At 73.8% G+C, this 56,048-nt stretch carries 56 protein-coding genes and 1 pseudogene (1 of these 57 running past the window's edge); 36 read left to right on the forward strand and 21 right to left on the reverse strand.

The genetic code is table 11. From position 1 onward, the window contains the following. The first annotated feature begins 17 nt into the window (after window positions 1–17). From BUE43_RS03510 to BUE43_RS03535, 6 genes and pseudogenes are all read left to right on the forward strand, one after another. A complete protein-coding gene (locus BUE43_RS03510; protein WP_073479819.1) occupies window positions 18–893 on the forward strand; it encodes a S49 family peptidase in 876 nt (291 codons plus the stop codon). Window positions 894–1,407: 514 nt separating this feature from the next. Then, complete coding sequence (locus BUE43_RS03515) at window positions 1,408–2,244, forward strand: LytR/AlgR family response regulator transcription factor (RefSeq protein WP_073479820.1); 837 nt, start codon at window positions 1,408–1,410, stop codon at window positions 2,242–2,244. Further along, a complete protein-coding gene (locus BUE43_RS03520) occupies window positions 2,241–2,663 on the forward strand; it encodes a DUF485 domain-containing protein (protein ID WP_200797347.1) in 423 nt (140 codons plus the stop codon). The genes BUE43_RS03515 and BUE43_RS03520 overlap by 4 nt, the downstream gene beginning before the upstream one ends. A 9-nt stretch (window positions 2,664–2,672) precedes the next feature. After that, on the forward strand, window positions 2,673–4,451 hold the full coding sequence (locus BUE43_RS03525) for a sodium/solute symporter (RefSeq protein ID WP_073479821.1): 1,779 nt from the start codon (window positions 2,673–2,675) through the stop codon (window positions 4,449–4,451). Window positions 4,452–4,736: 285 nt separating this feature from the next. Continuing rightward, on the forward strand, window positions 4,737–5,186 hold the full coding sequence (locus BUE43_RS03530; protein WP_083959263.1) for a DUF485 domain-containing protein: 450 nt from the start codon (window positions 4,737–4,739) through the stop codon (window positions 5,184–5,186). Continuing rightward, window positions 5,183–6,786: pseudogene (locus BUE43_RS03535) on the forward strand (solute symporter family protein). Before BUE43_RS03530 ends, BUE43_RS03535 begins: the two are co-directional and overlap by 4 nt. Here the strand turns inward: BUE43_RS03535 and BUE43_RS03540 are convergent. Beyond that, on the reverse strand, window positions 6,776–7,762 hold the full coding sequence (locus tag BUE43_RS03540) for a serine hydrolase (protein WP_143173923.1): 987 nt from the start codon (window positions 7,760–7,762) through the stop codon (window positions 6,776–6,778). The pseudogene BUE43_RS03535 and the gene BUE43_RS03540 sit on opposite strands and share 11 nt — an antisense overlap. Before the next feature lie 168 nt (window positions 7,763–7,930). On the opposite strand from BUE43_RS03540, the gene BUE43_RS03545 reads away from it, so the two are divergent. The 4 genes from BUE43_RS03545 to BUE43_RS03560 are packed head-to-tail and all read left to right on the forward strand — an operon-like array spanning window position 7,931 to window position 10,706. Next, window positions 7,931–8,449 carry a SigE family RNA polymerase sigma factor gene (locus tag BUE43_RS03545; protein WP_073479822.1) on the forward strand — a complete coding sequence of 173 codons (519 nt, stop codon included), beginning with the start codon at window positions 7,931–7,933 and terminating at the stop codon, window positions 8,447–8,449. 5 nt (window positions 8,450–8,454) lie between these two features. Beyond that, window positions 8,455–9,399 (forward strand): hypothetical protein, encoded by a 945-nt coding sequence (locus BUE43_RS03550; RefSeq protein ID WP_234995508.1) that lies wholly within the window; start codon window positions 8,455–8,457, stop codon window positions 9,397–9,399. A 49-nt stretch (window positions 9,400–9,448) separates the two neighbouring features. Beyond that, a complete protein-coding gene (locus BUE43_RS03555) occupies window positions 9,449–9,793 on the forward strand; it encodes a rhodanese-like domain-containing protein (protein WP_073479824.1) in 345 nt (114 codons plus the stop codon). Between the two features lie 10 nt (window positions 9,794–9,803). Beyond that, the gene (locus tag BUE43_RS03560; protein ID WP_234995509.1) at window positions 9,804–10,706 is read left to right on the forward strand and encodes a DUF4328 domain-containing protein; all 903 of its coding nucleotides are present in this window, start codon (window positions 9,804–9,806) and stop codon (window positions 10,704–10,706) included. A gap of 489 nt (window positions 10,707–11,195) precedes the next feature. On the opposite strand, the gene BUE43_RS03565 is transcribed toward BUE43_RS03560, so the two are convergent. Continuing rightward, window positions 11,196–12,326, reverse strand: coding sequence for a cytochrome P450 (locus BUE43_RS03565; RefSeq protein WP_073480248.1), 1,131 nt, complete (start codon window positions 12,324–12,326; stop codon window positions 11,196–11,198). A gap of 226 nt (window positions 12,327–12,552) precedes the next feature. Here BUE43_RS03565 and BUE43_RS03570 point away from each other — a divergent pair, with 226 nt between their 5' ends. From BUE43_RS03570 to BUE43_RS03600, 7 genes are all read left to right on the forward strand, one after another. Next, window positions 12,553–13,404 (forward strand): glycerophosphodiester phosphodiesterase family protein, encoded by an 852-nt coding sequence (locus BUE43_RS03570; RefSeq protein ID WP_073479826.1) that lies wholly within the window; start codon window positions 12,553–12,555, stop codon window positions 13,402–13,404. Window positions 13,405–13,462: 58 nt separating this feature from the next. Next, window positions 13,463–14,416, forward strand: a complete 954-nt coding sequence (locus BUE43_RS03575; protein ID WP_073479827.1) for a DUF5926 family protein — start codon at window positions 13,463–13,465, stop codon at window positions 14,414–14,416. Further along, a complete protein-coding gene (locus BUE43_RS03580; protein WP_073479828.1) occupies window positions 14,416–14,769 on the forward strand; it encodes a DUF952 domain-containing protein in 354 nt (117 codons plus the stop codon). The genes BUE43_RS03575 and BUE43_RS03580 overlap by 1 nt, the downstream gene beginning before the upstream one ends. Before the next feature lie 157 nt (window positions 14,770–14,926). After that, window positions 14,927–15,418: a SigE family RNA polymerase sigma factor gene (locus BUE43_RS03585; protein ID WP_073479829.1), complete on the forward strand. Its 492-nt coding sequence runs from the start codon at window positions 14,927–14,929 to the stop codon at window positions 15,416–15,418. Then, complete coding sequence (locus tag BUE43_RS03590) at window positions 15,415–15,960, forward strand: hypothetical protein (protein ID WP_073479830.1); 546 nt, start codon at window positions 15,415–15,417, stop codon at window positions 15,958–15,960. Before BUE43_RS03585 ends, BUE43_RS03590 begins: the two co-directional genes overlap by 4 nt. A 158-nt stretch (window positions 15,961–16,118) precedes the next feature. Beyond that, window positions 16,119–16,544, forward strand: a complete 426-nt coding sequence (locus BUE43_RS03595; protein WP_073479831.1) for a hypothetical protein — start codon at window positions 16,119–16,121, stop codon at window positions 16,542–16,544. A 144-nt stretch (window positions 16,545–16,688) separates the two neighbouring features. Further along, the gene (locus BUE43_RS03600) at window positions 16,689–17,180 is read left to right on the forward strand and encodes a SigE family RNA polymerase sigma factor (protein ID WP_083959266.1); all 492 of its coding nucleotides are present in this window, start codon (window positions 16,689–16,691) and stop codon (window positions 17,178–17,180) included. A gap of 112 nt (window positions 17,181–17,292) precedes the next feature. Here the strand turns inward: BUE43_RS03600 and BUE43_RS33245 are convergent, their stop codons facing one another. Further along, window positions 17,293–17,568 carry a hypothetical protein gene (locus BUE43_RS33245; protein WP_073479833.1) on the reverse strand — a complete coding sequence of 92 codons (276 nt, stop codon included), beginning with the start codon at window positions 17,566–17,568 and terminating at the stop codon, window positions 17,293–17,295. A gap of 106 nt (window positions 17,569–17,674) precedes the next feature. Here BUE43_RS33245 and BUE43_RS03610 point away from each other — a divergent pair, with 106 nt between their 5' ends. After that, window positions 17,675–18,037 carry a hypothetical protein gene (locus BUE43_RS03610; protein ID WP_073479834.1) on the forward strand — a complete coding sequence of 121 codons (363 nt, stop codon included), beginning with the start codon at window positions 17,675–17,677 and terminating at the stop codon, window positions 18,035–18,037. Window positions 18,038–18,112: 75 nt separating this feature from the next. Here the strand turns inward: BUE43_RS03610 and BUE43_RS03615 are convergent, their stop codons facing one another. After that, a complete protein-coding gene (locus BUE43_RS03615) occupies window positions 18,113–18,670 on the reverse strand; it encodes a ferritin (protein WP_073479835.1) in 558 nt (185 codons plus the stop codon). Between the two features lie 122 nt (window positions 18,671–18,792). Here BUE43_RS03615 and BUE43_RS03620 point away from each other — a divergent pair, with 122 nt between their 5' ends. Then, window positions 18,793–19,557, forward strand: coding sequence for a putative hydro-lyase (locus BUE43_RS03620; protein ID WP_073480249.1), 765 nt, complete (start codon window positions 18,793–18,795; stop codon window positions 19,555–19,557). A gap of 70 nt (window positions 19,558–19,627) precedes the next feature. Here BUE43_RS03620 and BUE43_RS03625 read toward each other — a convergent pair whose 3' ends face one another. The 3 genes from BUE43_RS03625 to BUE43_RS03635 all read right to left on the reverse strand — a co-directional run bounded on the left by BUE43_RS03625 (window position 19,628) and on the right by BUE43_RS03635 (window position 23,011). Beyond that, the gene (locus BUE43_RS03625) at window positions 19,628–19,879 is read right to left on the reverse strand and encodes a DUF6457 domain-containing protein (protein ID WP_073479836.1); all 252 of its coding nucleotides are present in this window, start codon (window positions 19,877–19,879) and stop codon (window positions 19,628–19,630) included. Window positions 19,880–19,969: 90 nt separating this feature from the next. Continuing rightward, window positions 19,970–21,409 carry an alpha/beta fold hydrolase gene (locus BUE43_RS03630; protein ID WP_073479837.1) on the reverse strand — a complete coding sequence of 480 codons (1,440 nt, stop codon included), beginning with the start codon at window positions 21,407–21,409 and terminating at the stop codon, window positions 19,970–19,972. Between the two features lie 261 nt (window positions 21,410–21,670). Continuing rightward, window positions 21,671–23,011, reverse strand: a complete 1,341-nt coding sequence (locus tag BUE43_RS03635; RefSeq protein WP_073479838.1) for an alpha/beta hydrolase — start codon at window positions 23,009–23,011, stop codon at window positions 21,671–21,673. Window positions 23,012–23,319: 308 nt separating this feature from the next. Here BUE43_RS03635 and BUE43_RS03645 point away from each other — a divergent pair, with 308 nt between their 5' ends. Continuing rightward, complete coding sequence (locus BUE43_RS03645) at window positions 23,320–24,774, forward strand: hypothetical protein (RefSeq protein ID WP_073479840.1); 1,455 nt, start codon at window positions 23,320–23,322, stop codon at window positions 24,772–24,774. Between the two features lie 63 nt (window positions 24,775–24,837). Here the strand turns inward: BUE43_RS03645 and BUE43_RS03650 are convergent, their stop codons facing one another. Beyond that, window positions 24,838–26,085 (reverse strand): arginine deiminase, encoded by a 1,248-nt coding sequence (locus BUE43_RS03650; protein ID WP_073479841.1) that lies wholly within the window; start codon window positions 26,083–26,085, stop codon window positions 24,838–24,840. Between the two features lie 381 nt (window positions 26,086–26,466). Between BUE43_RS03650 and BUE43_RS03655 the strand changes: the two genes are divergently transcribed. Continuing rightward, window positions 26,467–27,387, forward strand: coding sequence for an SDR family NAD(P)-dependent oxidoreductase (locus BUE43_RS03655; protein WP_073479842.1), 921 nt, complete (start codon window positions 26,467–26,469; stop codon window positions 27,385–27,387). A gap of 124 nt (window positions 27,388–27,511) precedes the next feature. Here BUE43_RS03655 and BUE43_RS03660 read toward each other — a convergent pair whose 3' ends face one another. Further along, on the reverse strand, window positions 27,512–28,279 hold the full coding sequence (locus BUE43_RS03660; RefSeq protein WP_073479843.1) for a CPBP family intramembrane glutamic endopeptidase: 768 nt from the start codon (window positions 28,277–28,279) through the stop codon (window positions 27,512–27,514). 342 nt (window positions 28,280–28,621) lie between these two features. After that, window positions 28,622–29,437 (reverse strand): DUF2470 domain-containing protein, encoded by an 816-nt coding sequence (locus BUE43_RS03665; RefSeq protein ID WP_073480250.1) that lies wholly within the window; start codon window positions 29,435–29,437, stop codon window positions 28,622–28,624. Window positions 29,438–29,632: 195 nt separating this feature from the next. Here BUE43_RS03665 and BUE43_RS03670 point away from each other — a divergent pair, with 195 nt between their 5' ends. After that, window positions 29,633–30,679: a hypothetical protein gene (locus BUE43_RS03670; protein ID WP_073479844.1), complete on the forward strand. Its 1,047-nt coding sequence runs from the start codon at window positions 29,633–29,635 to the stop codon at window positions 30,677–30,679. A gap of 82 nt (window positions 30,680–30,761) precedes the next feature. On the opposite strand, the gene BUE43_RS03675 is transcribed toward BUE43_RS03670, so the two are convergent. Then, the gene (locus BUE43_RS03675) at window positions 30,762–31,961 is read right to left on the reverse strand and encodes a homogentisate 1,2-dioxygenase (RefSeq protein ID WP_073479845.1); all 1,200 of its coding nucleotides are present in this window, start codon (window positions 31,959–31,961) and stop codon (window positions 30,762–30,764) included. A 69-nt stretch (window positions 31,962–32,030) separates the two neighbouring features. Between BUE43_RS03675 and BUE43_RS03680 the strand changes: the two genes are divergently transcribed. Genes BUE43_RS03680 through BUE43_RS03690 form a run of 3 tightly spaced genes read left to right on the forward strand, consistent with a single transcriptional unit; the run spans window position 32,031 to window position 34,809 of the window. Then, entirely contained in the window at window positions 32,031–32,909 is an 879-nt protein-coding gene (locus BUE43_RS03680; protein ID WP_268844405.1) for a hypothetical protein, read from the forward strand. Continuing rightward, window positions 32,906–34,120 (forward strand): fumarylacetoacetase, encoded by a 1,215-nt coding sequence (fahA, locus tag BUE43_RS03685; protein ID WP_073479846.1) that lies wholly within the window; start codon window positions 32,906–32,908, stop codon window positions 34,118–34,120. Before BUE43_RS03680 ends, fahA begins: the two co-directional genes overlap by 4 nt. Window positions 34,121–34,122: 2 nt before the next feature. Beyond that, window positions 34,123–34,809 (forward strand): IclR family transcriptional regulator, encoded by a 687-nt coding sequence (locus tag BUE43_RS03690; protein WP_073479847.1) that lies wholly within the window; start codon window positions 34,123–34,125, stop codon window positions 34,807–34,809. A gap of 49 nt (window positions 34,810–34,858) precedes the next feature. Here BUE43_RS03690 and BUE43_RS03695 read toward each other — a convergent pair whose 3' ends face one another. Beyond that, window positions 34,859–35,470 (reverse strand): TMEM165/GDT1 family protein, encoded by a 612-nt coding sequence (locus BUE43_RS03695; protein ID WP_083959270.1) that lies wholly within the window; start codon window positions 35,468–35,470, stop codon window positions 34,859–34,861. Between the two features lie 387 nt (window positions 35,471–35,857). Here BUE43_RS03695 and BUE43_RS03700 point away from each other — a divergent pair, with 387 nt between their 5' ends. The 4 genes from BUE43_RS03700 (at window position 35,858) to BUE43_RS03715 (ending at window position 43,313) form a co-directional block, all read left to right on the forward strand. Next, window positions 35,858–37,414 carry a cytochrome ubiquinol oxidase subunit I gene (locus BUE43_RS03700; protein ID WP_073479849.1) on the forward strand — a complete coding sequence of 519 codons (1,557 nt, stop codon included), beginning with the start codon at window positions 35,858–35,860 and terminating at the stop codon, window positions 37,412–37,414. A 13-nt stretch (window positions 37,415–37,427) separates the two neighbouring features. Then, window positions 37,428–38,435: a cytochrome d ubiquinol oxidase subunit II gene (gene cydB, locus BUE43_RS03705; RefSeq protein WP_073479850.1), complete on the forward strand. Its 1,008-nt coding sequence runs from the start codon at window positions 37,428–37,430 to the stop codon at window positions 38,433–38,435. Next, window positions 38,432–41,851, forward strand: coding sequence for a thiol reductant ABC exporter subunit CydD (gene cydD, locus BUE43_RS03710; protein WP_073479851.1), 3,420 nt, complete (start codon window positions 38,432–38,434; stop codon window positions 41,849–41,851). The genes cydB and cydD overlap by 4 nt, the downstream gene beginning before the upstream one ends. Window positions 41,852–42,155: 304 nt before the next feature. Beyond that, entirely contained in the window at window positions 42,156–43,313 is a 1,158-nt protein-coding gene (locus BUE43_RS03715; RefSeq protein ID WP_073479852.1) for a GAF domain-containing sensor histidine kinase, read from the forward strand. A 9-nt stretch (window positions 43,314–43,322) separates the two neighbouring features. On the opposite strand, the gene BUE43_RS03720 is transcribed toward BUE43_RS03715, so the two are convergent. Then, complete coding sequence (locus BUE43_RS03720) at window positions 43,323–43,973, reverse strand: response regulator (RefSeq protein WP_073479853.1); 651 nt, start codon at window positions 43,971–43,973, stop codon at window positions 43,323–43,325. A gap of 111 nt (window positions 43,974–44,084) precedes the next feature. Next, window positions 44,085–44,684: a macro domain-containing protein gene (locus BUE43_RS03725; RefSeq protein WP_073479854.1), complete on the reverse strand. Its 600-nt coding sequence runs from the start codon at window positions 44,682–44,684 to the stop codon at window positions 44,085–44,087. 141 nt (window positions 44,685–44,825) lie between these two features. Here BUE43_RS03725 and pheA point away from each other — a divergent pair, with 141 nt between their 5' ends. Both pheA and BUE43_RS03735 read left to right on the forward strand, forming a co-directional pair. Beyond that, complete coding sequence (gene pheA, locus BUE43_RS03730) at window positions 44,826–45,773, forward strand: prephenate dehydratase (RefSeq protein ID WP_073479855.1); 948 nt, start codon at window positions 44,826–44,828, stop codon at window positions 45,771–45,773. Then, complete coding sequence (locus tag BUE43_RS03735) at window positions 45,770–46,384, forward strand: histidine phosphatase family protein (protein WP_073479856.1); 615 nt, start codon at window positions 45,770–45,772, stop codon at window positions 46,382–46,384. Before pheA ends, BUE43_RS03735 begins: the two co-directional genes overlap by 4 nt. 204 nt (window positions 46,385–46,588) lie before the next feature. Here BUE43_RS03735 and BUE43_RS03740 read toward each other — a convergent pair whose 3' ends face one another. Next, window positions 46,589–46,939 carry a metallopeptidase family protein gene (locus tag BUE43_RS03740; protein WP_073480252.1) on the reverse strand — a complete coding sequence of 117 codons (351 nt, stop codon included), beginning with the start codon at window positions 46,937–46,939 and terminating at the stop codon, window positions 46,589–46,591. A gap of 5 nt (window positions 46,940–46,944) precedes the next feature. After that, window positions 46,945–47,970, reverse strand: a complete 1,026-nt coding sequence (locus BUE43_RS03745) for a septum formation family protein (protein ID WP_234995510.1) — start codon at window positions 47,968–47,970, stop codon at window positions 46,945–46,947. 318 nt (window positions 47,971–48,288) lie between these two features. Here BUE43_RS03745 and BUE43_RS03750 point away from each other — a divergent pair, with 318 nt between their 5' ends. From BUE43_RS03750 to serS, 4 genes are all read left to right on the forward strand, one after another. Then, the gene (locus BUE43_RS03750; RefSeq protein ID WP_234995511.1) at window positions 48,289–48,912 is read left to right on the forward strand and encodes a hypothetical protein; all 624 of its coding nucleotides are present in this window, start codon (window positions 48,289–48,291) and stop codon (window positions 48,910–48,912) included. Window positions 48,913–48,916: 4 nt separating this feature from the next. Next, complete coding sequence (locus tag BUE43_RS03755; RefSeq protein WP_073479858.1) at window positions 48,917–50,083, forward strand: glutathionylspermidine synthase family protein; 1,167 nt, start codon at window positions 48,917–48,919, stop codon at window positions 50,081–50,083. 94 nt (window positions 50,084–50,177) lie between these two features. After that, window positions 50,178–50,648: a DUF350 domain-containing protein gene (locus BUE43_RS03760; RefSeq protein ID WP_073479859.1), complete on the forward strand. Its 471-nt coding sequence runs from the start codon at window positions 50,178–50,180 to the stop codon at window positions 50,646–50,648. 181 nt (window positions 50,649–50,829) lie between these two features. Continuing rightward, entirely contained in the window at window positions 50,830–52,098 is a 1,269-nt protein-coding gene (serS, locus tag BUE43_RS03765; protein WP_073479860.1) for a serine--tRNA ligase, read from the forward strand. A 260-nt stretch (window positions 52,099–52,358) separates the two neighbouring features. Here the strand turns inward: serS and BUE43_RS03770 are convergent, their stop codons facing one another. From BUE43_RS03770 to BUE43_RS03790, 5 genes are all read right to left on the reverse strand, one after another. Next, a complete protein-coding gene (locus BUE43_RS03770; protein WP_073479861.1) occupies window positions 52,359–52,994 on the reverse strand; it encodes an endonuclease in 636 nt (211 codons plus the stop codon). A 94-nt stretch (window positions 52,995–53,088) separates the two neighbouring features. After that, entirely contained in the window at window positions 53,089–53,451 is a 363-nt protein-coding gene (locus tag BUE43_RS03775; protein WP_073479862.1) for a hypothetical protein, read from the reverse strand. A gap of 145 nt (window positions 53,452–53,596) precedes the next feature. Beyond that, complete coding sequence (locus tag BUE43_RS03780; protein ID WP_073479863.1) at window positions 53,597–54,094, reverse strand: SgcJ/EcaC family oxidoreductase; 498 nt, start codon at window positions 54,092–54,094, stop codon at window positions 53,597–53,599. A 33-nt stretch (window positions 54,095–54,127) separates the two neighbouring features. Then, on the reverse strand, window positions 54,128–54,976 hold the full coding sequence (locus BUE43_RS03785; RefSeq protein WP_083959271.1) for an alpha/beta fold hydrolase: 849 nt from the start codon (window positions 54,974–54,976) through the stop codon (window positions 54,128–54,130). Continuing rightward, complete coding sequence (locus BUE43_RS03790; RefSeq protein WP_073479864.1) at window positions 54,973–55,851, reverse strand: LLM class flavin-dependent oxidoreductase; 879 nt, start codon at window positions 55,849–55,851, stop codon at window positions 54,973–54,975. Before BUE43_RS03790 ends, BUE43_RS03785 begins: the two co-directional genes overlap by 4 nt. 89 nt (window positions 55,852–55,940) lie before the next feature. On the opposite strand from BUE43_RS03790, the gene BUE43_RS03795 reads away from it, so the two are divergent. Further along, window positions 55,941–56,048, forward strand: partial view of an HAD family hydrolase gene (locus BUE43_RS03795; protein WP_083959362.1) — the start only. 711 nt of this gene lie beyond the right edge of the window; 108 of the gene's 819 nt are visible here — the first part of the coding sequence; it begins with the start codon at window positions 55,941–55,943; the stop codon falls past the right edge of the window.

Consider the following 56,048-nt stretch of genomic DNA (forward strand, 5'->3'; position numbering starts at 1 on the left):
GTCCGTAATGTGGGCACATGAACGTCGCGGAGCGGTTGGCCTCACGGTTGCCTGGACGACTCGGCGAGCGGGCGGAACGCCCGGTGGTGGCGGTGGTCCGCCTGCACGGCGTGATCACCCCGACGCCGTCCCCCGTGGCCAGGGCCACGATCAACACCCACGCGCTGGAGACCGCGCTGACCAGGGCCTTCGGTCACGAGCGGCTGGCGGCGGTCGCGTTGGAGGTCAACTCGCCCGGCGGCGCCCCCACCCAGTCCGCGTTGATCGCCGACCGCGTGCGCGGGCTGGCGGCGAAGAAGAACGTCCCGGTGCTGGCGTTCTGCGAGGACGTGGCCGCGTCCGGCGGCTACTGGCTGGCCTGCGCGGCGGACGAGATCTACGCGCACGCGACCTCGCTGGTCGGCTCGATCGGGGTGATCAGCGCCGGGTTCGGCCTCGCCGGGCTGCTGGAGCGGTTCGGCGTCGAACGGCGGTTGCACAGCGCAGGGGAGCACAAGGCACGCCTCGACCCGTTCCAGCCGGAGAAGGCCGAGGACGTCGCGTGGCTGAAGGCCATGCAGACCGAGCTGCACGCGCAGTTCGCCGACTGGGTGCGGGAGCGGCGCGCGGGCCGGTTGCGCGGCGAGGAGGCCGAGCTCTTCTCCGGCGAGGTGTGGACCGGGGCGAAGGCGGTCGAGCTCGGGCTGGTGGACGGGCTCGGCACCCTGCGCGGGGTGGTGGGCGAGCGGTGGCCGGACGCCACCGTCGCGGTCGCCGAGCCGCGCAAGCCGTTGCTGGCGAGGCTGGGCCTGGGCGGCGCCGCCGCCCGGTTCGGCGCGACTCCCGCCGACGGGATGCTCGGCGCGGTCGAGGCGCTGGAGCACCGCGCCGTCTGGTCCCGGTTCGGGCTGTAGCGCCTGGTGCGGCCGCCCTGCCGGGAGGGTGGGGCGGCCCGCGGCCACGCCTGCCAGTGCCCACTTCCCCGTCTCCGGCGCGTCTCCGGGCTCGCGTTGGTCACTGCCCGTCTCGGCGAACACGACGTTCTCTCACCTGCGCGGGGTCGTGCCGCACGTGCGAGAGGTCCGCGCCTTAGTCCACAGTGGACTCAAGGTTGCCTTCCGCTCCCCGTTCGGGGTGGCCGGCGACCCGCCGCCGCGCCTGGCCCGGGCTCGTCGGCGGTGGGTGCGCCGCTCTTTCGGTGGGTGCTGCCGAATGGACGCGTGACCGGCGCGGCTCCCGCTCGTTGCTCCGAATGAGTGCGTGATCAACTAGGCGGTGCCCCGCATGCCGGGCGGGTGGGGGCGCAGGCCATAGTGGATCACCTGCTCCGGCGGAGGGCGGCGCGGAACGCTCCACACCGTCACTCCGACGGGCGGTCACGTCACCGTGGACAGCCAGCCAGGCGGATCGGCAGGATAGGGCGTCGCAGTGAGTACCCACACGAGCACGAGTGCGCATCCGGGCGCCGACGGCCTCGTCGTCCTGGCCGTGGACGACGAGCCCCGCAACCTGGAGGAGATCACCTACCTGCTCGGGAACAACCCGAGGGTGAAGCGGGTGCTCACCGCGTTCGACGCGGCCGAGGCGCTGCGGATGATCCGCGGTGGCTCCGACTCGGTCCGGCCCCCGGTGCGCAGCGTGGCCTGCCCGGTGGACGCCGTGTTCGCCGACATCTCGATGCCCGGCCTCTCCGGGATGGAGCTCGGCCAGGTGCTGGAGGCGTTCCGGGAGCCGCCCGCGCTGGTGTTCGTGACCGGCTACCCGGAGCAGGCCGCGCGGGCGTACGAACTGGGCGCCCTCGACTACATCCTCAAGCCGCCCAGGGCCGACCGGGTGGAACGCGTTCTCCGGCTGATCCAGAAGGTGCGCGGCGCGCAGTCCCCCACCGCCGAGGAGAACCGGGACGAGGAGGTCATCCCGGTCGAGCTGGCCGGGACGACCAAGCTCGTGCCGCGCTCCACCGTGCAGTGGGTGGAGGCGCAGGGCGACTACGCCCGGCTGTGGACCACCGAGGGCAGCCACCTCGTGCGCATCCCGCTGGCGCAGCTGGAGGAGCGGTGGGCCGACGCGGGGTTCGTCCGCATCCACCGCTCCTACCTGGTGGCCCTGCCGTTGATCAGCGAGCTGCAGATGGGCTCGTCCGGCTACCAGGTGGTGATCGGGCGCGGCGAGGGCGCCAAGACGCTGCCGGTCAGCCGCCGCCACACCAGGGACCTCAAGGACCGCCTGGTCAGGGCGCCCAAGAACAACTGGGGATCGAGATGAGCCGGCACGACGCCTCGGGCCCGATCCCGCCCGAGCGGGCCGACCAGTGGACGGCGGCGGCGAAACGCCGTCGGCGCGTCCGGGTCGTGCTCGCCGACCGCGCCCCGCTCCGCGTGGTCCGCCCCCCCGCCCCGGTCGAGGAGCAGGCGACGGTGGGCGAGAAGCTGGTCAGGGAGCTGGTCCGGTCCCAGCTCAGGATGGCGCTGCGGCTGGCCGGCCTGACCGTGGTGCTGTTGGCCGGATTACCGGCGTTCTTCCTGTTCGCGCCGGAGGTCTCCAACCGCGCGGTGCTCGGGGTCCCGTTGCCGTGGCTGATCCTCGGCGTCCTGGCCTACCCGGTGCTCGTCGGCGTCGGCCACGTGCACAACCGGCTCGCGGAGCGCAACGAACGGGACTTCGTCACCATGCTCGACAACTGAGAGCCTGCGATGGGGCTGGACGTCTGGGCGTTGACCGGGATCGCCGCGGTCGCGGTGCTCACCTTCGGCCTCGGCGCGTGGGGCGCGCGGCGGGCCCGCACGACGTCCGACTTCCTCGTCGCCGGCCGGGTCGTCTCGGCGCGGACCAACGCCGCGGCGATCGCCGGCGAGTACCTGTCGGCCGCGTCGTTCCTCGGGGTGGCCGGGCTGGTGATGCGCGACGGCGCCGACGCGCTCTGGTACCCGGTCGGCTTCACCGCCGGCTACCTGGCGTTGCTGTTGTTCGTCGCCGCGCCGCTGCGCCGGTCCGGCGCCTACACGTTGCCCGACTTCGCCGAGGCCCGCCTCGGCTCGGTGGGCCTGCGGCGGCTGGCCACGATCTTCGTGGCGTTGATCGGGTGGCTCTACCTCGTCCCGCAGCTGCAGGGCGCGGGGCTCACCCTGAGCACGGTCACCCACCTGCCGCCGTGGTCCGGCGCGTTGCTGGTGGCCGGGCTCGTGGTGGTGAACATCCTGTTCGGGGGGATGCGGGCGGTCACGCTGGTCCAGGCGGTCCAGTACTGGATCAAACTCACCGCGATCGGGCTGCCGGCCTTCTTCCTCTGCCTCGCCTTCCTCGGCGACCGCGCTCCGGCGCAGCCCGCCCTGACCGACCCGCTGCCGCCGGTCTTCACCACCGACACCACCGTCGAGGTGCGCACGAGCGTGCTGCTCACCGTCGCGGAGCCGGTGCGGCTGGAGGCGAGGGGGAGGGTCAACCGGCAGGCCGCGAACGGTCCCGTGTACTGGGGGCCGGGCACCCAGGAGGTGACCGCCGGCACCCAGCTCCGGTTCCCCGCTGGCGCGCCGGTGCCGGTCGTGATCGGGTCGCCGCCCGACAACGCGAGCTGGCTCCGACCGCTCTACGGCGACGAGTGGCCGCTGTTCCGCACCTACTCGCTGATCTTCGCGACGTTCCTGGGCACGATGGGCCTGCCGCACGTGCTGGTCCGCTTCTACACCAACCCGGACGGGCGGCAGGCCAGGCAGACCACCCTGTTCGTGCTGGTGCTGCTCGGGCTGTTCTACCTGTTCCCGACGATCATCGGGGCGCTGTCCCGGCTGTACGTGCCGAAGTTGCTGGTCACCGGCACCACCGACGCGGCGGTGCTGTTGCTGCCGACGGCGGTGCTGGACAACTGCTTCGGCCGGCTGCTGGCCGCGCTCACCACCGCGGGCGCGTTCGCCGCGTTCCTGTCCACCTCGGCCGGGCTGGTGATGAGCGTGGCCGGGGTGTTGTCGACCGACGTGCTTCGGGGCCGGGTGCGGGACATCCGCGTTGGCACGGTGATCGCCGGCCTGGTGCCGTTGACCGCCACCGTGATCGCCGGCTCGCTGGACGTCTCGCAGAGCGTGGGGCTGGCCTTCGCCACCGCCGCCTCCACCTTCTGCCCGTTGCTCGTGCTGGGGATCTGGTGGCGGGGGCTGACCGCCCCGGGCGCCGCGGTCGGCCTGGTGGTGGGCGGTGGGCTCGCGTTGTTCTCCACCGTGGCGACCGTGGTGGCGGCCACCGACGGCGGCTGGGCGGGGCCGTTGCTCACCCAGCCCGCCGCGGTCACCGTGCCCGCCGCGTTCCTCACCATGGTGGTGGTCAGCAAGATCACCCGGCGGCGGGTGCCGCCGGACGTCTCCCGCACGATGCTGCGGATGCACGCCCCGGACCGGCTGGGCTTCGGGCAGGACCGCGACGTCCCGCGGGGCGACGTGGCGGAGCGGGCCAGGATCGCGGAGGGCCGAGGGGCGCGGTGACCCCGCCGCGCGGGCCGTACGCGGTCGCGCGCCGACGGACACCGCCGAACGGGGCCGATCACCGGTGACAGCGCGTGGATGGCCGGGCTGAACGGGTGAGGCCGCGCCGGGCAAACGGCCCAACCCACGCCACGGTCCGTTCGTCGTGCTGGGCGGACCGTTCGCCGATTCGGCCGACCCGGGTGGCAATTGCCCCCCAATCGGAGGCTTACGGGGTGAGCTGCGTCTCCTTACGGTCTCGCGAGACCTCTTTCCTGACGAGGCACGCGGCTCTGGGAGGCCGGAGTGAGCATGACTGAACGCCCCAGCGGGCAACCGTCCGACGCCGGGACCTGGCTGGCGGTCCAGTCCGGAGCGCAGTTCCGCGAACTGCGACGAAGACTGCGGCGCTTCGTCTTCCCGATGACGGCCCTGTTCCTCGCCTGGTACCTGCTGTACGTGCTGCTGGCCGACTACGCGCACGAGTTCATGAGCACCAGGGTGGTGGGCAACGTCAACGTCGGCCTGGTGCTCGGGCTGCTGCAGTTCGTCTCCACGTTCGCGATCACCATGCTCTACGTGCGGCACGCCGGCCGTCGGCTGGACCCGCTGGCCGCCGAGATCCGGGAGCGGGTCGAGGCCGGCGGGGAGCCGGCACCCCCACCCGGTTCGACCCAGCCCGGTTCGACTCAGCCCGGTCCGACCCAGCCCGGTCCGACCCAGCCCCGCCCGACCGACGGAGGGGCGACGCGATGACGTTGGCGCAGGCGGGCGGCAACCCCGCGCTCAACATCGGGATCTTCGCCCTCTTCGTGGCCATCACGATGGTGATCGTGTTCCGGGCCAGCCGGAACACCAGGACCGCCGCCGACTACTACGCGGCGGGGCACGCGTTCACCGGCCCGCAGAACGGCATCGCCATCTCCGGCGACTACCTGTCGGCCGCCTCGTTCCTCGGCATCGCCGGCGCCATCGCGATCAACGGCTACGACGGGTTCCTCTACTCGATCGGGTTCCTGGTGGCGTGGCTCGTGGCGTTGCTGCTGGTCGCGGAGCTGTTGCGCAACACCGGCCGATACACGATGGCCGACGTGCTCAGCTTCCGGATGCGGCAGAAGCCCGTCCGGATGGCCGCCGCCATCTCCACGCTGGCGGTGTCGTTCTTCTACCTGCTCGCCCAGATGGCCGGGGCCGGCGGCCTGATCGCGTTGCTGCTCGGGGTGACCAGCCGGACCGGCCAGGCCGTGGTGATCGCGGTCGTCGGCCTGCTGATGATCCTGTACGTGCTGGTCGGCGGGATGCGCGGCACCACGTGGGTGCAGATCATCAAGGCGGTGCTGCTGGTCTCCGGCGCGGCCGTGATGACGGTCTGGGTGCTGGGCCGGTTCGGCCTCAACCTGTCCGGGCTGCTCGGCGCGGCGGTGGAGCGCGGGGGACCGGAGGGCGCCGCCCTGCTCGACCCCGGCAAACAGTACGGGCTGAGCGGGTTGACCCGGCTGGACTTCCTGTCGCTGGCACTGGCCCTGGTGCTGGGCACCGCCGGGCTGCCGCACATCCTCATGCGCTTCTACACCGTGCCCACGGCGCGGGAGGCCCGCCGCTCGGTGGTGTGGGCGATCTGGCTGATCGGGCTGTTCTACCTGTTCACGCTGGTGCTCGGGTACGGAGCCGCCGCGCTGGTCGGGCCGGAGGCGATCCGCGCCGCGCCCGGCGGCGTCAACTCGGCGGCGCCCCTGCTCGCCGCGGAGCTGGGCGGGCCGTTGCTGCTCGGGCTCATCGCCGCGGTCGCGTTCGCCACGATCCTGGCGGTGGTCGCCGGGCTGACCATCACCGCGTCCGCGTCGTTCGCCCACGACATCTATGCCAACGTGATCAAGGACGGCGCCGCCGACGACCGCGCCCAGGAGGTCAGGGTGGCCAGGGTGACGGCGGTGGTGATCGGCCTGGTCTCGATCCTGGGCGGCATCGTGGCCAACGGCCAGAACGTCGCGTTCCTGGTGGCGTTGGCGTTCGCGGTGGCCGCTTCGGCGAACCTGCCGACCATCCTGTACTCGCTGTTCTGGCGCAGGTTCAACACCTCCGGCGCGCTGTGGAGCATCTACGGCGGGCTGGCGGTGACCGTGCTGCTGATCGTCTTCTCACCGGCCGTGTCCGGCAACGCCAGGGCGATGTTCCCCGGCGCGGACTTCGACTTCTTCCCGCTGTCCAACCCGGGCATCGTCTCGATCCCGCTGTCGTTCCTGTTCGGCTTCCTGGGCACCGTCCTGGCCAGGGAACCGGCCGACCCCGCCCGGTACGCCGGATGGAGGTCCGCGCGCTGACCGGCGCCGGCGCGGAGAAGGCGGTCACTCACTAGCCGCCGGCCGCAGCAGGGGCGCCAGGGCCGTGGTGGCCTCGGTCGTCACCGCCCTGGCCCGGGCGTAGTTCCTGGTCGGCGAGTGCGAGCTGAGCACGACCACGATGTACCGGTCACCCTGGCCGACCACACCACTCGTGTGCAGCACCCGGTCCGGCAGGCAGCACGCCCAACCCTGCTTGATCCCCCAGGGCTGGGCGCCAGCGGCGCGGGGGATGCCGAAGTGCTGGTCGAAGCCGTCCGCGGCGCGCGCCGGGGCCGCCCGCAGGGCGCGCAGCAGGAGGTCCCGGTGGTGCGCCGGGGCCTTGTCGAGCACGTAGCGGTAGAGCACCACCATGTCGTTCGCCGTGATGATCGTGTCGCCCCAGCGGTTGGCGTCCTTCGGCGGACGGGTGCTCGCCATCCCGACCCGGGCCGCCACCCGGCGCACGATCTCCGCCCCGCCGTACTGCGACCACAGGGTGTTCGCGATCCCGTCGTCACTGCGCGCGATCATCTGGTGGAGTTGGTCGCCCTGCGCGCTGCCGAGCGCGGCCTGCTTCTGGTGGAGCACCTCCAGCGCGATCATCAGCTTCACCAGCGAGGCCGAGGTGAACCTGCGGTCGGCGCCGTGCCGCGCGGTGAACGCTCCCTGGTGCCGGTCGTAGACGGCGATGCCCAGGGTCGTCCCGGGCGCGGCCGCCCTGGCCGCGTTGACGGCCTGGTCGGCCGACACGGGCGCTTGCTTGGTGTCCGGATGATCAGTGTCCCCGGGCCGCGCGGGATCTGCCTGAGGCGCGGCGCTCGGCGCGTTCGAGGTCGCGCCGCCTCCCGGCGCGGGGGTCGGCTGGTCGGGCTCCAGCGAGGCGCCCAGGTTGCTTCCCGCGAGCGTCAGCGTGCCGGTCGCGCTCGCCGTGCCCGACACCGTGATGGTCACCAGGGACGCCACCAGCGCGCCGGCGACCAACCCCGCCAACAACAGTCGTGTGTCACCCACGCCTTTTCTCAGGCCAAAACCACCCGAAAGGATGAGTGCGTGCGCGCGCAACTTTTTGTGTTCCCGCACGTCACGCGCGCGCGGAGCGGGTGATCTGCCTCATGCAACCTCCCGGGCGGCTCGCGCGTAGAGGGCCTGTACGCGGTGCAGCGCTGGGGGAGGGCCGAGGTGGCCGGACGGGACGCCGAGTTCGGCGACTACTTCGCGGCTCGGTTCGACAGCGCTCGTCGAACCGCGTACGCGATGTGCGGCGACTGGGGAGAGGCGGAGGAACTCGCGCAGAGCGCCTTCGTCAAGGTCTACGCCCGCTGGCGGCGAATTCGCGAGGACAGCGCCGACGCCTACGTGCGCAAGGTCCTCATCCACGAGTTCCTGAACACCCGTCGACGCAGGCGGGCCAGGGAACGGGCGGTCGCCGAGCTCCCGGAGCGGGCCGACGCGAACGTCGCCGAACTGTTCCGCTCGGCGGAGAGCCGGGGACCGCTGCTGGCGGCGCTGCGCCGGCTGCCCGACCGCCAACGCGCGGTGGTGGTGTTGCGGTTCGTGCAGGACCTCTCCCTGGAGCAGGTGGCGGACGCGATGGGCTGCTCGGTCGGAACCGTGAAGAGCCAGGCGTCCCGCGGGCTGGCGCAGTTGCGCGAGGCGTACGCCGCGCTCGGCGGCGAGGACAGGCGAACGGTGGGGTGATGGAGATGCGGGACGAGGACCGCGAGGTGGTGGCGCGGCTGCGGGACCTCGCCTCCGGGCCGGCTCCAGGGGTGCGCACGGGTCTGGCCGAGGTGGTGGCCAGGGGGCGGCGGAGGCTGCTGTGGTCCAGGGCCGGCAGCGCGCTCGGCGCCGTGGTGGTCGTGGGCGCGCTGGGCGCAGCGGCCATCGGCTGGGGAGCTGACGACCTCGCCCGGCCACTGCCGCCCGCGGGAGGGTCCGCCAGCACGACGTCCGTCCCCGCGTTCGCTTGGCCCCGCGTCGACCTGCCGCCGCGAACGCCGTACGGAACCTGGTCGCCCGGGTGGACGGCGCCGCCCCCGCCCGACCGACCACTCGTCACCCGGGCGTGGTGTTCGAGCGACGAACGCGACGAGATCCGGCCCTTCGTCGGCTCCCGGCCGGTCGACGACCGCGAGCTGCGGGCGTTCATGGCGTCGACGCGCGCGGCGGCCGGCCCGGTCCGGGTGTCCGAACCGTCGCGCTGGGACAGCAAGGAGAGTCCCGGGTCGCTCAAACAACCGTCGTTCCGCTTCGAGGTCGACCTGACGGACGAGAAGGGCACGGGCAGCCTGGCCGTCGAGGCGTCGCGGCTGGAGGAGAGCCCGGAGCGCGCCGCCGACCGGCACGCGTTCAGCTACCGCAACTGCCAGCCGCCCCACCGCAAGGTGCTCCCCGACGGAACGGTCCTGCAGATGTACGAGGTCGTGCCCTCGGAGCCGTTCCAGTCGCTGGTGCAGAAGGCCGCCGTGTACCGGCCCGACGGCACGTTGTTCACCCTCTCGCTGCAGAACTGGGGCAGCCCGGACGTCCGTCCCGACCGCCGGACCCCGGGCGCGGTCGATCGGTTCGGGCCCGGCCGGGCCACGCTCCCGCTCGGCGAGGCCCAGCTCGCCGCGGTCGCCGAGGGGCTGGCCCGCCGGCTGGGATAGGAAGGCTCACGCCGCCGCTACGGGCGGACGTGGCAGCATCGGGGGTGTGATGCCGATCCAGGTGCCGGAAGTGGCGGTCGACGAGGTTCCGGTGGAGCCCACCGGGGGCCAGGTGCTGCTCGACGTCCGCGAGGACGACGAGTGGCGGGCGGGGCACGCCCCGAACGCGGTGCACATCCCGATGGGCGAGCTGATGGCGCGGCTCGGGGAGCTGCCCGAGGACGCCGACGTCTTCGTGGTGTGCCGCACCGGCGGGCGCTCGGCGCGGGTCACCGCCTACCTGAACGAGAACGGGTGGGACGCGGTGAACGTGGCCGGCGGCATGAAGGCGTGGGCCGCCACGGGCCGGCCGGTCGTCGGCGACCTCGCCGACACCGAGCCGCACATCCTGTAGGCCGGGCCGGGTGCGACCGGGACAGCCGTGGCAGGTGGAGTGGATCGCCACTCCGCCGGCCCCGCTGCACCCCCGACAGCCGGCGCGGGTCCGGCGGCCCTACACCGGCCCGCCCTCCTACCCGGCCGTGCCGCGGTGGGGCTTCCCGCTCCTGGCGTGGCGGCGGCCGACGGCGCTCCCGGGCCGGGGCTCGGCCGCGGTCGGCCCCGTCGAGCGGGTCCGCGCGCTCGTGCGGCTGGCGGTTCCGCTGGTGTGGCTGACGGCGGGTGGGGCCGGGCTCGGCGCGCTCGCCGAGCTGTGGCGGTACGTGCTGCTGGTGATGAGCCGCGAGAGCATGCTCTCCGCGGGCGTGGTGCGCACCGCCGAGGTGCTCGCCCAGCTCGCCGGCGTGCTGGCCCTGCTGACCGGCGCGCTGTCCGCGGTGGCACTGGTGTTGTGGCTGCTCCGGGCGCGTGAGGCGGCCTCGGCCGCGGCTGGCGTGCGTCCGGCGCGGCCGACGTGGCAGGTGCTCGTCGGCCTGCTGACGCCCGGGCTCAACCTGGTGCAGGCCGGGCAGTTGCTCACCGAGGTGGAGCACACGGCGCTGCGGCTGCCCCCTGGCCGCCGGCCCCGGCCGTCGCCGCTGCTCACCCGGTGGTGGGTGGCGTGGGCGGCCAACGGAGCTCTGGCGGCGGCCACTGTGCTGTGGGGCCTGCGGAGCAGCCTGCAGGCGCAGGCCGACACCGTGTTGCTGCACGCCCTGACCGACGCGGCGGCAGTGGTCACCGCGGTGTTCACGGTGCGCGTCGTCCGGATGGTGACCGACCTGCTCGTGCCCCCGAACCCCACCGGTCTGTCCCGGCAGCAGGTCGTGCGGGTGGTCGACGCGGAGGAGCCGCCGTTGCGCCCGCCGCACCCGTCGTCCCGGCGCTGAGCGGTCCTGTCCCGGAGTCGCGGTCCTGTCCCGGAGTCGTCGCGCCGCCCGCCGCCACCACTCCTCCGGACAGCCCCCTCCCTCCCGGGGGGGCGTCCCCCTACAAGCCTATCGAGGAAAAACACGGCGCGAAATGCGTGGGCTCCGTCCTGTGGACAAAGTGCGAGAGCCTGTGGATAACCGGACGGATTTCACCTGGGCGACGGAAGGGAATCACCCGCTTGGGTCTCTGACCTGCGAAACTGTGGACAACTCCAGCCGCAGGAGGATTAATCACTTGACATCAGGGCGGTGCCGAACGCGCCGAGACTGGCCCGGAGAGACCAGCACACACGATTGACGGACCGTCCAGCGCCGCCGTTACAGAAAATCGTGGCCGCGCATTCACGCGAAGTCGCGAAAACTCCCACGGCGGTGTGAATCGGGTAGCCCGAGAACCGCCGCGGCGCCACCTCTCCGACAACGCTCCGCAAGCCACGAGCGAACGGCTCAGCCGCTGGTTACCGGCAGGTCGTGCAGTCCGCGGATGACGAACTCGGCCCGCCGCGCCGGCTCCGCCGCGAGCGACAGCCGCGGCAGCCGCCGGACCAGCGCGCTGAGCGTCGCCTGGATCTCGATCCGGGCCAGCGGAGCGCCGAGGCAGTAGTGGATGCCGACGCCGAAGCCGAGGTGCGGGTTGGTGGTCCGGCCGATGTCGAACCGGTCCGGTTCCTCGAACACCTCGGGGTCCCGCGCGGCGGCGCCGAGCAGGGCGGCGATCTTGTCTCCCTCGCGGACGCGGAACCCGGCGATCTCGACGTCCGCCGTGGCGGTGCGCTCGAACAACTGCAGCGGCGAGTCGTACCGGATCAGCTCCTCGGCCGCGGTCGCCAGCAGCCCCCGGTCGGCGACCAGCCGCTCCCACTGGTCCCGGTGCCGCATCAGCGCCAGCGTCCCGTTGCCGATCACGTTGACCGTGGCCTCGTGCCCGGCCATCAGCAGCAGCACGGCGGTGGCCACCAGCTCGTCCTCGGTGAGCTTCGCGCCGTCGGCGTCGGTCACCGCGACGAGGTCGCTCACCAGGTCCTCACCCGGCTGCCGCCGCCGCAACGCGACCAGCTCGCGCAGGTAGGCCACGAACTCGGTGGCCGCCAGCTCCGCCTCCGCCCTGCGCCGCGGGTCCAGGTCGTACTCGTACATCTTCACGATCGCGTTCGACCACGGCTGGAGCAGACCGCGGTCGGCGTCCGGCACCCCGAGCAGCTCGGCGATCACCTGCACCGGCAGCGGCGCCGCGACGTGCTCCAGCAGGTCGGCCGAGCCGGCGGCGGCGATCCGGTCCGCGAGGCCGGCCACCAGGTCGTCGGCCAGCCGCTCCACCCACGGGCGCATCCGCTCGACGTGCCCGCGCCCGAAGGCCGCCGCCACCAGCCGGCGCAGCCGGGTGTGGGTGGGCGGCTCGTTCTCCAGCAGCGAGTTGCGGTGCAGCAGGTTGAACGAGGCGAACTGGTCGACCGGTCGGGCGTCGGTCCAGATCCGGCCCAGCGAGCGGTGGCGCAGCACCGCCGAGCACGCGGCGTGGGACACCGCGACGCCCAGCCCCAGCCCGTCGTGCTGGTGCACCTCGGCCCGCGCGCGCATCCGGGCGAACACCGGATACGGGTCGGCCACGAAGTCCGGATCGGTAGGGTCGAAGGGGACCCGGTCGGCGCTGACTCCGCTCACTGGCGCATGGCTCACCGCCGCACGGTAACTCGAACGGCCCAGTCGGTGGGTTGCGCCTCGATAACCCCGAGCCGGCCCCCGAACGGTTGAACGCCACCCGCCCACCACGCCCACCCCAACCGGATGGCCCATCGTGAGATCCGTGCCGCCCGTCCCCCGCGGCGTTCAGGTCGTCGCGCACCGCGGAGCCTCGGCGCACCGCGCCGAACACACGTTGGCGGCCTACCTGCTCGCGCTCGAACAGGGCGCGGACGGACTGGAGTGCGACGTCCGGCTCTCCCGGGACGGCCACCTGGTGTGCGTGCACGACCGCCGCGTCGACCGCACCTCCGACGGGCGGGGCGTGGTCAGCGCGCTCCCGCTGTCCCGGCTGAGCGAGTGGGACTACGGGCACTGGCACGACGAGCTGCCCGACTCGGCCGACGACCTGGTGCGGCAACGGGTCGCGGTGCCCTCCGCCCAACGCCCGCACCGGGGGCTGCTCACCCTCGACGCGCTGCTCGCGTTGCTGGTCGACGCGGCGAGCCCGGTGCGGCTGTTCGTCGAGACCAAGCACCCGACCCGCTACGGGGGGCTGGTCGAGGCCAAGCTCGTCGCGATGCTCGCGCGCTACGGGCTGGCCCGGCCGGCGAGCCGCGAGGAGTCGCCCGTGGTGGTCATGTCCTTCTCCTCCCGGGCGGTTCGCCGGGTGCGGGAGCACGCGCCGAACCTGCCGACGGTGCTGTTGCTGGCCCGCCTGTCGTCGGCACGCGGGGACGGGTCGCTGCCCCCGTGGGCCGACATCACCGGCCCGGGCGTGCACCTGCTCCGACGGAACCCCGGGTACGTGGCCCGCGCGGCGGAGCGCGGGCACGCGACCTACTGCTGGACCGTCGACGATCCGGCCGACGTGGCGTTGTGCCAGCGACTGGGCGTCCGCTACCTGGCCACGAACGCGCCCGCCGCCACCCGGTCCGCACTCACTGATCGGGTTTCGGCTACCGTCGCGCGGTGACGTGGTGAACGGTGGTTCACCACGTCGGTCGACCAGCCGAGGTGCGAGGAGGACGGCGGTGGCCAAGCGGACGGCGGTCAGGCGGGCGGCCAGGACCAGCGACGGGATCAACCCGCGCCAACCCTGCCCCTGCGGCTCCGGCAGGCGGTACAAGGCCTGCCACGGCGCGCCGGGCGGCGCGGTCGACGCCATGGTGAACCGCCCCTTCGAGGGGCTGGCCGCCGAGACCGAGCTGATCGCGCTGCGCGAGTTCGTCCCGTCCGCCACCACGCCGCTGCCGCTGGCCGAGCCCGGCGAGCGGGAGATCACCCTGGCCACCGTGCTGCCGATGGCCGCCGCCGGCCTGGTGCGCGCGGACGGCACCGCCCTCGTCGGCCTGCAGGTGCAGACCCGCTCCGGCGACGTCAGCAGGGACGTCGCGCGGGCCGTCCGCTGGGCGATGACCGCCGAGCCCGGCGAGGCGCTGCCGGTGGTCGGCCCGGCCGGACCGGACGACCAGGTGCGGCTGCAGGACCTGCTGGACCCCGCCGCCGGCCTGGACGTGACCCTGCACGAGGACTTCTCGTGGTGGCTGCCCGCCGACGTGACCCCCACCGGTGAGGTGGCGGCGTCGCTGGAGCGCGCCAACGCGGCGATCATGCCGACGGCGCGCGTCGACGCCGAGGGCGTGACCGCCGCCTACTGGGTGGACGCGGGGGACAAGGCGCACCTCCGGTGGGTCCGCCCGGAGCCGGAGGAGCGGCTGCTGGCCGCGCTGGCCCGACTGTCCGTGCGGGGCGAGCTGGGGCTGGGCGAGAACACCCGGTACGCGGGCTCGTTCCGGGCGCACGGTCTGCTGGTGCCGGTGTGGGACCTGGACCGCGAGCAGCACCCGAGGGAGTGGTCGGAGCCGGCGACGGCCCTGGGACGGCGGCTGGCCGACGTGCTGGCCTCGGTCGACGAGGAGCCCCTCGACGAGGCCGAGCGGCGGGCCAGGGACGGCCTGCGGGGCCGGCAGATCACGCTGCGCTGATGATCCTGCACATCTGCGCCCGCGCCGAGTGGGACTCCGCGCGGGCAGTGGGCGAGCACGTCCCCGCCGGGTTCGCTGTTGACGGCTTCGTGCACTGCTCGGACCCCGGCACGGTCCACCTCCCGGCGAACGCGCTGTTCCGCGGCCGGGACGACCTCGTGCTCCTGGAGATCGACCCGGCCGGGCTCGGCGTCGAACTGCGGTGGGAGCCGGGCGACCCCGGGAACCCGGCCGGACCGTGGTTCCCGCACGTCTACGGCCCGATCCCGACCGCGGCTGTCGTGGCCGTGCACGACTTCCCACCATCGCCGGACGGGACGTTCCGGCTTCCCGACGCGCTCGCCCGCCGATAGCGCGGCCGCCGCCTCCTGCCGCCCCCTCCGAGGAGAGACGCCGGTCACGTCGCCGGAAGTCCCGGCAACCCGGCACGCCGCCCGCGCGTGGCCGAAGTGGTGACACCACGGGAACGGCCGGGCACGGCGGACGCGCCGCCGGTCGGGGAGGGGGACGGTGGGGGACGACTTCGGTGAGTTCGTGCGCGCCGCCATGCCCAGCCTGCTCCGCTACGGCCACGCGCTCACCGGCAATCCGCACGATGGCGCCGACCTCGTGCAGGGCGCGCTGGAGCGCGTCGGGCGGCGCTGGCGGTCCGTGGTGCGCATCGAGGACCCGGTGGCGTACGTGCGGCGCGCGATGGTCAACGCGCACATCAGCCGGTGGCGCCGCCGACGGCGGGAGAGCCTGGTCGCCGAGCCGCCGGAGATCCCGGTCGACCCCGCCCCGAGCCGGCTGGAGAACGAGCCGCTGTGGCGCGCGCTGCGCGCGTTGCCGCCCCGGCAGCGCGCGGTGGTGGTCCTGCGCTACTACGACGGGCTGACCGAGGAGGAGATCGCCACCACGTTGGGGGTCAGCCGGGGCACGGTGAAGAGCCAGACCAGCAAGGCGATGGCCACGCTGCGGCTGCGGCTGGAGCGGACGATGGCGGAGGGGGGTGTGCGATGAGCGCGGACCTCGACGACGAGTTGCGCCGACTGTTCACCCAGGACGCGCGGCTGGACGTGAGCGCGCGCGCGGACGCGGACGAGGTCGTGCTGGCAGGGGTCCGGCGGGGGCGTCGGGTCCGCGCCGCGCTGGCCATGGCCGGGGGCGCGGCGGCGGTGGTCGGCGTGATCCTGGTGGGCGCGTTGCTGGCCGGCTTCGGCCGCGGCGAGGAACTCCCGCCGGCCGAGTCGCCGTCGGTGCCGACCGGAACCAGCACGCCGTCCAGCGGGACGAGCACCCCGTTGACCGAGGACACCCCGCAGACCAGTTCGCACGCGACTTCGGCACCGGGCGCGCCGCCGCTCTCGCGCACCCCGGGCCAGCCCGATCCCTCGGCGAGAAGGGTCACTCCCCCCTCCGCGCCCACCCTGACGACGTCGATAGGCAGCCCGCCCTCCGGAACGCGCACGGAGTCCGGCGCCTCCCGGCCCACCGACCCGCAACGCTCCACTCCCAGTGCTTTGTCCTCGCCACAACGGACGGTGACCAGCAACAGCGCGTGAAAAGCGCCGCCATCGTTGCCCGACCCCCGGGTCGGGTTGTTCCGCGCGCCTTTTCCCGTTCTGAAGCCGCAAAAACTCGAGGCAACCGCCGATGGTGGTGAAGGCGTTTCCGGGGTGAACGCGACCGACACCGGTCGCGGGAGACGAGAGGTAGGGAAATGCTGCGCAACAAGAAGGTTCTCGGCGCGGCCGCCGCGGTGCTGGGCGGTTTCGCCCTGGCCTCGACGGCCTACGCCGCCAGCTCGGACAGTCCCGCCGTGCAGCCCGTGTCGTCCACCAGCACCTCGGTCTCGGCGCCGCTGACGCACTCCACGCCCGCTGAGCCCACTGTGACCTCGGTGCCCCGAACTGACGAACCTTCGCTGCCCGCCTCACCGCGCCCCACCTCGCCGGGCGAGCCGAGCATGCCCGTCTCGACCTCCGTGACGACCTCGCCGGGAGCGCCGAGCACGCACTACCCGCGCCCGACCTCGGTGACCTCCTCGCCGGCTGGTTCGGCCTCGGTGACGACCTCGCCGGGCAGCCCGTCCTCCTACCCCTACCCGACCACCGGCGGCCCGTCGACCTGGGCCACCACGCGCTGAGACCAGCGCGCGAACACCGGTACCGACCGGATTCCGGCGGGGCCGCCCAGCAGGGGGCGGCCCCGCCGTTTCCGTAACTGACTGGTCACGCTCGTCAACCGGATCCCGTCCTCGCGCGTGCTGAGCACGTCAAGGGGGTGGGTTGTGGATGAAGACTTCGCGGCCTTCGCGGAGGCCGCGTTACCAGGACTGCTGCGGTACGGGTACGCCCTCGCCGGTAACCCGCACGACGCGGCGGACCTGGTGCAGACGGCGTTGGAGCGCGTGGGCTCCCGCTGGAGCCGGGTCGTCGCCCGGAGCGGTGACCCGCACGCGTACGTGCGGCGGACGATGGCCAACCTCCACGTGAGCTTCTGGCGTCGCCGCAGGCGGGAGAACGTCGTCGCCGTCGTGCCGGACGAGGCGGTCGCGGGGGAATTCGACCGCGTCGAACACGAGCCGTTGTGGCGGGCATTGGCGGGGTTGCCGGCCAAACAACGGGCGGTGCTCGTTCTCCGGTACTACGAGGACCTTTCGGAGGCCGAGATCGCCGACGTGCTGGGCGTGAGCCGCGGCACGGTGAAAAGCCACGCCAGCCGGGCGATGAGCACCTTGCGTGCCCATCTGGACTCGCTGGCGGGAAAGGGCGCCCAGTGAGTCTCGACGATGAGCTGAAGCGGTTGTTCCGGGACGAGCGGTTGGTACTGACCGTGAGGGGGAAAGCGGTGGAGAACATCGTGTCCGGCGCGCGGCGGGTGCGCCGTCGTCGTCAGGTGACGGGGGTGGTGGCCGGGGCGGCCGCCCTGGTGGCGGTGGTGGTGGTCGGCACGGCGGTGGCGAGTCCGTCCGGGGGGACCTCGTTGCCGCCGGCGGGGACCGACTCGTCGTCCGTGTCGCCGACGCCGCAGAGCTCGACGGTCACGTCGAGCCTGTCGGTCACGTCGAGCCCGCCGGGCGCCTCGAGCGCGCAAGGCACGACGAGCGCGGTGGGCCCGTCGGCCTCGACGCAGACCCAGGGCGTCGGGGCCGGGACGACGAACGGCACGTCGGGCGCGAATCCCCCGACGAGCCGGTCCGCGGCGGGGGCCCAGCGCCCGGCCGGGTCCGGAAAGGTGTTGGGGCCGCACGGCTACGGTGCGGTTCGTCTGGGCATGTCCAAGGACGAGGCGCTGCGCAACGGGGTGGTCCGTCAGGACGGCGGCCTGGGGGAGACGGAGTACTGCGGGTACGACTACGCGTTGCGGAACGAGCCGGCTGCCCACGTCAACATCTCGACCAGGCTGGGTGTCGCGGTGATCTTCGCGGCGCCCACGTTCCGGTCGCCCGAGGGCATCGGGATCGGATCGAGCCTCGCCGAGGTGCGGTCGGCCTACCCCGGCCTCCAGCAGAGCCCGAACATCTTCCACACCCCGGTTCCGGGCAACGCCAACGCGTCCTACCACTTCCTGCTCGACCAAGACAGGCGGGTCAGGCAGTTCTCCCTGGCGATTCGGGGCCAGGACTGCGTCAACTGATCGGGAGACGGGCGGTGGGCCGCTCCGGGAACGGGAGCGGCCCACCGGGTCCGGTCGAGCGAGGGGGCGGTCGGGTCAGCCGACGGCGCCGCCGGCCACGCGCGGGGCGGTCGGGTCAGCGCCCTCGTCGCCCACCGACTCGCGGGCGAGGAAGTCCTCGATGTGGAACAGGTTGTCCCCGGCCCGCTCCACCACGTGCAGCAGGGTGGACATCTGGGAGACCTCCTCCACCTGCTCCTTGAGGAACCACTGGATGAACTGCTCGCCGAGGTAGTCGCCCTCGTCCCTGGCGGCCCTGGCCAGCGCGGTGATGTCCGCGGTGACCTCGCGCTCCTGCTGCAGGGCCAGCGCCACCGGCTCGCGGACGCTCCGGAAGTCGTTGCGCACGTCGTCCACCCCGGGGATGGCCACGTCCAGGTCGTTGTCGAGGAGGTACTGCACGATCATCATCGCGTGGTCGCGCTCCTCCAGGGCCTGCCGGTAGAAGTGCGCCGCGAGCCGGGGCAGGTCCTGCGCGTCGAACCACACGGCGATCGCCACGTACTGCTGGGACGCGGTGAACTCGTTGCGGACCTGGGCGCGCAGCAGGTCGTGGAACTTGCTCTCGGGGTCCTTCTTGCCGATCAGGGCCATGCCGTGGACGCTACCTGCGGTACCCCGGTAAGGATCGCCTTCGAAGTGAGCAGGTTCACCTGTTCGACGTAAGGGGAGGGACCCGCGTGGCGGATGACAACGTGCCGGCGGACGTGTCCGTTCTGACTCCCGCCCAGGCGCGCGCTCTGTTCCGGCGGGGCGTGCGGACGCCCACGGCGGGCTGGTGCGCGGGCTGGACCCAGGCGAACCTGGTCGCGGTACCCCACGACCTGGCCTATGACCTGCTGTTGTTCGCGCAGCGCAACCCCCAGGCGTGCCCGGTGCTCGACGTCGCCGACCCGGGCGAGGTCGGCACGCCGCTGTTCGACGGCGACCTGCGCACCGACCTGCCCGCCTACCGGGTCTACCGGGACGGCGAGCTGGTCGAGGAGGTCGCGGACGCACGGTCCGTGTGGCGCTCCGACCTCGTCACCTTCCTGTTGGGGTGCTCGTTCACCTTCGAGGACGCGCTGCTCGCGGCCGGTGTTCCGGTGCGCCACGTGGAGCTGGGCCGCAACGTGCCGATGTACCGGACCTCGCTCGCCTGCCGCCCCGCCGGCGCGCTGCACGGGCCGCTGGTGGTGTCCATGCGCCCGGTTCCGGCTTCCCTCGTGCCGACGGCGGTACGCGTGACCTCGCGGTACCCGGCGGTGCACGGCGCGCCCGTCCACGTGGGCGACCCGGCGGCGATCGGCATCCGCGACCTGGACGCCCCGGACTACGGGGACGCGGTGCCGGTGGAGCGGGGCGAGGTCCCGGTGTTCTGGGCCTGCGGCGTCACACCCCAGGCGGCCGTGCGGGCCTCTCGCCCGCCGTTCGCCATCGGGCACGCTCCCGGCCACATGGCCATCACCGACGCCCGCGACTCGACCTATCTCGTGCCCTGAGCGTTCGCCGGTCGCCGACTCGGGTGGGTCCGACCACGCACAGGTCCGACCCACCCGTGCCCCGATCGTCTCAGCGCGGCTCCGGCGGCCAGGACTCGGCGAGCGCGGTGACCCGGCGGCACAGCTCGTGGACGTCCCCGCCCCCGGCCCTCCCGGCGGCGTAGCCGATGAGGAAGGTGGTCAGCGGCGCGGCGGGGCGGTCCACCGAGTGCGCCGCGACCCGGGCGACGTCGAGCAACGCCCGGATGTCCACGTCCACGTCGGGGCCCAGCTCGGCACCCAGTTCGGCGCGGAGGGCCTCGATCCAGTCGTCGAGCACCATCCACCCATCATCGCCGCGCCGGCGTCGCGGCGCAGCCGGCCTCCGGCCTCCGGTTTCTGGTTTCTGGTTTCCGACTCACGGTTCCCGGGTTCAGACGGCCGTCGGATCGACCAGGTACCGGATGGCGGCCCGCATCGCCCGCTGCGCCTCGGGGTCGGTGTTGGTCCACGCGGAGTGGCCGAACCCGTCCCAGCGCCACAGCCGGCTGTTCGGGAGCCGCCGGTGCACGTTCTCCGCCCACTGGAGCGGTGTGGAGACGTCGTGCGCGCCGGCCAGGATCACGGTGCGGGGGAAGGTGGCCGGCACCTGCCAGCCGTGTGGTCGCCACCGGCTCGGCACCGGCCAGCCCACGCAGCCCGAGACGACGTCCCAGAACTCCGACGCGCCCCGCAGCGTCGGGCCGAGCCGGCGCACCCGGTCCACCTCCGCCGGGAACGAGGTCACGGAGTTCGGCGGGACCGGGACGTCCTGGCAGATGATGGCCCGGTAGGCGGCGTACCAGGCGCCGGTGGTGAACGTGCTGCCGCGCACCAGCTCGGTGGCGTCGTCCGCGTCCGCCGCCTGCTGGATTCCCCTCGCCAACTGGGACATCGTCGAGGGGGCGGCCAGCAGCCCGCTGATCGCGGTGGCGATCTCCTCGGCGGTCGCGGTGCGCCCGTCCGCCGGAACGGGGGCGCGGTCGGCCCGCTCCAACACGGTCCTGACCAGGGCGCGGGGGTCGCGTCCGCGGACGGCACAGCTCTCCGTCCGCTCGCACCACGCCACGAACTGGTCGAAACCGTCCTCGTTGGCGGCGGCCCCGGCTTCGGCCATGCGTTGCCAGGTCAACGAGCGGTCCACGGCCCCGTCGAGGACCAGCGCCCGGACGCGGTGCGGGAACAGCTCGGCGTAGCTCTGCGCCACCATCGAGCCGTACGAGATGCCGAGGAACGAGATCCGGTCCTCGCCGAGCCGGGCCCGCACCAGGTCCATGTCCCTGGCGACGCTCGCGGTGTCCAGGTGGGACGCCAGTGGGCCGGTGCCCCGCAGGCAGGAGGCGCCGAACCGGGCGTTGGCGGCGGCGAGGCGCGCCGCGTCGGGGACGGTGGTCGGGAAGCGCGTCTGGGACGGGTCGTGTGCGGAGTTCTCGCACTTCAGGAACTGGCTCGCGCCGACGCCCCTCGGGTCCATCCCGATGATGTCGAAGCGTTCCCGGAGCTCGGCGGGGAAGTACGCGGCGGCGACCGAGGGGTAGGCGAGCATGCTGGCCGCGGCCCCGCCCGGCCCGCCCGGGTTGAAGAACAACGTCCCGATCCGGCGGTCAGGTTTCGTGGCGGGAAGCCTCGCGACCATCAGGGACACGGTGGCGGAGCCACGCGGCGCGGACCAGTCGACGGGCGCGGCGACGCGGGCACAACGCAGCGGGTTGTCCTCAGCGGTGTTCGCGCACCGTTCCCAGCGCAGCGGCTCCCCGGCCGGGCCTTCGGCGTTCGCCTGCGCGACAGCGGGAGTCACGAGCACGGCCGACGCGGTCAGCGTGAGCGCGGCCACGGTGGTGCTTCTCCAGCGTGTCAACGACTTTCTCGGCTTTGTCCGGCCAGGTCGGCGGTTTTCCACGAATGACACGGGGCGCAGTCTGCTTCTCGTGATCGTCCGCTGGGATCGGACGACAGGGCGAGATCACCGGGCACCGTGTCATACCTGGGACCTACGCCTCGGGGAGCACGTGCCTGGTCAGACAGGCTGTGCGCACTGCTGTCTTGTCGGCCTTGCAGGGCAAGGAAAACAGGTTCTTCGCCGGGGCATAGCGGGTCAACGAGTCGAACTGGACACAGTGGACACCGGGGTGGCCGGGTCGACGAGGTACCGGGCCGCCGCCTGCTTGGCCTGCGGGCTGTGGCCGCCGAGCCAGGCGGTGTGCCCGTCGCCGTCCCAGCGCAGGAGAACGCTGTTCGGGATCTGGCGGTGGACGTTCTCGGCCCACGGACGCGGGGTGGAGACGTCGTGCGATCCGGAGAGCAGCAACGCGCGCGGGAAGTCCGACGGGACGCGCCAGCCGTGGGGCCGCCACGACGTCGGGATCGGCCAGCCCGCGCAACCGCTGAGGATGTCCCAGCCGTCGGAGGCGCCGCGCAGTGTCGGGCTCAACTTCCTCGACAGCCGTGTCGCCTCCACCAGCTCGTCCGCCCGCTGGGGAGGTGTGACGCCCTGGCAGGCGATCGCCCGGTAGACCGCGCGTCCCGGGAGGTCGTTGTAGGGGGAGAAGGGGAGCAGCGTCGTCGCGTCACCCCGATCGACGATCGCGCGCAATCCCTTCGCGGCGAAGGAGAAAAAGCCGGGGCTGCTGATCGCCGCGTTCAGCGCCGTCGCGAGGAGCTCCGCGTTGAGGGTGCGGTCTCCCGCCGGCAGAGGGCTCACGTCGGCCCTGGCCAGCGCTCGGCTGATCGCACCGCGGACGTCCTGCCCGTGCAACGCGCAGGTGGGAGTCGCGGCACACCACGCAACGAACCGGCTGACGCCGTCCTCCACCGCGCTGGCGTTGACCTCGATGGCCTGCCGCCACGGCTGCGCCCGGTCGACGACCCCGTCGAGCGCCAACGCGCGCAGCCGGTGGGGGAACAGCTCGGCGTAGCTCTGGGCGACCATCGTGCCGTAGGAGACGCCCAGGAAGCTGATCCGTTCCTCGCCCAGCCGGCTCCGCACGTGGTCGAGGTCGCGGGCGACGCTCTCGGTGCCCACGTGGCGGATCAGCGCGCCGGCTTTGTCCAAACAGGACAGAGCGAACCGCGCGTTGGCGACCACGAGCTGGCCGGCCTGCCGCGCGGTCGTGGGAAAGCGCGTCGCCGCGGGGTCGTCGGGCGGTTGGGCGCAGGAGATGGGCTGACTTCCGCCGACCCCGCGGGGGTCGACCCCCACAATGTCGAAGCGCTCCCGCAGATCCGTCGGGAAGTAGTCGGCGAAGACCGCCGGGTCGGTCAGCAGCGACGCGGCGGAGGCGCCCGGGCCGCCCGGGTTGAACAGCAGCACGCCGACCCGAGCCTCGGGGCGGGAAGCGGTGACCTTCGCGACCCGGAGGTCGACGCGGGCCGGACTGTCCTTTGTGGACCAGTCGACCGGAACGCCGATCCTCGTGCACCGGACCGGATGCGTCACGGGCGCGTCAGCGCAGCGTTCCCACGAGAGGCCGCTGGTCGGTTCCTCGGCCGCAGCGGGTGGAAGCGATGTCAGGGAGGTCGACATTGCCAGCAGCAGCACCGCGGTGGCAGGTCTCCAGCGGGACATCGCGTTCCTCCTGTCGCGCGGGAACGCGAGCAGTCTCCCGGGGCGCGCGGGAGCGAAGTGCCCAACTGGCAGGGATCTTTCGACCGCGCTGACCGACCAGATCCGGCGGTCGCATTGCTTCGGCGCGTCGGAGCTCGCCATGCTCCCTGCCGTGTGACCTGTGACACAAGGAGGCGGGCATGCAGAACCTCTACGCCACACGGCTGATCGCGCGGGAACCGGGCCGGGACGCGTTCCGCGTCATGTCCGACGTCGTGCGGGCCTGGGGCTGTCGACCGGAGCTCCCCCCGGACTCCCTCGCCGGGGAGCTCGTGGTCGGCGACCGCCGCGTCGGCTGGACCACCCGGAGCCTGGTCGACGGTTCCGCGGACCTGTTCGAACTGGAGCTGCGCCGTCCCTCCGACACCCAGAACGTGGTGTGGGAGAGCCGGATCAGCGTGACCCGGACGGCCGACGCGACCCAGGCGTTCGTCGCGTTGTCCCGGGTGTCCGAGGACAACCGCCTGGGACCCGCCCCGATCGGCGACTTCCAGCCGCCCCGGGTCGTCCGCGAGCTGCTCGACGCGGTGCCGTGCGCCGCCCGCCGCGGGATGCCGCTGTCGTCCACGCCCCGGACCGCGTTCGCCGCCGACGTCGACGACCTGGTCGCCGACCTCACCGACCACCGTCGTGGGCTGCCGCTGATCGTGGTGGCCGGCCAGGAGCGGTTGGCCGCCCGGATCGCGCGGACCAACAGCGGCCTCGCGCACGTGGTGCTGCTGGCGGGGCGCCCGGTGTTGGACGGGCTGACCGCCCGCTGCCCGGACGCCCGGCTGCCGTGGGAGGGGGTCCGCCTGTTCTGGCCCGGTTTCGGCGACCGCGCGGACGTGCTGCACCACCCCTGGTGGACCTCGTCGGCGGCCACCGGGAGCCAGGACCGGTTCGTCAGCCACCTGTTCGCCAAGCTCGCGCGGCTGTCGGTGCTGGCCGAGCCGAGGGACGAGGTGCGAGACGAGATCCTGGGGTCGTTACGCCGGGCCAGACTGGTGGCCCTGGAGAGCGACAGCGAGTACGCCCTGGAGCTGTTGCGCGAGAACGAGGCGCTGGAGAGCCAGGTCGAACGGCTCCGCGCCGAGGTGCACTGGTACCACGCGGAGTTCCGGCGGTTCGGCCGCGACCACGGGGCGCTCGGCCCGGACGACGCCGTCGAGCGCACGCCCCTGGACGAGCGGGACTTCGGCGCGCTGTGGGACCAGCTCACCCAGCAGTCGGACGGCGCGGTCGTGTTCACCGAGAACGCCCGCCGGTCGTGGGCGAAGTCCGAGTACGCCGAGCCGACGAGGATGCGCCAGGCCCTGCGCGACCTGGCGATGGCCGCCGGTGAGTGGCGCGACCTGCGCGGCCGGATCGGGATGGGCCTGGAGCGGTGGCTGGCCGAGCGGTTCGGCCTCAACTATGCGCCCACCGACGGCGAGCTGTGCGTGCGGCGGCTCGACAAGTTCGAGTACGACGGGGTGCGCCGCAGCCGGGAGCGCCACATCAAGCTCGGCGACAACACGTCATGGGAGTACGTGGGTCGCGTCTACTTCGACATCGACGTCGACGAGTTGCGGTGGGTCGTCGACCATGTGGGCCTGAAGCTGTACCGCAGGTGAGACGCCACCGTTCGGCTCGTCCGGAGTGGGGGCGGCGGACGAGCCGAACGGCCGCGGAGGGGGTCAGGCGAGCGGCGCGCGCTCGATCGGGCAGGACATGCACCGCGGGCCGCCCCGTCCGGAACCCAGCTCCGAGCCGGAGATGCGCAGCACCTCCACGCCCGCGTCCTCCAGGCGTGCGTTGGTCTCCACGTTCCGCTCGTAGGCCAGGACCACGCCGGGCGCGATCGCCAGCGTGTTGTTGCCGTCGTCCCACTGCTCGCGTTCGGCGGTCACCGGGTCGAGGCCGGTGTCGATCACGCGCAGCCGCTCGATGCCCATCGCCTCGGCGGCGGCCTCCAGGAACGGGACCGGCCCGTCCACCAGGACGCCGCCGTCGCCGTCCGGGAGGATCGGGTACGCGGACAGCTCGCCCCGCATGGCCGGGTACATGACGAGCGCGTCGCGGTCGACCATGGTGCACACGGTGTCCAGGTGCATCGTGGCGCGCTCCTGCGCGATGGGCACCGCGAGCACCGTGTGCGCCAGCCCGTCGGTGAACGCGGAGCGGGCGAAGGACTCCGCGCCGGCGGGCGTGGTCCGCTCGCCGACGCCGATGGCCAGCACGCCCGGCGCGAGCAGCAGCACGTCGCCGCCCTCCACCGGGGCCGAGTGCGCGCCGTAGGCGCGGTCGGTGCGGGCGAACCGCGGGTGGTAGGCGTAGATGAGGTCGGTCAGCGAGGTCTCGCGGCGCCGCGCCGGCATCGACAGCGAGGCCACCGCGACCCGGTCGCCCACCCACAGCGACGAGTCGCGGGTGAACAGCAGGTTGGGCAGCGGGTCGATGGCGAAGTCGTGCGGGTGGTGCATCCGCCGCACCAGCGAGGCGCCCTCGGCGGCCGGCAGCTCCTCGAACGTCATGCCGGCGGTCAGCACGTGGGCGAGCGCGGCGGCGTCCAGGCCGGTGAGGTGCGAGCGCAGCGTGTCCGCGAGGTCGAGGCCGAGCCGGCGCTCGTCGACCGCCGACCACACGCCGGCCGCGCGGGCCCTGCGGTCGGCCAACGCCTCGGCCAGCAGGTCGGCCAGCAGCAGCACCTCGACGCCCCGCGACCGGAGCGTGCCCGCGAAGGCGTCGTGCTCCTCCTGGGCCCGGTCCACCCAGGGAATCCCGTCGAAGAGGAGCTGGTCGTTGTTGCGCGGCGTGAGTCGCTTCAACTCCGCGCCGGGGCGGTGCAGCAGCACGGTGCGCAGCGGGCCGACCTCGCTGTCGACCCGGGGCGTGCCAGCGGGTTGGGCGGAGCGGGTCGCCGGTGCGGCCTGTCGGGCGGTCACGCCAGCGAGCGTAACCCGCTGGTGAGGAAAATCCGCAGTGAGCGAGGTCAAATTCGGCGGTGTTCGCAGCGAAGCGCCGCGACGAGCGATGAATCATGAACCGAATCCGGGCTCTGGGGCACGTTTTCTTGCGTCTGGTTGATCCAGCTCGACGACCAGGCGCCGCGCCGACCTTGGAGCGCGCTTCGTCCATGGAAGCCCTTCCCGGGCGGGCGCGCACGCGTTGACACCGGAACGGATTCCCCGCCAGCGGCGCGGATCAGCGGCAGAGCGACCCTCCGCCGTGGGGCGCTCGGCGGCGCGCGCGTCCGGTTTCGGCCGCCTGACCGGGGAATGTCCGCTTGCCGGAGGTGTCTTCCCCACGTCGATAGGGTGCGACGCATGGGCATCCTCGACGGCAGGGTCGTGATCGTCACCGGTGCCGGGCGCGGCATCGGGCGGGGCGAGGCGGTGGAGTGCGCGCGGCAGGGCGCGGCGGTCGTGCTCGCGGAGTTCGACGCCGAGGCCGGCCGGCAGGTCCACGAGGAGATCACCTCCCGGGGTGGCCAGGCGACGCTGGTGACCGGGGACGTCTCGGACACCGCCGTGGCCAACCGGTTGGTGCGCACCGCCGTGGAGGGCTTCGGACAGCTCGACGCGTTGGTGAACAACGCGGGCATCCTGCGGGACCGCACGCTCGTCAAGATGTCCGACGAGGAGTGGGACGACGTCGTCCGCGTGCACCTGCGCGGCCACTTCGCCCCGACCAGGGCCGCCTGCCGGTACTGGCGGGAGAGCGAGCGCCCCGGCCGGATCGTGCACACCAGCTCGACCTCGGGGATCCTCGGCAACTTCGGCCAGGCCAACTACGGCGCGGCCAAGGCCGGGATCGCCGCGCTGTCCACGATCGTGGCGATGGAGATGGCCCGGTACGGCGTCACCAGCAACGCGATCGCGCCGTCCGCCATCACCCGGATGACCGAGGAGCTGCTGCCGGAGGACGTGCGGACGCGCCGCGCGGAGGCCGCCGAGCGCGGCGAGTTCGACTTCTTCGCGCCGGACAACATCGCCCCGCTCGTCGCGTTCCTGTGCTCGGACGCCGCCGGGCACATCAGCGGCAAGGTCTTCGGGGTGCAGGGCGACAGCGTCGAGATCTACCAGCCGTTCACCTCGGCCGCCGAGATCACCGCCGGCGGGCGCCGCTGGGACCCGTCGGAGCTGGCCGGGCGGATCGACGAGCTGTTCACCGCCTCCGGCATCCAGGCGGGGCCGGAGAACATGATGGCGCGCATGCGGTACGGCATCCTCGCGCACCCCTCCTGAGCCCGCCCGGCCGAGCGTTGTCGACTTGGCGTCCTGTCGCCAGGGCGTCAAGCCGTCAAGGCGGCAGGTCGTCAGGTCGACTTCTCGACGCCGCCGTTGGCGCCGTCGGCGCTGAAGGATCCCGCTAGGGGATCCAGGAGACTGTGCCACGCAGCGCGGCGTACCCGACGAACGCGACCACGTCGATCACGGTGTGGCCGATGACCAGCGCCCACAGCCGGTTGGTGCGCTGCCACACCCGGCCGTACACCAGCCCCATGATGACGTTCCCGACGAACCCGCCGAAGCCCTGGTAGAGGTGGTAGGACCCGCGCAGCAGCGCCGAGGCCAGCAGCGACTTGTTCTCCGACCAGCCGAGGCGACGCAGCCGCGTGACCAGGAACCCGACCACCAGCACCTCCTCGGCCCACGCGTTCGCGAGAGCGGAGAGGGTGAGCACCACCGGGCGCCACCACGTCGAGTCCAAAGTGGACGGCATGACGGTGAGGTTGAGACCGAGCGCCCTGGTGCCGAGGTAGAACGCCAGGCCGGGCAGCCCGATCAGCGCGGCCAGGCCGACGCCGGTCAGCGCGTCGCGGCCGGGGCGCGTGCGGTCCAGGCCGACCTGCCGCAGCGCGACACCGGCCCGCCACAACAAGTACGCGCCCAGCCCGCCCCACACGGCGAGCTGGAGCACGCTCGTGAGCTGGTAGGCGAGGTCGAGCAGGGTCAGCGCGGCGCGCGGCGCGTTGATGGCCACCGACTGCTGGTTCAGCGGTTCGGGGCGCAGCAGCGAGTCGAGCAGCGACAGCAGGCTGCGGAGGCCGGACAGGCCCAGCGTCGCGCCGAACACCAACGCGAGCTCGATCCGGATCGCCCGGCGTTCGGTCGGCGTCACCTGCTCGGACAACACTTCCGCACTGTAGGTGAAACCCGGCCGGGATGGCCCGGACGGGGGACGTTCCGCGCTTCCCGAAACGCCGGCCGGCACCCGGGGCTCCGCTGGCCGACGCTCCGGTGCGGGGACGGTTCGGGTGGCTTGTACAGGAAGGGAAAGCGGGGCGCGGGCTGGAGTCATGCGCGATCGTGGCTGTTCTTCACCTGTGCGGGACGGCAGTTGTCCACAGGTTCCGGGTTGTCCACATCCTGATCTTGTGCGGTCGCTCGCGGGGTGGGGTGGCGGATAGGCTGGTGCAGGGCTCGCCCCCCAGGGTGGGTGGGGGCTGTTCCCGGGAGCGGGGAGAGGGCGCCGCGGTCAGGGCCGGTGGTTGGCGGCCAGGAACGGGCAGCCGACCAGGCGGCGCAGCTCGGCCGCCAGCTCCTGCCGGTTTTCCACCGGCCGGGAGAACGCCAGCCGGACGTCGTGGTCGCCGTTGTCCGCCTCCACCCGCAGGCGCAGCCCGTAGCGGTCCAACCCGAGCGGGCGCACGTGCCCGCCCCGCAGGGCCGGCGGCAGGTGCCGCGCCAACATCCCGACGACGTCCCGGTGCGACAGCTCCAGGTGGCGCAGCCAGCCGTCCTCGTGCCGGCAGAACGGGTCCGGCTCGGCCGCCGCGAACTCCGCCACGTCCAGCGACTCGGTGCCCTCCGCGTCCGCCAGCACCAGCGAGACCGGCGACAGCCGGAGCAGGCTCGCGCCGTGCCCCACGTCGAGCAGGCGCGGGTCGGGCCGGCGCTCCGCCACCGCGACCGCCTCGGCGCGCTGCCGCTCCCCGTCCATGGTCCGCAGCCAGCCGGTGATCCACAGCAGGCCGCGGACGGACTCCCGCAGCCGCACCGGCGCCGGGTCGGCCAGCTCCAGCATCGCCGCCAGCTCGCTCCGCGGCGCGAGGCAGGTGGTGGCCACCAGGGGGTGCTCGTCGGGCAGCAACACGACCGCGCTGCCGTCCGGGTGGACGTGGTGGAACAGCGGCAGCACCCGCGCGCCCTGCTCCGCGGCGGGCAGCAGCGCCGCCCGGCCGCCCCGCTCGGCCACCGAGCGGGCGCGTTCGGCCGCGGTCGGCACGGCGGGGCGGGGGTGCGGCGTGGCCGTCCCCGGCTGTTCCGGGACGGACGGCTCGCTGCTGCTCATCGACACCGGGCTCACCTCCACGACTTAGGTGAGCCTAACTTGGTGCAGGGCGATCGCGAAAGGGCGCGCCGAGCGGTGATCTACTCTCGGGTCCTTCCCCCCTGTTCAGGCAGGTCGTGCCCGGAGGTGGCCGTGCGGCCAGTTCACCCGTCCGTCCCAGTCGACCTTCCGCCCCGTCCGCCGGACCAACCGGCGATGGCGTGGGGGCACACCTCGTTGGTGTTCCAGCACGCCACCCGCACGGTCCGCCTCTACCTGGGTGGCGCCAGCGCCCTGTTCGTCCTGGTGCTCGTCCTGCTCTTCTGGCTTCCGAGCCCTGTTCTCCTCGCCCTGGCCGCGGTGCCGGTCCTGCTCGGCGCGACCGTCTGGTTCCGCGTGGGCCACTGGCTGCCCAGGGCGAGGCGGCTCCTGGCGGAGCGGCCATGGCGGTCGGCGCCGGCCAGGGTCCTCCGTCCGGAGCGGACTCTGTTCTCGGGTGGGTACGACATCGTCCTGGCGGACGGAACGGCGCTGAGGATCGGGCAGGAGTACGCGGGGATCGTCCAGACCATCGTCCACGGCGGTCGCGTGTGGTTGGTCGGGCCGGACGACGACGGCGCGGCGGTGGTGTCCGTCGACGGGGTTCAGGCCGGTTTCCCCGCACACGTCGTGCCGGCCAGGGCGGGCGCGCCGGAGGAGGCGCTCGCCTCGGGGGACAGCGGTACCGCGGCGGACGATCCGGTGGCGGCGGACTGTGCGAGGCGCATGCGCTCGCGACTCCTGGCGGGCATCAGGCCGCCCGTGGCGCTGTTCTGCCTCGGACTCGGTTTCCTCGCCTGGGTGGTCGCGCGCTTCGGCGGCGTGGGGAACGCGTTCGGGGCCTACGGCGCCCTGGTGGTTCTCGCCGGTGGCGGGTGGGCCGGCGCCCTCCTGGCGCGGGCCCGCCACCACCTCGGACTGGCCCGGCTGCTGACGCTCGGCCCGTGGCGGCCGGTGACGGCGCGGCTGACCGAGGAGTGGCGCCCGGGGTGGCAACTCCTCGCCGACGTGCGCGCGGAGGTGACGGAGGTGACGGAGCCCGGTGGCGGCCGTGCGACGACGGTCCTCCTGCCCCGCGCGCACCACGACCTCGTCGGGGCCGTCCAGCACACCGGCCAGCTCTGGGTCGCCGGAGACCTCGCGCCCGGGGCGACCCGGGCCGTCGGACTGCCCGGCTGCCCGGTCCTGGGAGTTCTCCGCGTCGAGGGGCGCGTCGAGGGGTGATGGCCCCGGCGTGGCCGGGGAGATGTCGAAGAAGGGCCGGACGGGGTGCTCTGTCGGAGCCACCCCGTCCGGCCCGGTTGGTTCAGCTCCAGTCGGGGCCGCGCCGCGCCCAGGTCCAGGCGTAACGCGGGTCCTCGCACGCCTGCGCGCCCTCGCCCAGCTCCAGCGGTCGGAACGTGTCGACCATGACCGCGAGCTCGTCGAAGTGCTCCGCGCCCAGCGACGCCTCGACCGCGCCCGGCTGCGGCCCGTGCGTGCAGCCCGACGGGTGCAGGGACAGCGAGCCGATGCCGATGCCCGACCCCTTGCGGGCCTCGTAGTTGCCGCCGACGTAGAACATCAGCTCGTCGGAGTCCACGTTGGCGTGGTTGTAGGGCACCGGGACGGCCTGCGGGTGGTAGTCCACCTTGCGCGGGCAGAACGAGCAGACGACGAAGTTCGGCCCCTCGAACGTCTGGTGCACGGGCGGCGGCTGGTGCACCCGGCCGGTGATCGGCTCGAAGTCGCGGATGTTGAACACCCACGGGTACAGGCAGCCGTCCCAGCCGACGACGTCGAACGGGTGGTGCGCGTAGGTGAACCGGGTCAGCCCGTTCCGGTGCCGCACCAGCACGTCGGTGTCCCGCTCGGCCTCCTCGCCGGTGACGACCAGCGGCTCGGTCGGGCCGCGCAGGTCGCGTTCGCAGTACGGCGCGTGCTCCAGGAACTGGCCCTTCGCCGAGAGGTAGCGCTTGGGCGGGCCGATGTGCCCGGTGGCCTCCAGCACGAGCACGCGCAGCGGCTCGCCCTGGTCCGGGACCACCCGGTAGGTGGTGGAGGTCGGGATGACGACGTAGTCCCCGTCGCCGACCCGGAGCGCGCCGTAGATCGTCTCCACGACGCCCGCGCCGGTCTGCACGTAGAGCAGCTCGTCGCCGAACGCGTTGCGGTACAGCGGGCTGGGCCGGGTGGCGGCGGCGAAGCAGATCTTCACGTCCGGGTTGCCGAACAGCAGCCGCCGGCCGGTGACCGCGTCGACGTCGTCCGGCGCCTCCCACTTCAGCTCCTGGCTGCGGAAGTGCCTCGGCTTGAGCGGCAGGTTGGCGGTGGTGGCGCGGTCGTCCTCGGCGACCTGCACCGCGTCGACGATGGCCGTGGGCAGGTTGCGGTGGTACAGCAGCGCGGAGTCGGACGAGAAGCCCTCGACGCCCATCAGTTCCTCGGCGTAGAGGCCGCCGTCCGGTTTCCGGAACTGCGTGTGCCGCTTCCGGGGGATCTCCCCCACGCTGCGGTAGTAGGGCATTGGTCCCTCCGAGTGTTCGGATGTCGGACAGCTTTGTTCACGTGACCGAACACCACTAGCGTGGCAGGCGTGTCAAGCGCCGTTGAGCTCCGCGCGCCCGGACCGCGCGGCATCCCACCACTGCTGGCCAGGCTGGTCGATGACGCCGCGCTGTTCCCGCCGGGCAACGCGCCGATGCCGGACGCCGTCCGGGGCCACCTGCAGGCCAGGACCGGACCGCACGCCGGGGTCGTGGGGCTGTTCCTCTGCCCCGCGTCCCGGCTGCCCGAACTGATCAGCGAACTGGTGAAGGCCAAACCCACCGCTCCGGTGGGGCTCTCCCTGGTGATCGACACCGGCATGGGCGGCGTGCCCAAGGCGGTCTCGATCGTCGAGTCCCGCCGCGAGCTGCTCGCGCTGCGCATGGTCGAGATGCCGGCGCCCACCGACGTCGACGACGTGTGGCTGGAGCGGGTGGCCGAGTTCGTGCCCGAGGACGCGATCCGCGTGCTCGAACCCCGTCGACCCAGCCCCGGCGACCGGGCCGAGTGGCTGACCAGCATCCGCAAGGTCGCCGAGCACGGCTGCTGGCCCAAGCTGCGGTGCGGCGGGGTCACCGCCGAGGCGTTCCCGAGCGTCGAGGAGGTCTCCGACTTCCTCGCGGTCGCCACCACCACCGGGGTGCCGTTCAAGGCGACCGCCGGCCTGCACCACGCCGTCCGGCACGGCGACCCCGAGACCGGCTTCCAGCACCACGGTTTCCTGAACCTGCTGCTGGCCACCGCGCGGTCGCTGTCGGGCCGGGACGTGCGGGCGGTGCTGGAGTCGACCGACGCGGCGGCGCTGGCCGCCGAGGCGCGGGCGCTGCCGGAGCCGGCGGCGCACGCGGTGCGCGCGGTGTTCTCCTCCTACGGCTCCTGCTCGCTGTCCGAACCCGTCGAGGACCTGGAAGGGCTGGGGTTGCTGTGAGCTGGATCGACGATCCCGCGTTCCGGACGGACCAGCCGTTCGGCCCGCAGACGTTGCCCTACGGCGTGGTGGACGTGGACGGCGGTCCCGTGGTCGCGGTGCGGGTGGGCGACCACGCGCTGCCGTTGCGGTCCGTCGCCGCCGACCTGGGTGACGGGCTGGCCGACCTGGTGTCCGCCGACTCGCTCGACCCGCTGCTGGCCGCGGGCCGGCCGGTGTGGAGCGAGCTGCGCGCCCGGCTGACCGACCTGGTCACCACGGACGCGGCGCCGAGGGGCGCGCGGCTCGTGCCCCTGGCCGAGGCGCCGGCCCGGCTGCCGTTCACCGTGGCCGACTACGTCGACTTCTACTCCTCGCGCAACCACGCGGAGAACGTCGGGCGGATCTTCCGGCCGGACGGCGCCGCGTTGCTGCCCAACTGGACGCACCTGCCGGTCGGCTACCACGGCCGCGCCGGCACGGTCGTGGTGTCGGGCACCGACGTGGTCCGCCCGAGCGGGCAGAGCCGCGCCCCCGGCGTCGAGCTGCCCGGGTTCGGCCCGAGCCGGCGGCTCGACATCGAGGCCGAGGTGGGCTTCGTGTGCGGCGGACCGGTGCGGTCGAGGGTGCCGGTCGCCGACGTCGCGGAGCACGTGTTCGGCGTGGCGCTGGTCAACGACTGGTCGGCGCGCGACATCCAGGCGTGGGAGTACCAGCCGCTGGGCCCGTTCCTGGGCAAGTCCTTCCTCACCTCGGTGAGCGCGTGGATCACCCCGCTGGAGGCGCTGGCCGCGGCCCGCGTGCCGGTGGCCGGCCCCGACCACCCCCTGCTCGACTACCTGGTCGAGGCGGAGCCGTGGGGCCTGGACCTGGCGCTGGAGGTGCGGTGGAACGACAGCGTCGTGTCGCGTCCGCCGTTCTCGGCGATGTCCTGGTCCTGCGCCCAGCAGCTCGCGCACATGACCGTCAACGGCGCGACGGTGCGCCCCGGCGACCTGTTCGCCTCCGGCACCGTGTCCGGGCCGGAGAAGGCGCAGCGGGGCTGCTTCCTGGAGCTGTCCTGGGGCGGCAGGGAGCCGATCCGGCTGGAGTCCGGCAACGGCGCGGTGGTCGAGCGCACCTTCCTGGAGGACGGTGACACCGTGGTCATCACGGGCACCGCACCCGGGGTGGACGGGGCGGTCGTCGGGCTGGCGGAGGTGGCCGGCACGGTGCGGGCCGCGGTGAGCTGACGGTGGTCGCGCCGACAGCGCGGCCGGGCGGCCAGCGGCCGACCCCGCCGGGCAAGGAGAGCTCGCTGACCCTGGAGCGGGGCCTGGCCCTGCTCCAGGCGGTCGCCGACGCCGACACCGAGGCGCCCAGCATCAGCGACCTGGCCGCGGCGATCGGCGCCAGCCGGGCCGCCGTCTACCGGCTGCTCGGGCCGTTGCAGGCCAGGGGCCTGGTGCGGCGGGAGGGCTCGAAGGTCCGGCTCGGGCTCGGCGTGCTCCGCCTGGCCGGCCGGGTCGTGCCGCAGCTGCGGTTCGCCGCCCTGCCGGTGCTGCGCGACCTGGCCGAACGGGTCGGCGCCACCGCGCACCTCACGGTGGCCGAGGGCGGGGAGGCGCAGGCGGTGGCCGTGGTCGAGCCGAGCTGGACCACGTTCCACGTGGCCTACCGGGTCGGCACCCGGCACCCCGTGTCCCGGGGCGCGGCCGGCCGGGCCATCGACCTGCCGGCGGGCGAGGGCGCGGCGGCCCAGGGCTGGGTGGTCACCCACAGCGAGCTCCAGTCCGGGGCGTTCGGCGTGGCGGCGCCCGTGCGGGGCGTGCCCGGCCTGCGGGCCAGCGTCGGGGTGGTCGCGATGGAGCAGCTCGACGTCGACGAGGTCGGGCCGCACGTGGTGACCGCGGCGGTGGCCGTGGCGGCGGCGCTGCAGTGACCGGCGTGCCGTCGGGCGCCGGCCGTGGCCCCGACGGCACGCCGGGCGCTCACGCGACGGCCTGGTAGGTGGCGACCAGGGCGAACGCGGCGAAGACGAAACCGGCCCCCCGCTGCACGAGGTGCGCCGGCACCCGGTCGCGGATGGCGCGGCCGACCAGCACCGCGAGCAGGGTGACGGACATCAGGGCCAGGAAGGCGCCGACGACGACGGCGACCGGCTCGGCGTAGCGGGCGGCGACGCCCACGGCCGCGAGCTGCGAGGCGTCGCCCCACTCGGCGGCGAACAGCGCGCCGAACGAGGTGAGGGCGGCTCGCCAGAACGTCGTCGCGGTGCGCGGCGGGCCGGTATCACCGGCCTCGGCGTCCTCGCCGTCCTCGTCGGGGCCGCCGAAGCCCTCCCGCAGCAGCAGCACCGCGCCGATGCCGAACACCAGGGCCACGGCGATGGCCACGAGCCGGCCGGGCAACAGGGTCAGCACGCTGCCGAAGGCGACCGCGATGACCGACTGCAGCGCGAAGGCGACGCTCGAACCCGCGATCACCGGCAGCGCCGGGTACCGGCCGGTCAGCACCAGCGTGAGCGCGGTCGTCTTGTCCGGCAGCTCCAGCAGGAACACCGCGCCGAAGGCGGTGACCAGCGCCAACATCCAGGAAGCCATCAGGGGGAGTCCTCCCGTCCAGGCTCGGACGGGGGCAGGGAAGGCAGCACGACCCCGACCGAGCATCGCTACTCGGCCGGAGGTCTCGTTCGCCCGGCGGCTCTCGGAGTCCGACGAGGTCGGACGGGTCGAGCACGGTCGCCGGGTGAGGGACCGGATCCCGTCGAACGGGATCAGTGTGTCGATCACCTCGCCGCCACCGCCGCACGGCGGTCGCGGGAACTACTCCCCTCAGGCAACTCCCATGCTAGCCCGGCCCGCGCGGGGGCCGTACCCCCGAGCTCGTGAAACTTCTCACGAGGTCCCGGGCAGGTCGGGACCAAGGTCCCAGCGGGACGGGACCGAGGTGCGCTGGTTGGGGTCCCTCTTCCGGGTGAACATGGCGGCGTGGACGTCCTCGATGTGGCGCGGTGGCAGTTCGGGATCACCACCGTCTACCACTTCCTGATGGTGCCGCTGACCATCAGCCTCGCGCTGCTGGTCGCGGGCATGCAGACCGCCTGGGTCCGGACCGGCCGGGCGAAGTACCTGGCCATGACCAAGTTCTGGGGCAAGCTCATGCTGGTCAACTTCGCCATGGGCGTGGTGACCGGCATCGTCCAGGAGTTCCAGTTCGGGATGGCGTGGAGCGCCTACTCCCGCTTCGTCGGCGACGTCTTCGGCGCGCCGCTGGCGATGGAGGGCCTGGTCGCGTTCTTCGTCGAGTCGACCTTCCTCGGCCTGTGGATCTTCGGGTGGGACCGGCTGCCGCGCCGCGTCCACCTCGCGTGCGCGTGGGCGTTCTCGCTGGCCACGATGGCCTCCGCGTACTTCATCCTGGCCGCCAACTCGTGGATGCAGCACCCGGTCGGCGTGGAGCTGGTCGACGGCCGGCCCCGGCTGACCTCCATCTGGGCGGTGCTGACCAACAACACCGTGCTGGCGGCGTTCCCGCACACCATCGCCGGCGCGTTCGCCGTCGGCGGCTCGTTCCTGGTCGGCATCGCCTCGTGGCACCTGTGGCGCCGGCACCGGGACACGCCGGCCGAGAACCAGGACCGCCAGGTGTGGCGGGCGTCGGTGAAGGTCGGCGGCTGGGTGGGCGTCGTCGCCTACGCCGCCCTGGCCCTCAGCGGCGACCTCCAGAGCAAGCTGATGTTCGAGCAGCAGCCGATGAAGATGGCGGCGGCCGAGGCGCTGTGCCACTCCGAGCGGCCGGCGAGCTTCTCCGTCTTCGCGGTCGGCGACGTGACGCGGCCGGACTGCGAGAACGTCAAGAGCCTCACCGTGCCGGCCCTGCTGTCGTTCCTGGCGAAGAGCGACTTCACCAGCGAGATCAAGGGCATCCAGGACCTCCTGCCCGAGTACCGGGCGAAGTACGGGACGAACTACCCGGACGACCCTCGGCTGGGGGAGCTGTCGGGCAAGCCGATCGACTACGTGCCGGCGCTGCCGGTCACCTACTGGGGCTTCCGGCTGATGATCGGCTTCGGCGGGGTCGCGGCCGGCATGGGCCTGCTGGCGCTCTGGGCGATCCGCCGCGGCCGGGTCCCCGCCGGCCGCTGGTTCCCCGCGCTGGGGCTGCTCACGATCGCCACCCCGTTCCTGGGCAACAGCTTCGGCTGGGTCTTCACCGAGATGGGCCGGCAGCCGTTCGTCGTCGTGCCCAACCCGAGCGGGGTGGACGGCGTGTGGATGTACACGGCGCAGGCGGTGTCCTCCGGGGTCACCGTGGGCGAGATGCTCACCTCGCTGGTCGCGCTGACCACCGTCTACGGCGTGCTCGCCGGTGTGGAGTTCTACCTGCTGCGGCGGTACGCGCGGGCCGGCGTGGCCGCGGTCCTGCCCGGCTGGGACCGGCCGGAGCCGGAGCCCGGCGGGGGAGACCCCGACGCGGGAGACACCGGCGGGGGAGACGGCGCGGGCGACCGGAAGCCCGACGACGTCCTGGCCTTCGCCTACTGAGGAGCGTGGCGACGTGGATTTGGCGACGTTCTGGTTCATCGTCATCGCCGTGCTGTGGCTGGGGTACCTCTTCCTGGAGGGCTTCGACTTCGGCGTCGGCATGCTGCTGCCCGTCCTGGCCAGGGACGAGACCGAGCGCCGGGTCATGGTGAACACCATCGGCCCGGTCTGGGACGGCAACGAGGTCTGGCTGCTGGTGGCCGGCGGCGCGACGTTCGCCGCCTTCCCCGGCTGGTACGCGTCCCTGTTCAGCACCGCCTACCTGCCGCTGCTGCTGGTGCTGCTGGCGCTGATCGGGCGCGGTGTGGCGTTCGAGTACCGGGGGAAGGTGGACAGCCGGCGCTGGCGGGCCACCTGGGACCGGGTGATCATGTTCGGCTCGTGGGTGCCGGCGTTCGGCGTCGGCCTGGTGCTCAGCGCGAACGTGCTCGGCCTCCCGCTGGACGCGCGCGGCGACCGCGTCGGCTCGCCGCTGGTCATGGTGCGCTGGGAGACGCTGCTCGGCGCGCTCGCGCTCGTCGGCTTCTGCCTGGTGCACGGCGCGGCCTTCATCGCGCTGAAGACCGAGGGCGACATCCGCGAGCGGGCCCGCCGGCTCGCGGTGCGCGTCGCGCCGGTGGCCCTCGCCCCGCTGGTGGCGCTCCTGTTGTTGGTCCAGGTGCGGGCGGGCGAGGGCTGGACCTGGGCGCCGCTCGCGGTCGCGGTGCTCGCCGCCGGCGCGGCGGTCGCCCAGCTCGCGCGGGGGCGCGAGGGCTGGGGCTTCGCGTTCCTCGGAGTCGCGGTCGCGGCCGCGGTGACCACCCTGTTCGGCGCGCTCTACCCGGACGTCATTCCGTCCACTGTGGACGCGGCGAACTCGCTCACCGTGCACAATGCGGCGTCCAGCCCCTACACGTTGACCGTGATGACCTGGGTGGCCGCCTTCGGGACCCCGGCCGTGCTGGTCTACCAGGGCTGGACCTACTGGGTGTTCCGCAAGCGCATCGGGACGCGGCACATCCCGTCGGTGCACGTGCCGTGAGCACCCAGCCCAGGGGGCCGCTCGGGGCGCTGCCGAGGCTGTCCCGCTCGACCAGGACCGCGCTGCTCGGCTGCGCGGTCCTGGCCGGCCTGAACGCCGCCGCGCTGGTCGCCCAGGCGTGGGGGCTGGCGACCGCGCTGGCGGCCGTGGTGACCCGCGGTGCCGACCCGGCCGCCCTCACCCTGCCGGTCGGCGTCCTGGCCGGCGCGGTGCTGGCCAGGGCCGGGCTGGGCTGGGCGCTGGAGACGGTGTCGGCGCGGGCGGCGGCGGGCGCCAAGGAGGAGCTGCGGGCCGCGGTGCTGGACCGGGCGCTGCGCCTGGGGCCGGAGTGGATCGCGCGCTCGGACCGGGCGGACCGGGGGCCGGCCGGCCTGACCGCGGTGGCGACCAGCGGGCTGGACGCGCTCGACGCCTACTTCACCCGCTACCTGCCGGCTCTGGTCACCGCGGCCGTGGTGCCCCCGCTGGTGGGGGCGTGGGTGTTGGCAGCGGACTGGGTGTCGGCGGCGCTGATCGCGGTGACCGTCCCGCTGATCCCGCTGTTCGCGATCCTGGTCGGCCGGTTCACCGAGGCCAGGGCGGCGCGGGCGGCCGACGCCACCGCGCGGTTGTCGGGGCACCTGCTGGAGTTGGTGCGGGCGTTGCCGGTGCTCACCGCCTTCGGCCGTGCCGCGGCGCAGATCCGCACGGTCCGGCGGGTCGGCGAGGCGCACCGGGCGGCGACCATGCGCACGCTGCGGGTCGCGTTCCTGTCCGCCCTGGCGCTGGAGCTCGTCGCCACCCTGTCGGTGGCGTTGGTCGCGGTCGGCGTCGGCGTTCGCCTGGTGCACGGCGAGCTTGACCTGGCGACCGGGCTGCTCGTCCTGGTCCTCGCGCCCGAGTGCTACCAGCCGCTGCGGGCGGCGGGGGCGGCCCACCACGCCAGCGAGGACGGGCTGGAGGCCGTGCGGCGCGTCGCGGAGATCTGCTCTTCCCCTCCGCTCCCGGGACAGCCCCCACCCGCCCTGGGGGGCGAGCCCCGCTCCAGCCTATCGAGCGCGCGACCAGCCAGGAAGCACACGAAGCCGGCCTGTGGACAACCCGAGGACCTGTGGACAACTCCCTCCACCACCGAGGGAAGTCCGCCCGGCCAAAACGGTCTTCTGGTAGAGGACCTGCGGGTTGGCCGCCGCGACGGCTTCGCCCCCGACGGGCTGACCTTCCACGCCCAGCCGGGTGAGATCACCCGGCTGGAGTCACCCAGCGGAACCGGCAAGTCCACCACCTTCGCCGTCCTGCTCGGCTTCGTCCGGCCCGACTCCGGCCGCGTCGCCGTCCACGGGGTTGATCTGTCCACAATGGATGCCGAAGAGTGGCGGCGGCAGGTCGCGTGGGTCCCGCAGCGCCCGGCCTTCGGCGGGGGGACGGCCGCCGAGGAGATCGCGCTGGCCCTGGCCGACCGCGACCGCGCCCCCACCCGCGACGAGATCACCGGGGTGCTCGACGACGTCGCGGCCCGCCACCTCGCCGACCGCCGCGTCGACCAGCTGTCCACGGGCGAACGGCAACGCGTCGCCGTCGCCAGGGCGTTGCTGCGCGTGCGGCACGGCGCCCGGCTCCTGCTGCTCGACGAACCCACCGCGCACCTGGACCCCGCCACCGCCGGGCATGTCATGGCCGCGGTCCGCCGCGCCGCGGACTCCGGAGTCGCGGTGGTCCTGGCCAGCCACCGGGAGGCGACGCCGGCGCCCGACGTCGAGCCGCCCGCCCCGACGCGGGAGACGGACGAGGCGGAGACGCCGGAACCCGCCCCCCTGCGCCGGCTGCTGGACCGCCGGCTGCTCGCCGGCGCCGGACTCGGCGCGCTCGCGCTCGCCTGCGGCGTCGCGCTGACCGCCACCGCCGCGTGGCTGATCGCCCGGGCGTCGCAGCAGCCGCCGATCCTCACGCTGACCGTCGCCGTGGTGGCCGTCCGCACGTTCGGCCTCGCCAAGGGCGTGGTGCGGTACCTGGAACGCCTGGTGTCGCACGACGCCGCATTCCGCCTCGCCGGCCGACTCCGGCAGCGGCTGTGGACGGCGCTGGTCCGGCTCGGCCCCGCGCGCGCCGCCCGGCTCCAACGCCACGACGGCCTCCAGCGCCTGGTGGACGACACGGACGCGGTGCGCGACCTCGTGCCCCGAGTGGTGTTGCCACCGCTGACGGCGGTGCTGGTCGGGCTGGGCGCGGTCGTCCTGCAGACCGCGGTGCTGCCCTCGGCCGGTCTGGTGCTCGCGATCGCGCTGCTCGTGGCCGGGGTGGTCGCGCCGTGGATCGCGGTCGTCGTGGAGCGGCACGCCAGCCGGACGCTGGCCGAGGGCCGCCGCCGGGTGGCCGCCGGCGTGCTGGGGTTGCTGGAAGCGGCCCCGGACCTGATCTCCTCCGGCGCGCACCACGGGCGACGCGCCGAGCTGGCGGCGGCGGACGCGGAGCTGGCCGCCCGGTCCCGCCGCCAGGCCCTGGGCACCGGCGCGGCCTCCGCCGTGGTGATCGCCGCGACCGGCGGGGCCGCGCTGGTCTGCGTGGTCCTGGCCGCGTCGGCGGTGCACGCGGGACAGCTCGACCCGGTGCTCGCGCCACTGCTCGCGCTGGTGCCCCTGGCCGTCGCGGAAACCCTCGCCGGGCTTCCGCTGGCCGCGCAGCTCGTGGGTTCGCTGCGCGCGGCGCACGCCAGGGTCTCCGCGCTCCTCGCCGAGGGCGAGCGGGCGGAGCAGCGGCCTGACCCGGCCCCGGGGGAGACCTCGGGCGCGGTGCGCCTGCGCGGCGTCTCCGCGCGGTGGCCGCGAGCGGCCGAACCGGCGTTGCGCGACGTCGACCTCGACCTGCCGGCCGGGACGCACGTCGCCGTGGTCGGCCCCTCCGGCTCGGGCAAGTCCACCCTGGTCGCCCTGCTCCTGGGCTTCCTGCGACCCGAGCACGGGGAGGGCCGCGTGCCCCAACGGGTCGCCTGGTGCCCCCAGGAGCCGATGCTGGTGTCCACGACCGTCCGGGAGAACCTGCGGCTCGCCGACCCGCACGCCGGAGACGACGACCTGCGCGTCGCCCTGCGGTCCGCCGGCCTCGGGTCCTGGGCCGACCGGCTGGACACGCTGGTGGGGACGGGCGGCGCCGCGGTGTCCGGCGGCGAGGCGCAGCGGCTCGCCCTGGCCAGGGCGTTGCTGCGGGCCCGCGACGCCGATCTCGTCCTGCTCGACGAGCCCGCGGCCCACCTCGACGTGCCGACCGCGGACGCGGTGCTGGCGGAGCTGCGCGCCACCCTGGCCGGCAGAACAGTCCTCCACGTCACCCACCGCCCGGACGAGGCCGCGACCGCCGACGTGGTGGTCGAGGTCGACCAGGGGCGGGTCCGCGTCCGCGAGCGACGGCTCCCAGAGGGTGTGGCGAGCGGACGTGGATGATCAGATTGTCTGACCGCCCGCTGGTCCGGAGCGGGCGGGTGTCCCGCATTGGCACTGAGGTGACCGTGGGTGATGCTTGGTTTCTCGCGCCTGCGGTCGCCGATCGGGTTCGGGTGTCCCGCATTGGCACTGAGGTGACCGTGGGTGATCCTTGGCTTCTCGCACCTGCGGTCGCCGATCGGGTTCGGGTGTCCCGCACTGGCACTGGAGGCGCCGTGGGTGATCACGTTTTCCGGCTGTCCGCGGGCGCGGACCGGGTGCGGGTGTCCCGCATGAACGCAGGGCCTAGCCTGGCATGAGACCCATGGACCCCACTCTCGCCACTCGCGCGCTCGCCGCGTCCACCGAGATCACCACCGCGGCGCTGGCCGGCGACGACCCCGACGCCGTGCTGCCGCTGGTGGTGCGGCGGGCCGCCGAGCTGACCGCCGCCGACCTCGGCGTGCTCACGGTGCGGACCGACGACGGCCGGCTCACCGTCGAGGCGGCGCACGGCACCGGCCAGGACGCCCAGAGCGTCGTCGGCAGCGTGCTCTCGGCCCGGTCGGCCGCCGCGCGGGTGGCGCGCAGCGGAGTGCCGATCGTGGTGGACGACCTGCTCGCCGATCCCCGCACCGCGCCGTTCGTCCCCCGCGCGCTCCGGGGCTGCGGGCCGTTCGCCGTGGTGCCGTTCGGCACCCGGGAGCGGAGGCTGGGCGCGCTCGCCGTGTACCGGCGGCGGGGCAACCCGCCGTTCACGCCGGTGGCCGTGGACCTGCTGCACTCCTTCGGCGCGCAGGCCGGCCTGGCGATGGTGCTCGCGGAGGGCGCGACCGCGCGCCAGCGGGTGGCGGTCTACCAGGAGCGCGACCGGATCGCCAGGGACCTGCACGACCTGATCGTGCAGCGGCTCTACGCGGCGGGGGTCCAGCTCGACCTGCTCGACCGGCGGCTCGCCGGTCAACTCGAACCGCAGGACGCCGCGCGGCTGGCGGAGGCCGTGGACCAGCTCGACCAGACGATCGCCGAGGTGCGCGCCACCGTGCGCGCCCTCACCTCGGCCGATCCCGGCGAGCAGGTCAGGGCGCCGGACCTGCTGGACTCGGTGCGCGCCGAGGTCGACACGGCGGGGGAGCTGCTCGGGGTCCGGCCCGCGCTGGAGGTCTCCGGCGACGTCGCCGGGGTTCCGGTGCCGGTGGCCGACCACGCCCGGGCCGCGCTGCGGGAGGCGTTGTCCAACGTCGTGCGCCACTCCGGCGCTCGCTCAGTCGTGGTCCGGTTGGTGCGCGACGGGTACGGGCTGCGGTTGCAGGTGGCCGACGACGGGTGCGGCATCCCGCCGGGTGTCACCCGACGCGGTCTGCGGCACCTGGAGGAACGGGCGGTGGCGGCCGGTGGGCGATGCACGGTGACCTCGTCGCCGCGCAGCGGCACCAACGTCACCTGGGAGGTCCCGCTCCCGGAGGCGACGGCCGCGCGGTAGCGCGAGCGGTCAGGAGTCGTCGCGGGAGCGCCGCCGGGCCACCCACGCGGCGGCCTGCGTGCGGCGTTCCATGCCGAGCTTGGCCAGCACCGAGGTCACGTAGTTCTTGACCGTCTTCTCGGCGAGGAACAGGCGGGCCGCGATCTGCCGGTTGGTCAGCCCCTCGCCGATCAGGTCGAGCACCCTGCGCTCCTGCTCGGTCAGCGCGGAGAGCTCGTCGCGGCCGCCGCTCTCGGCCTCGCGGCGCATCCGCTCCAGCACCCGGGCGGTGGTCACCGGGTCGAGGAGCGACCGGCCGGCCGCCACCTCGCGCACCGCGGTGACCAGGTCCTGGCCCCGGACCTGCTTGAGCAGGTAGCCGGCGGCGCCGGCGAGGATCGCCCCGACCAGCGCCTGTTCGTCGTCGAACGCGGTGAGCACCAGGCACCGGGGCGGCTCGGGCAGGTCGCGCAGCCGGCGGCACAGCGACACGCCGTCCCCGTCGGGCAGCCGCACGTCCACCACGGCCACGTCCGGCCGGCGGGCGCCCGCCATGACCAGCGCCTCGTCCACGCTGCCCGCCTCGGCGACCACCTCGATGTCGTCCTCGACCGCCAGCAGGTCGCGCAGCCCGCGCCGCACCACCTCGTGGTCGTCGACCAGCAGCACACGCACGGGCACGGCTCCCAGCCTAGGGCGGGGCCGTCGGCGGGCGGCGGCCGGCGTCAACGGCCGTCCGGATGTTGATCGCTGCGCCGTTCGCAGCCGCCCAGGGCTTCGGCCGCCCAGGACTCAGCCGCCGAAGACCTCGTCCCACGCGGCCCCCACCTGGCGGGCGCAGGTGTCCGGGTCGACCCCACCCACACCGGTGCCCAGGCCCGGCATCGCCAGGGAGCGCACCCGGCGCCGCACGGGGGTGCCGTCCTCCATCCACCCGTCCCGCCACAGCCGCAGGACGGCCCGCGCCGCGAGGTAGGGGTGGACGGTGTCGGCGGGCAGCCGCTCGCCAGGGGTGCGCATGGTCGGGGCGCTGATCAGCCACGCGGGGGAAGGCGCGCCGGTCGGCACCACCACCGCCTCGCCCACGGGCAGCTCCCCGCCGTGCAGCGCGAGCACCGCGCTCCGCACGTGCTGCTCGACCTGCGGGAACACCTGGGCGTACTGGGCGTCGACACCGCCCCGCATCCAGCCGTGCGAGTTCGCCGGGCTGATCACGGCGTCGACGTCGAGGTCGAACACCGAACCCGGGTGGACGGTCATCCCCGGCCGGCCGGCGGCGACTGCGCGCCAGGCCTGCGCCAGGGGCGCGTCCACGGCACACAGCACAAGCCGCGGTGTCGGTACCGCTCCGTTCGTCGGCCCCTCCGAATCGGCGGTCACGTCCCACAGCATTGCAGGAAACCGACACGGCGCGTAACAGGGAGGCACACCCACCCAGGGAGTGGGCCGCACCCTAGGCTGACGCTCTTACCCCACGTGGTGGCCTTGATCATGTTCCCGGCCGCCGCCCACCCGGTCGTCTAGGCTGGCCGCGTGCCGCGCATCGCTTACTTCGGGCCGGAAGGAACCTTCACGGAGCAGGCGACGCGCGCGTTCCTGGGCGATCCGCCCACCGACACCCGACCGGTGGCCCCGGACAGCGAGCTACGCCCGCTGGAGACGATCGCCGCCGCGCTCGACGCGGTGCGCTCCGGTGAGGCCGACGCCGCCTGCGTGCCGGTGGAGAACTCCGTCGAGGGGTCGGTGGCGGCCACGCTGGACGCGCTGGTCGCCGGCGACCCGCTGGTCGCGATCGCGGAGACCGTGCTGCCGATCCGGTTCACCGTGCTGGTCCGACCCGGCGCCGCCGCGGCCGACGTCCGCACCGTCGCCACCCACCCGCACGCCGCCGCGCAGGTGCGCGGCTGGTTGGCCGAGAACCTGCCCTCGGCGGCCGTGCTGCCGTCGTCGTCGACCGCCGCCGCCGCGGTGGGGGTGCTGGCCGGCGAGTACGACGCGGCGGTCGCCGCGCCGGCGGCCGCCGCCCGGTACCCGCTGGCGGCGCTGGCCACCGACGTCGCCGACGTCCGGGACGCGGTCACCCGGTTCCTCCTGGTCCGCCGGCCCGGCCCGGCCCCGGCCAGGACCGGCGCCGACCGGACCTCGGTCGCCGCGGTCACCGCCGACCGCATCGGCGCGTTGTCCGAGGTGCTCACCGTGCTCGCCGGGCACGGCATCAACATGACCCGCATCGAGTCCCGGCCCACCAGGAACCGGCTCGGCGAGTACCGGTTCTTCCTCGACTTCGAGGGCCACGTCGCCGACCACCGGGTCGGGGCCGCCCTGGCCGCGTTGCGCCGCCACTGCGCCGAGGTGCGCTTCCTCGGCTCCTTCCCCCGGGCCGACCAGGCGCCGAACACCGTCCCGACGACCACCGCCGACGAGGACTTCGCCTCGGCCCAGCGCTGGCTCACGGCGGTGCGGGAGGGGCGCGAGGCATGAGCGCCCCCCGACTGGTCCTGGTGCGGCACGGGCAGACCGAGTCCAACGTCCACCGCCGGCTCGACACCCGGCTGCCCGGACCCCCGCTGACCCCCGACGGGCGGGCGCAGGCCGAGGACTTGGCCCTGGACCTCGCGACCGAGCCCGTGGTCGCCGTGTACGCCAGCCGGGCTGTGCGCGCCCAGCAGACCGCCGCGCCCCTCGCCGCCCGGCACGGGCTCGACGTGCGGGTCCTCGACGGGGTGCACGAGGCGCAGGCCGGCGAGTTGGAGGGGCGGAACGACGCCGAGGGGTTGCAGCGCTACGAGGACGTCTTCACGGCGTGGTCGGAGCGGCGCGAGCTGGACGTGGCGATGCCCGGCGGCGAGAGCGGTCGGCAGATCGTGCACCGCTTCCTCGCCGACGCGCGGCGGGCGCGCGCCGCGCACGCCGACGGCACCGTCGTGCTGGTCAGCCACGGCACGGCCATCCGGCTCTGCGCCCCGCACCTGGTCGGCAACCCGGACTTCCTGGCCGGACTGGTCTACCTCCCCAACACCGGCCGGATCACGCTGGAGACCGACGGCGACGCGTGGCGCTGCGTGGAGTGGACCGGCATGCGGCTGGCCTGAGCCGCCGGCCCGCACTCGGACCTGGGCCGGCCGGGCCCCGATCCGTTGAGCCCGGCCCAGTTCGTGTCGGCGCTCGTCATCGATGACTGGAGTGGTGGCCGACCTCGTGCAGGACGGTGATGGCGACCTCGTCCTTCCCCATTCACTCAGGCCGAGCCCGGCGGGCCTGACGAGACAGGCCCCGATCGGCCAGGCTCCAACCGGTCAAGCCCAGCCCAGTTCGTGCAGGCGTTCGTCGTCGATGCCGAAGTGGTGGCCCACCTCGTGGATGACGGTGATCGCGATCTCGTCCACCACCTCGTCCTCGTCCTCGCACATCGCCAGCAACGGCTCGCGGAAGACGAAGATCCGGTCGGGCAGGACGCCGCCGTACTGCGAGTCGCGCTCGGTCAGCGCGATCCCCTCGTACAGGCCGAGGAGGTCGGGGTCGGACGGGTGGCGGTCCTCGACGAGCACGACGACGTTGCGCATCGCGGCCGCCAGCTCCTCGGGGATCAGGTCCAGCGCGTCGGCCACCAGCTCCTCGAAGCGGGCGCGGGTCATCTCCACGGGCACGCCGGTCACCCGCCCTGGGAGGTCGGGGGCGACGACGGGGCCTGCTGGTCGGCGTGGGCCGGCGGCCGCTCTGAGGGGTGGGGCGCGTCGGCCGGCGGCTGCACCGTGGTCGCGGGCGCGCCCGGCGGCACGGTGGCGGTGACGGCGGGAGCCGGCTCCTTGCCGACCACGACCTCGCCGCGCACGCTGCCGGTGACCGGAGCCAACCCGCTCTTGTCCGGCAGCGGGGCGCCCAGCTTGCAGTTCACCCGGCGGGAGCCGACGATCCAGCTCTCCTGCGCCCGGTTGTCCCAGGCGATCTCCAGCCCCTTCTTCTTCACGTCCTGGCCGGGCGCGTACGGCCCGGCCAGCGCGGTGCAGGCGTTGAGCAGGGCCTCGTCCTGCTTCGCGAAGTCGGGGAACTCCTTCGGGAACTGGGCGCCGAGGTCCACGGTCCCGATGATCTCGTAGGAGTGGCGCTGGTCGCAGGTGACCGGGTCGCCGACGTTCCTGCCGTTGATCCCGAGGCAGATCCCGGTCTCGTAGACGTCGGACTGGTCCAGTTTGGACACGGGGCCGAACACCGGGTAGAGCGCGCCGGAGGCCGTGGGCACCTGGAGGCCGCACCGCAGGGTGCGGTCGCCGTTGCGCCACTCCTGCTCGCTGGTCAACGAGCTGACCTTGAACCGGCCGTGCGGGTCGAACCTGCCGGACAGGTACTGGTTCGCGACCGGCGTGCAGCGGTCCTGCTGGAGTTGTTGCCGCTGTTCGGCGGACGGGAACGGGGCGTCCTTGCCGTGGACGCCGGAGACGTCCACCACCCCGGTCATCTCGAAGAGGTGCTCCTCGGTGCAGGCCACCTGGTGGATGTCGGAGCGGTCCGCCCTGGTCCACTGCAGGCAGGCGCCGGGCGGCGCGGCGAGGGCCTGGGCACGGGCGGAGGCCTGGGCGGCCTGCGCGCGGTTCGTGGGGCCGCCGCCCGTGATGCTGTCCCAGGTCAGGACGGACGTCACGGTGATCGTGAGCACCGCGCCCACGAACGCACCGATCATCACCCGTCGGGTGTTCGTTGTGCGGCGGCCGACCAAGGGCCGTTCACTGCTGCTCGGGGCCATCTGTTCCATGATGCCGGGTGGCACGGGGCGTGCCGTCCATCTGGGTGACATCCGTTGCTTTTGTCGGACGATGCTCCGCCGAACGTGTGACGTGGGTACGGTGCGGGCCGGGAGTGGCTGATGACTGACAACGACAGGGCTCGTGACGAGGCGCCGGACCAGGGGACGGGGCGCGGCGAACCGCCCGCCGCCGGTGGTGTGCCGGGTCGCCCGCCCACGCCCCCGGAAAAGCCCTCTGCGCCCGGAATGCCCCCTGTGCCCGGAAAACCTCCTGTACCTGGGAAACCTCCTGCGGCGGGAGAGGGCGCCGAGCCGGGTCCGGACGCCCCCGAGGAGCCGGAACCGCCCGCCCCGCCGCGGAAGGGGACGATCCGCTACCAGGAGCCGGGGCAGACCGTCCCGCGCCCGCCCACGCTGGCCGAGCAACGCGCCCGGCAGCGGGCCGAGGACGAGGAGCGCGAACGGGAACGCGTCGCCCTGGAGCAGGCGGAGCGCAAGTCCCGGGTCCGCCGGCGCGTGCTCATCGGCGGTGGCGTGACCGTCGGCGTCGTCGCGGTGCTCGCCGTCGCCTACGCGGCCGCCAAACCCAAGCAGATGACGGCGCACTGCGTCAGCAAGGACCAGGTCGTCGTCAACGAGGACTACTGCGACGAGAACTACGTCCGCTCGCACGGCGGCCACGTCAGCGGCGGGTTCATCTTCCTGCCCGGTCCGGGCGGCATGACGCAGTACCACTACAACTACGGCGGCACCGGCGCCGTCGGGCAGACGGTCAGCGGTGGCAGCTCGGTGAAGCCGCCGGGCGCGGAGATCAAGACGCCGAGCGGGAAGTCCATCCAGCGGGGTGGGTTCGGCGTCAAGGGCAGCAGCGGGAGTTGACGAGTTGCGTCGCGAGCACTTCGAGCCACGCCGGGACTGGCAGCAGCGGATCGCCGAGCAGGGCCTGGTCTTCGGCTCGCCGTCGACCGCGGTCGACGGGTCGCCCCGTCCCTACTGGGACGAGTCCGTGCACTACGTGTTCGAGCTGGACGAGGTGCTCTCCCTGGAGGCCGACGTCGAGCTGCTGCACTCGATGTGCCTGGAGGCCGTGGACAACGTCGTGACCACCGAGCGGTACCGCGACTTCGGCATCCCGGAGTGGCTGTGGCCCCGGATCGCCGAGTCGTGGCGCCGGCACGACCCGCACGTCTACGGGCGGTTCGACCTGCGGTACGACGGCAACGGCCCGGCCAAGCTGCTGGAGTACAACGCCGACACGCCCACCGCGCTGCTGGAGGCGTCGGTCGTGCAGTGGCACTGGCTGACCGACACGCACGAGGGGGACGACCAGTGGAACTCGCTGCACGAGAAGCTGGTGGAGCGCTGGGGCGAGATCGCCGACCGGCTGCCGGCCGGCGAGGTGCACTTCACCTGGTCGGCGGGGGACACCAGCGGGGAGGACCACCTGACCGTGGCCTACCTGCAGGAGACGGCGGCCGAGGCCGGGATGGACACCGTGGGGCTGGCGCTGGAGGAGATCGGCTGGGACGGCCAGCTCGCCCGGTTCGTCGACCTCGCCGAGGCGCCGATGCGGACGGTCTTCAAGCTCTACCCGTGGGAGTGGATCGTCGAGGAGGAGTTCGGCCGGCACGCGGTCGAGGGGCTGCCCGGCACGCTCTGGCTGGAGCCGCTGTGGAAGATGCTGCTGTCCAACAAGGCGCTGCTCGCGGTGCTGTGGGAGATGTACCCCGGCCACCCCAACCTGCTGCCGGCCTTCCTCGACCAGCCCGGCATGCTCACCGAGTATGTGCGCAAGCCCAAGCTGGGGCGTGAGGGCGCGAACATCCAGATCGTCGCGCCGGGCTACGAGCACGAGACCGGCGGGGTGTACGGCCAGGAGGGGCACGTCTACCAGCTCTTCGCCCCGCTGCCCGACTTCGACGGCATGCGGCCGGTGCTGGGCGCGTGGGTGGTCGGCGACACCGCGGCGGGCATGGGCATCCGGGAAACCACCGGCCTGGTCACCGACGACGGCGCGGCGTTCGTGCCCCACCGCATCCCGGGGGCCTAGGGTCCCCTCGTCGCCCGATCCGGGCGAACGGCACGAAGACCGCGAACCGCCGCGCCGCCGCCGGGGCCGGCGCGCCCACCGAGGAGGAAACCCAGTGACGAGCCAGCACGCGACGCAGGTCCTGGCCCTGCAGGAGGGCTTCGTGCACGCCATCGGCCGCGGGGTGGGCGCGATCGTGCTCTACGCCGTGGCGGGTCTGCTCCTGATGCTCGTCGGCTTCTACGCCATCGACCTGACCACCCCGGGCAAGCTCAGCGAGCTGGTGCGCGAGGGCCGGCCGAACGCCGTGGTGGTGACCTCGGTGGGGTTGGTCAGCATGGCGCTGATCATCGTGGTCGCGATCTACAACGCCGGTGGCCGGCTGGACGAGGGCCTGCTGTCCGCGATGATCTTCGGCTTGGTCGGCGTGATCGTGCAGGTGCTCGCCGTCCGGCTGCTGGAGTGGGTGACCCGGATCCAGCTCCGCGCGGTGATGCAGGCCGAGACGTTCGCGCCGACCAGCCTCGTCGTGGCGGCGGCGCACCTGGCGCTGGGGCTCGTGGTCGCGGTCGCCATCTCCGGCTGACGGACCCCCGCACCACCTCGCGGTCTCGGTGTCGGCGCAGGTCGGCGCGATGGCGGCGGTGGCACGGCCGACCCGCTGCCCCGGTGTGGAATGACCCGCCGCCCCGCGTCGCGGGGGCCCCGTCGGCGCGGGACCGAACTGGCGTGCGGCCGCCGACCGGGAGCGGCTAGGCTGACCTGCCGTGATTGACCTCAGGACGCTCCGCGAGGACCCGGACGCCGTGCGTGCCTCCCAGCGGGCAAGGGGCGAGGACCCCGCGCTGGTCGACGCGCTGCTCACCGCCGACGAGCGTCGGCGCTCCGTGGTGTCCCGCGCCGACTCCCTGCGCGCCGAGCAGAAGCAGCTCGGCAAGCAGGTGGGCAGGGTCAAGGGCGACGAGCGGACCGCGTTGCTCGCCAAGGCCAAGGAGCTGGCCGCCGAGGTCAAGGCCGCCGAGGCCGAGCAGAACGAGGCCGAGGCCGCGTTCGCCGAGGCGCACCGCCGGGTGTCCAACGTCGTCGAGGCGGGCGCTCCCGCCGGCGGCGAGGACGACTACGTCGTGCTCAAGCACGTGGGCGAGGCGCCCGAGTTCGACTTCGACGCCGGGGACCACCTCGCGGTGGCCGAGCGGCTCGGCGCCATCGACATGGAGCGTGGCGCGAAGGTCTCCGGCGCCCGGTTCTACTTCCTCACTGGCGTCGGCGCGCAGCTTGAGCTCGCGCTGCTCAACCTGGCCATGCAGCAGGCCGTCGCCGCCGGGTTCACCATGGTGGTCCCGCCGGTGCTGGTGCGCCCCGAGATCATGGAGGGCACCGGCTTCCTCGGCGCGCACGCCAGCGAGGTCTACCGGCTGCGCGACGACGACCTGTACCTGGTGGGCACCTCCGAGGTGCCGATGGCCGGCTACCACGCCGGCGAGATCATCGACCTGTCTGCCGGACCGCGCCGGTACGCGGGTTGGTCGTCCTGCTTCCGCAGGGAGGCCGGCTCCTACGGCAAGGACGTGCGCGGCATCATCCGCGTGCACCAGTTCAACAAGGTCGAGATGTTCTCCTACTGCCGGCCGGAGGAGGCCCACGACGAGCACCGGCGTCTGCTCGCGTGGGAGGAGGAGATGCTCGCCAAGGTCGAGCTGCCGTACCGCGTGATCGACGTGGCCGCCGGCGACCTGGGCGCCAGCGCGGCGCGCAAGTACGACTGCGAGGCGTGGGTGCCGAGCCAGGCCGCCTACCGCGAGGTCACCTCCACCTCGAACTGCACGACCTTCCAGGCGCGGCGGCTCTCGGTCCGGTACCGGGACGCGGACGGCCGGCCGCAGGTCGCGGCGACCCTCAACGGCACGCTGGCCACCACCCGGTGGATCGTCGCCATCCTGGAGAACCACCAGCGGGCCGACGGCTCGGTGCGGGTGCCCGAGGCGCTGCGGCCGTTCCTGGGCGGGCGTGAGGTCCTGGAGCCGCTCGCGCGGTGACGTGCCGGGCGGGGGCCGGGTGGTCGTGGACCACCTTCGTGGGGTGGATGAGCCGGGGTGTGCCCGACCTTCCTGTCGGGCACACCCCAGAAGTTCTGCGACCCCTGTGTTCTTGGGGGAACCCCCATTTTTACCGTCTCACGGGGGTCTGACAGTTTCGGGCCGGGAGGGTCGCCCGTGGGGGTGGCAGGGGCGGAAGATCCGCCGAACGGGTCCGGTCCCGCCCGTTTTCCCGCTGTGGTGAGGGAATCGCGCGCCGGTCACGCGGCCGCGGGGCTCCGCCTCCGTTCGAGGCCGACCCGGACCAGCGCGGCGGACAGGCGGGCCAGGTCGTCCCCGCGCGCGAACCGGGCGAGGCGGTCCGGATCGCGCGGCAGCCCCAGGCGCTCCGCGCCCACGAGCGCCCGCCGGTCGAAGTAGGGGCGCAGCTCAGGCCACACCGCCTGCGCCTCCCGGCAGAAGATGTCCGCCCCGACCTCGCCCACCCGGGGGAACTCCCGCAGCAGGCGCCGCAGCTCGCGGACGTCGCCGTCGGCCGCCGCCCGCAGCCGGCGCAGGTCGCCGCCGTAGGTGTCGAGCACCATCTGGGCGCCGGACGACAGGCGCGTCGACGTGCTCTCGTCGTAGCGCACGTAGTGGGCACGGCCGAGCGCGTGCACGCGCTCGCGCCAGGTGGCGTCCCGCATCTTCCTCGGGGTGGTCCAGCCCGCCGCGAACAGCTCCCGCGCGGCGGCCACGGCCAGGTCCGCCCTGATGCGGATCGAGAGCAGCACGGTGAGCACCAACAGCTGGTACAGCGGCGCGGGCTTGTCCGCGAGCCGGATTCCCGCCTCCTCGGCGTACGTCCGCCCGTGCTCTCGCAGCAGCTCGCGCACGACCGCCTTCGCGTCGGCCACGTCCCCGGCTACCCGTGCCTCCCGGCGAGTACGCCGCTGCCACGCCCAATACCCCCGCGGAGCAGCCGACACCCCTCGGGTCTGGCTGGCGTGGTCAGTCCGGCTCGCCCGCCTGGCTCCCCGGCAGGCGCAGGACGCGGACCAGCTCGCCGAAGCCGTGCGCCGTCGCCTGCGCGACGAGCAGCGCCTCCAGCCCCTGGTCGTCCCGGAAGGCCGAGCCCGGCGCGTCGGCGGCCTGGACCACCCCTGCCCCCACCCGGAGCGACGGGGGCAGGCCGCGCACCGGCGCGCCGAGCCCCGCCAGGAGGAACCCCCGGTAGCCCAGTCCCGGCGGCTCGACCGGGTCGGCGGACGTCCGGAGCCGGCGGAGCAGGGACAGCAGCTCGGCGCTCTCCGGCGCGGTGGCCTCCCACACCGGGTTCGGTCGACCGCTGAACGCGTCGAGTTCCACGCGCATGTCCAGGCCCCTCCCGGTGGTGGCGCTCAGCAGACCTCTCCGACCACGGATACCCCGAGGCGCCCGGGCGAGTCCCGGCGCCACGCCTCGGCCCGCCGTGGCCGCTGGTCCCCGCTCGGCTCCGAGGAACGCTCGAACGGAGCAGTCAGGAGGGCGTGGGCCGTGCCGATGAAGTGTCCAGACCGGCGCTCCCGGCGGTGTGAGTGGACTTCTCCTCCCGCCGCGGGTCGAAGTCGTCGAGCCCGTTCCGCCGCGTGTTGTGCGCGGCGCGGATCAGCCACTTCCCTTCCCGCCTCACCATCACCAGGGTGACGATTCCCTCGCGGTCCTCCCCGGTCGGGGCGGAGGGCAGCTGGTGGTCGGGCCAGGACCACCTGGTGTGGACGAGCGCGACGTCCGGGGTGACGCCCTGGACGCTCAGGACCTCCTGCCTGTAGTTCCCCTTCTGGGCCAGGACCGACGCGGGGACGTCCTTGTGCCCCACGACGTTCTCCTGCCGGGTCCGCCACCAGATGCCCCGGTGGGTCACGAAGTCCGAGTCCTCTGTGAAGAGCTCGCCCCACTCGTCCATCCGGTGCTGGAGCCAGAGCTCCGTGTAGGCCGCCAGCACCCGCCTGATGTTCCGCTCGTCCGTCTCGTTCACGTCCCCACTCTCGGACTTCGACCAAGGTGGAGGTCAACTGCCGGTGCGGAGGCGGGTGAGGAGGAGGTCGGCGTAGACGTCGGGGTGGCTGATGTGGGGCGCGTGGCCCGCGCCCGACACCGGCAGGACGGTCAGCTCCGGCAGTCTCCGGGTCAGCGCGGCCACCACGGCCCGGTAGGTGGGCAGGGTGGCCGTCCCGGTGGTCACGGCGACGGGCACCCCGGCGTTGGCCAGGGCCGACGGGTCCACCGCGAGCCGGTCCGGGTCGCGGTGCTGGTCCAGCCAGGTGTGCGCGTTGCGCACGATCGTCGCCCGCGCCTCCGGCCCGAACAGGCCCTCCCACGCGCCCGCGCCGAACCCGACGTGCTCCACGAAGGCCCGCGCGCCACCCTCGGCGTCGCCCGACTCGATGAGCTCGGCGGCCCGGCGCATCCAGCCGGCCGCCTCCGCGAGCGGCGCGGCGGCGGCCGGGTCCTCCCTGAGCAGGGCGAAGAGGGGCGGCTCGTGCGCGGTCACCGAGCGGACGGCGGACGGGCGCCGCGCGGCCGCCAGCAGCACGACGGACGCGCCGTAGGAGTGGCCGACGAGATGGGCCCGCCCGCCGGCGAGGGCGTCCACGACGGCCAACAGGTCCTCGGCGTCCTCGACGATCGAGCCCTGCCCCGGCGGCGCGGTGCTCTCCGAGTGGCCCCTGCGGTCGTACCGGACCACCGAGTGGGCGCGCGCCAGCGCCGGGACGACGCGGTCCCAGCTCCGCCGGTCGTCCCACGAGCCGTGCACGAGCACGACCGGGTCGCCGGAGCCGGCGCGCTCCCACGCCAGCTCCGCGTCCGGGACGGCGAGTCGGCCCGTCGCCGCGGAGCCGGCCACTGCGGAGTTCACCGGAGCGTCGGCAGCACGTCGGCCGCGACCGTCTCCAACACCGACTCGCTCCCCACGTAGTACTCGCCCTCAGCACGCGGCCAGTGCGTCACCACGTCGGTGAAGCCCAGTTCCGCCGCCCGGCCCGTCGCGTCCACGAAGGCGTCCACGCTGGACAGCGAGAACACCGGGGCGGAGTCCACGTGCAGGACGCGGTCCACCTCGGCGGGGTCGCGGCCCTCGTCGGCGAGCGCCTTGTCCATCCGGGCGCACAGCTCCGCGACCCCGCGCCACCACGCGCCCAGGTCGTCCGTCCTCGGGCCGGTCGTCACCCAGCCCGCGCCGTGCCGGGCGGTCAGCCGCATCGCCTTCGGCCCGTTCGCGGCGATCACGAACGGCAACCGGGGGCGCTGCACGCAGCCCGGCAGGGTCCGCGCGTCGGTCGCGGTGAAGAACTCCCCGGCGTGGTCGACGTGGTCGGTCGTCAGCAGCCGGTCCAGCAGCTCGACGAACTCGGTGAGCCGGGCCATCCGCCGGGCGGGCGGCAACACCTGGCCGCCGAGCACGGTCGCGTCGTGCCCGACGCCGCCCGCCCCGACGCCCAGGACGAACCGGCCGCCGGAGACGTCGTCCAGCGCCATGAGCTCCCGGGCGAAGGCCACGGGGTGCCGGAAGTTCGGCGAGGCCACGAGCGTGCCCAGCCGGATGCGCGAGGTGGCCAGCGCGGCCGCGGTGAGCGTGGTCACCGTGCCGAACCACGGCCCCTCGGCCAGGGAACGCCACGAGAGGTGGTCGTAGGTCCACGCGTGGTCGAACCCGAACTCCTCGGCCCGTCGCCACCGGGGCGCCGCCTCCGACCACCGGTACTCCGGAAGGATCACGATGCCGAACCGCATAACGCCGGACAGTACCGGGGGGAAGTCGGAAGTTTGCTTTCAGTTCTCCGGCCAGGGCGTGGGCGGGCAGGCAGGATGGTGTGGTGGAGATGCCCGCACTGGTTGCCTCGGACGTGGACGGCACGCTGCTCGACCCGATGGAGCGGGTGACCGGCCGAACGGCCGCCGCCGTCCGCCGCGTCGTCGCGGCCGGGACG

Source organism: Streptoalloteichus hindustanus (assembly GCF_900129375.1).
In the GTDB taxonomy this organism is placed as follows: Bacteria; Actinomycetota; Actinomycetes; order Mycobacteriales; family Pseudonocardiaceae; genus Streptoalloteichus; species Streptoalloteichus hindustanus.

Bases quoted from the DNA above. Each gene is read 5' to 3' on its own strand.
- BUE43_RS03670 (WP_073479844.1), top strand. From the start codon at position 29,633: ATGGCGTGGGGGCACACCTCGTTGGTGTTCCAGCACGCCACCCGCACG.
- BUE43_RS03645 (WP_073479840.1), top strand. From the start codon at position 23,320: ATGCAGAACCTCTACGCCACACGGCTGATCGCGCGGGAACCGGGCCGG.
- BUE43_RS03655 (WP_073479842.1), top strand. From the start codon at position 26,467: ATGGGCATCCTCGACGGCAGGGTCGTGATCGTCACCGGTGCCGGGCGC.
- BUE43_RS03715 (WP_073479852.1), top strand. From the start codon at position 42,156: ATGGACCCCACTCTCGCCACTCGCGCGCTCGCCGCGTCCACCGAGATC.
- BUE43_RS03735 (WP_073479856.1), top strand. From the start codon at position 45,770: ATGAGCGCCCCCCGACTGGTCCTGGTGCGGCACGGGCAGACCGAGTCC.
- BUE43_RS03525 (WP_073479821.1), top strand. From the start codon at position 2,673: ATGGGGCTGGACGTCTGGGCGTTGACCGGGATCGCCGCGGTCGCGGTG.
- BUE43_RS03675 (WP_073479845.1), bottom strand. From the start codon at position 31,961: ATGCCCTACTACCGCAGCGTGGGGGAGATCCCCCGGAAGCGGCACACG.
- BUE43_RS03745 (WP_234995510.1), bottom strand. From the start codon at position 47,970: ATGATCGGTGCGTTCGTGGGCGCGGTGCTCACGATCACCGTGACGTCC.
- BUE43_RS03790 (WP_073479864.1), bottom strand. From the start codon at position 55,851: ATGCGGTTCGGCATCGTGATCCTTCCGGAGTACCGGTGGTCGGAGGCG.
- BUE43_RS03510 (WP_073479819.1), top strand. From the start codon at position 18: ATGAACGTCGCGGAGCGGTTGGCCTCACGGTTGCCTGGACGACTCGGC.
- BUE43_RS03550 (WP_234995508.1), top strand. From the start codon at position 8,455: ATGCGGGACGAGGACCGCGAGGTGGTGGCGCGGCTGCGGGACCTCGCC.
- BUE43_RS03580 (WP_073479828.1), top strand. From the start codon at position 14,416: ATGATCCTGCACATCTGCGCCCGCGCCGAGTGGGACTCCGCGCGGGCA.
- BUE43_RS03610 (WP_073479834.1), top strand. From the start codon at position 17,675: ATGTCCAAGGACGAGGCGCTGCGCAACGGGGTGGTCCGTCAGGACGGC.
- BUE43_RS03695 (WP_083959270.1), bottom strand. From the start codon at position 35,470: ATGGCTTCCTGGATGTTGGCGCTGGTCACCGCCTTCGGCGCGGTGTTC.
- BUE43_RS03725 (WP_073479854.1), bottom strand. From the start codon at position 44,684: ATGCTGTGGGACGTGACCGCCGATTCGGAGGGGCCGACGAACGGAGCG.
- BUE43_RS03615 (WP_073479835.1), bottom strand. From the start codon at position 18,670: ATGGCCCTGATCGGCAAGAAGGACCCCGAGAGCAAGTTCCACGACCTG.
- BUE43_RS03590 (WP_073479830.1), top strand. From the start codon at position 15,415: ATGAGCGCGGACCTCGACGACGAGTTGCGCCGACTGTTCACCCAGGAC.
- BUE43_RS03555 (WP_073479824.1), top strand. From the start codon at position 9,449: ATGCCGATCCAGGTGCCGGAAGTGGCGGTCGACGAGGTTCCGGTGGAG.
- BUE43_RS03520 (WP_200797347.1), top strand. From the start codon at position 2,241: ATGAGCCGGCACGACGCCTCGGGCCCGATCCCGCCCGAGCGGGCCGAC.
- BUE43_RS03625 (WP_073479836.1), bottom strand. From the start codon at position 19,879: ATGGTGCTCGACGACTGGATCGAGGCCCTCCGCGCCGAACTGGGTGCC.
- BUE43_RS03595 (WP_073479831.1), top strand. From the start codon at position 16,119: ATGCTGCGCAACAAGAAGGTTCTCGGCGCGGCCGCCGCGGTGCTGGGC.
- BUE43_RS03775 (WP_073479862.1), bottom strand. From the start codon at position 53,451: ATGCGCGTGGAACTCGACGCGTTCAGCGGTCGACCGAACCCGGTGTGG.
- BUE43_RS03665 (WP_073480250.1), bottom strand. From the start codon at position 29,437: ATGAGCAGCAGCGAGCCGTCCGTCCCGGAACAGCCGGGGACGGCCACG.
- BUE43_RS03565 (WP_073480248.1), bottom strand. From the start codon at position 12,326: ATGCGCGCGCGGGCCGAGGTGCACCAGCACGACGGGCTGGGGCTGGGC.